This window comes from Mesorhizobium sp. M1D.F.Ca.ET.231.01.1.1, from assembly GCF_003999155.2.
Taxonomy (GTDB): domain Bacteria; phylum Pseudomonadota; class Alphaproteobacteria; order Rhizobiales; family Rhizobiaceae; genus Mesorhizobium.
The window spans coordinates 114,008-155,118 of record NZ_RZOZ02000001.1 but is presented as its reverse complement, the minus strand read 5'-3'; the positions used below and the strand labels follow the sequence as shown (position 1 = coordinate 155,118).

The following is a 41,111-nucleotide window of genomic DNA, read 5'->3' as shown; positions in this document are numbered from 1 at the left end:
CTGCGAAAGTTCGGGGGCATCGATACCGAGCAACTGAACTCGTTTCTTGTCATGCCACAGCGTGTCGCCGTCATGAGCAAACCAATGCTCTACTGCCGACACGGGGCCACAGGTGAGCATGAAGGCGAGCGCGATCAAAAAGTGCTTCACCATCGTCTGTCTAAATTAACATGGCGGCCGGGTAGCGGGCCATCATAATATTAGCGACCGCTTGACGAAGCCGGCGCGTCCGCCAGAGGTCCTTTCATGGCGAAGGGCAGCATCAAAGTCGGCGATACGGTTGCGATCACGGCAACGATCCGCAAGCGCGTGATGGAGGACAGGGTAGCAGTTCTGATCCCTTCCTACCACCAGCCGCATTCGATCGTAGACACATCCTGATACATCGCCTCTGGCCCGGCACAGGGCAACATCGAACCTGTCATAAGCCCATTTCTCGGACGCCATTCGAGACTCGACGCGAAATCCTCTCGCTAAACTGAGAACGTCCCAACACGCTGGTTCCTGGTTCGCATGGGCAGGCTTGGCACGGTTTTTGATGCCAGAACTGTAAGCATGCCGGCGCGCAAAGACACTGTTCCATATCGACACCGGCGTGTGTGAGGTTGGGACAATGATGTCGCGTAAGCTTCTGTTCGGCCTGCCTGCGGTGCTGTTGGCTTCGGCCCTTTTGGCGGCTCTTTTGTCGTCCGAGACCGCACGGGGACTTCTGACTGCCTCTCGATTCCGCTCGGTCCTTTGTTCAAGCGGTCCAGTGCTCGAGTCGGCGTCGCGGACTTTGCCCCCATGTCCTCAATCCTTCGCAAGGTCATAGGGGGCGCTCGATGTGGGCTCTGATCACTCGATTGGCATCGGCTTTTCGCGGATTTGTTGCACCGCGTTACCGGCCGGAGCTCTACTATATGCGCGGTCCTGGGCCAGCCTCCGCGCGCCGCATGAGCGCGCTGAGCGTATCCGTGGGTGCCGGCGACGCCGTTCGCCCGCTGGCCTGAGGACGGCTCGCGGTTCTTGAAGACACCGCCGTCGCACTTGCGCGCGAATGCATGCCGGGCGATGCTCGCGCAATTTTCCGGGAGGGACTCATGCGCAATGTCCTGGCATCGGCGCTGCTGCTGGCGGCAGCGCTTTCTTCGACCGCCGCCCGCGCTCTTGATAGTTCCGGCACACCGGTCGTCGTGACGCCGCTGGCATCGAGGACGACGACGGCTTCCGGCCAGCCGATCACGCTGCCGCCGAAGAATGTCGAGGTCCAGGTTTCGGCCTACGAGATCGCGCCGGGCGCGACGCTGCCGGTGCACAAGCACCCCTTCCCGCGCTACGCCTATGTCGAGGCCGGCACGCTCAAGGTCACCAATGTCGAGACCGGCAACAGCAACACCTACAAGACCGGCGATTTCATCGTCGAGACGATCGGGCAATGGCACCAGGCCACCAACATCGGCACGGATGCGGTGAAGCTCCTGGTGATCGACCAGGTCGAGCAAGGCACCAAGAACACGATCCTGAAGCAGTAATCTGCCGGGCAAGCCTGCTTCGCAAGCAAGGCGCCCGCCCCAAAGGCAGGCGCCTGATCATCTGCTCTCAGCCCCAGGCGCCCACCGGCTGCCGGGTCGGCGCGTTGAGGCGATTGAAAGCGTTGATCAGCGCGATCTGGATCACCAGCGCGGCGAGCTGCTTGTCGTCATAGTGGCGAGCGGCCTCGTCCCAGACGTCGTCGGGCACTGCGTCGGAGCGGTCGGCCAATCGCGTCGCGGCTTCCGCCAGCGCAAGCGCGGCCCGTTCGGCACCGGTGAAGTAAGGCGTTTCCCGCCAGGCGGATACGGCGAAGATGCGCTCGTCCTTCTCGCCCGCCTTCTTCAGCTCGCGCGCATGCATGTCGACGCAGGCGCTGCAGGCATTGATCTGGCTGGCGCGCAGGTGGATGAGCTTGCGCGTCACATAGGGCACCTCGGCGGCTTCAGTCGACTTGTCCAGCGCCAGCAGCGCCTGCAGGGCGCCTGGAATGAGCATCACCGGGTTCTTCAATCTGGCTTCCATGGTCTGTCTCCTTTGGTTTCTCGCCGCCGCCGCCGTGCAACAGGCACTCGATCGATAACTATCTGGTTATGAATTATCCATAACTTTCCAGTTATGCGTTGTCAAGCGACGCCGAGAAAAGTCGGAAGGCTTGTCGCCTCGCCTTGCTGGACCGATCGATGCGGCTTTTACGGCAATCACCCCGATGCTAGGGCTGCGCTTGCTCTGCAATATGGATGGATGCCGGTGACCGACGCCCCAAAACCCCTGATCGAGATCTGCGTCGAAGGCATCGATGGGCTGCTTGCCGCGCAAGCCGCAGGCGCCGACCGGGTCGAGCTTTGCGCCAGCCTAGTCGAAGGCGGCATCACGCCCAGCCTCGGCACGGTGCGCGCGGCACTTGAACGCGCGACCATTCCCTTCCATGTCATCGTGCGTCCGCGCGGCGGCGATTTTCTTTACAGCGATGCGGAATATCAATCGATACTCGCCGATGTCGGCGCGCTGCGCGATCTCGGCGTGACGGGCGTCGTCGTGGGCTGCCTGACCGCCGACGGGGCCATCGACGAGGTGCGCATGGGCGAACTGGTTCGCGCCGCCGGCCCCCTCAACGTCACCTGCCACCGCGCCTTCGACATGACGCGCGATCCGGCCGAGGCGCTCGAAGCGCTGATCCGCTGCAAGGTCGGCCGCGTGCTGACCAGCGGCCAGCGCGACACGGCGCTGGAAGGCGCCGACATGCTTGCGCAGATCGTTCGTCAGGCGGGCGAACGCATCGTCATTCTCGGTTGCGGCGGGCTGGCGCCCGGCAACATAGGCGAAGTCCGCAGACGAACCGGACTGCGCGAGATGCATTTTGCAGCGCTTGCCGACGTGCCGAGCGCCATGCGCTACCGCAACCCGCATGTCGGCATGGGCGGCGCCGATCTCGATCGCGAATATCGCAATACCGTTACCGACGAGGCACTGGTGGCGACAACGATCGCGGCCGCGAGGGCGTGATGCCGGAAGAGAGGATGTCGAAGGATCGGCTGCCGATCGAACGCGTCTCGCCCGCCGACGAGGCCGCGATCCTCGTCCTCAACAACCAGCATGCCGCCGAACTGTCCTGGCTGGAGGGGGAGCGGTTGTCGTTTCTGATCGGCCAGGCTTTCTACGCGCGCCGCATCGGCGCGCTCGAAGCCTTCATCATGTGCTTCGACCAGGACGCCCGCTACGACAGCCCGAATTTCCTGTGGTTCCGCGAGCGCTATCCGCGGTTCGTCTATGTCGACCGGGTGGTGGTCGCGGCCGAGGCGCGCGGCCGTGGCCATGCTCGACGCCTCTACGAGGATCTGTTCGAACATGTCCGGCGCGCCGGCCACACGGTCGTCACCTGCGAGGTCAACGCCGATCCGCCGAACCCTGCCTCGGATGCCTTCCACGCCGCGCTCGGCTTCGCCGAAGTCGGCGACGCCGTGATCCACGGCGGCAAGAAGTCGGTGCGTTATTACGCCAAGCCGGTCACCAGCTAGAGCCGTTCCAGCGAAGTACGCAGCGGCGATTCGGTGAAGAGCTGAACCCTCTAGAGACTTTCACGCGCGAACTCGATGCGCCACCGTCCAAAGCCGGGATCGTCCGCGAAGGGGAAATGCTCTTGTCTCACAACGGTGATCCCGGGCCTTGCGAAGATGCCGATCTCGGCTTCGGTCAGCGGCCAGGGAGGACCTGCATTCAGGTCGCCGGTGGGAGACATCGAGGTCGCGACAACGATAAGCCGGCCGCCGGGGGCGAGGAGGCTCACAACCGCGGCGATTGCCTGGGCACGCAACGGGCGCGGCAGAGACTGCACGGTGAGGCACTCGACGACGAGTTCGAAGCGGCCGATCCACCGGGCCGGAAGGGCGAGGAGATCGGCCTCGGCATAGTCGACCCTCGAATTGGGAAAGTGCCGCCGCACGGCAGAGACAGCGGTGGCGGCAACCTCGAAGGCAGTGGTGTCATAGCCGATCGAGGCGATGAATTCCGAGTCGTGACCGGTGCCAAAACCGATGACGACGGCGCGCTTGCCATGGCCATCGCTGCCGGCCGCCCATTCGGCAAGCAATGCATTGGGGGCTGTCCGCTCCCATGGCACCTGCGCCTCGCCGGCTTCCGCCGCGCGATAGAGCGCTTCAAACCAGCCGGTCGGATCGTCATTGGCGAGCGAACGGGCGGCCAATTGACGGGAGACTTCGTCGGGATCAGGCTTGCTCATGCGGCTTCTTGAGGTGCATTGGGGCAAATGGATCAACTAGGGCATTTTGCGGCCAAATCGAATCGAAACAAACCATTCAGAGCGAGTTGCCGATTTCGAAGAAACCCTCCAGGGCCGCGAGAGGCACTGGCACGACAAAACAGTCGCCGCTAATGTAAGCGCCACAGGGGGCGGCCGTCATGCCAAGCAACGTCTTCCGCTTCGACGAGAGCTGGGACATCCCGGAAGGGACGCCGCAGGAAGTGTGGGACGTTCTGTCCGACGCCGAGTTGCTGCCGCTCTGGTGGGGCGACGCCTATAAGGAAGTCGAGCCGCTCGACAGGAAAGGCAAGGGCGTCGTCGGCTCGCGGGCGCGAGCCAGGGCGCGAGGCGCCCTGCCCTACGAGCTGAACTTCATCATCGAGGCCGCCGAGCTGGAGCCGGGCCGTCTGGTGGTGGTGAAGACGTTCGGCGATTTCGATGGCCTGTGGCGGGCCGAACTGTCGCCGTCCGGAACCGGAACGCATGTGAAGCTCACCTGGCAGGTCATCGTGGAGAGGCCGATCCTCAAGCTCCTGGCGCCCCTGCTCAGGCCGGCCTTTGCCTGGAACCATCGCTGGACCACGCCGCGCGGCGAAGCCGGGCTTCGTCGCTATCTCGCCGCGCGGAAGAGCGACAAGGCGGCCTGACCAATGTATGTCGACCAAAAGTGCGCAGCGGTTTTGGGAGAACGACATGCATCAACAAAACCAGGAACCTCACCAGTTCCGGTTGAGCCAGCCACGGGCCGGTTTTTCGACGATGTAATAGCTCGCCAGCGCGCAGGCGAAGACCGCGGCCAGCATCGGGATCGGTGTGACGCCCCGGTCGTAGACGAATTTGTAGAAGGGCTGCTGCCAGAGATAGAGCGAATAGGACCACAGCCCCAACATCACCATCGGCCGCGATGACAGCAATCCGGTCAAATAGCCCCCTGCGAAGTCGAGCGCGTTGACGGCGAGCGCCAGCAAGGGCACACCCAGCAGATAGTGAACAGGCGTCGGCACCGGGTCGAGGAACAGCAAGACCGCGCCCGCGGCCGCACCCAGCGCCACATGCCGGTTTCGGAAGAATGCCGGCAGCCGCCCGTCGGCCTTCAGCAGGCAGATCGCAGCCGAAAGCAGGATCGAGGCGATATGCACGTCGGTGCGCCAATAGCTGGTCTCGTAGTCCATGCCGAGAACCCAGTAAGAGATGGCGCCGTTGGCCATGGCCAGCACCGAGAGTGCCACCAGCAGCCGCACGACATTGCCGCGCCCTGACACCACAACGCTGATCAGCGCCAGAATGACATAAGAGTGCTCCTCGATGGCGAGCGACCAGATATGGTCGAGCGCGCCCGCGCGATTGATGAGAATGCCTGCGTAGTTGTAGGTGAATGTCAGCGCGGTCAGCGCCGCCTTCCATTTGAAGGCGATAAAGGTGCCGGAAAGCCCGATCATGGCGGCAATCACGAACACCAGCAGTGCCGGATAGATGCGCGAGAAGCGGCGCTTGAAGAATTTCTTCAGCGGAAAGCGCTCGATGAACAGGATCTCGCCCATCAGCCGGCCGCTGAGCACGAAGAAGAACTCGACGCCAAGCACGCCGAGATTGATGCCGGGAACCGGAAAGAAGTGGCCGATCAGCACGAGCGCGATAGACAGGCCGCGCCAGCCGTCGAGATAAGCCAGCCTTGTCCGTGCCGCTTTGTCGGCTGTGGTCCGCGGCAGGACACCGGCCGTCGCGGAGATGTCGGTCATGCCCGTCCTTCGCAACTCGAGGCCCGAAGACGCCGATAGCCGCGCCTGGACCCTTTTGTATTCCCGCCGCGTTTATTTTGCAGTGCGGGATAATCTTGTGCAAGTGCGAAGCCGCAAATTCTCAGGCATTTCCTGCCAAGTCGCTGCGAATACAAAAGAAAAGGGGCCGCGACGGCCCCTTCCTTTCAGCCAGGCTGAGAGCGTCAGGCGTTGGCCGCGGCCACCGCGCGCTTCGCCATCACGGTGATCAGATTGGCGCGATAGTCCGCGGAGGCATGCATATCGCTCATCAGGCCCTTTGCCGACACTTTCAGGCCGTCGAGCGCCAAGGCGTTGAAATTCTTCGCCAGCGCGGCCTCGATTTCCTTGGAGCGGAAGACGCCGTCGTCGCCGGCGCCGGTCACCGCTGCCCTCACCCCATCCTTGCCCTTGGTCACGAACACACCGACGATCGCGTAGCGCGAGGCCGGGTTGCGGAACTTTTGGTAGGCCGCCTTGGCGGGCGCGGTGAAGGTCACCGCCGTGATGATCTCGCCGTCCTTCAGCGCCGTTTCGAACAGCCCTTTGAAGAACTTGTCGGCGGCGATCTGGCGCTTGTTGGTGACGATGGTCGCCCCCAGCGCCAGCAGCGCTGCCGGATAGTCGGCCCCCGGATCGTTGTTGGCGATCGAGCCGCCGATCGTGCCCTTGTAGCGTACCGCCGGATCGCCGATCAGCGATGCCATATGCGCAAGCGCCGGGCAGGCCTTCTTCAGCTTCTCGTCGGCGGAGACGTCGTAATGCGTCGTCGCAGCACCGATGGTGACCGCCTTGCCGGACACCTTGACGCCCTGCAGCTCCTTCAGCCGCGACACGTCGACCAGATCCGAAGGTGCGGCGAGCCGCGTCTTCATGGCGGGGATTAGCGTCATGCCGCCGGAGAGGAGCTTGGCATCGCCGCTCTTCAACAGCTTGGCGGCGTCGGCGACCGAGGCGGCGCGATGGTAGTTGACCGAATACATCTTTGCTCCTCCTCAGTGTTTCTTCGCCTGGATCGCCGACCACACGATCGATGGTGATGCCGGCATGGCGATATCGACGACGCCGAGCGCATCGGTGATGGCGTTGATCACCGCCGGCGGCGAGCCGATGGCGCCGGCCTCGCCGCAGCCTTTGACGCCGAGCGGATTGCCGGGACACGGCGTGTTCGAGGTCGAGACCTTGAACGACGGCAGATCGCCGGCACGCGGCATGGTGTAGTCCATGTAGCTTGCCGTCAAAAGCTGACCGTTCGCGTCATAGTGGGCGCCTTCGAGCAGCGCTTGGCCGACACCCTGAGCGATGCCGCCATGCACCTGCCCCTCGACGATCATCGGATTGATGATGTTTCCGAAGTCGTCGGCCGCCACGAACTGGATGATTTCCGTCAGGCCGGTGTCCGGATCGATCTCGACCTCGCAGATGTAGCAGCCGGCCGGGAAGGTGAAGTTGGACGGATCGTAGAAGGCCGTTTCCTTCAGGCCCGGTTCCATGCCGGCCGGCAGGTTGTGGGCGGTGTAGGAGGCAAGCGCCACCTGGAACCAGGGCAGGCTCTTGTCGGTGCCGGCGACCTTGACCTCGCCATTCTCGATGATGATGTCGCCTTCATCCGCCTCGAGCAGATGCGCCGCGATCTTCTTGGCCTTGGCCTCGACCTTGTCGAGTGCCTTGGCGACGGCCGACATGCCGACGGCGCCCGAACGCGAGCCGTAAGTGCCCATGCCCATCTGCACCTTGTCGGTGTCGCCATGGACGATGGAAACAGAGTCGATCGGCACGCCGAAGCGCTGATTGACCAGCTGCGCGAAGGTCGTCTCGTGGCCCTGGCCATGGCTGTGCGAACCCGTCAGCACCTCGATCGTGCCGACGGCATTGACGCGCACCTCCGCCGATTCCCAAAGACCGACGCCGGCGCCGAGCGAACCGACCGCCGCCGACGGCGCGAGGCCGCAAGCCTCGATATAGCAGCTCATGCCGATGCCGCGCAGCTTGCCCTGCTTGGCGGCATCCGCCCGCCGCTTGGTGAAGCCGGCATAGTCGGCGGCCTTCATCGCCGCGTCGAGCGAGGCACTATAGTCGCCCGCATCATAGTTCATGATCACCGGCGTCTGGTGCGGGAAGGACGTGATGAAGTTCTTGCGTCTCAATTCCGCCGGCGATACGCCAAGCTCGCGCGCGGCCGTCTCCATCGTGCGCTCGAGGACATAGGTGGCCTCCGGCCGCCCGGCCCCACGATAGGCGTCGACGGGAGCGGTGTTGGTGTAGACGGTGCGCACATTGGCGTGGATCGCCGGGATGTCGTACTGGCCCGACAGAAGCGTCGCGTAAAGATAGGTCGGCACGCAGGACGAGAACAGCGACATGTAGGCGCCGAGATTGGCAATGGTGTCGACCTTGAGGCCGGTGATCCGGTTGTCCTTGTCGAAGGCCATCTCCACCGTCGAGACATGGTCGCGGCCATGCGCGTCGGCAAGGAAGCTCTCGGTGCGGTCGGCGACCCATTTGACCGGAACACCGGTTTTCTTCGAGGCCCACAGGCAGACGATCTCTTCCGGATAGATGTAGATCTTGGAGCCGAAGCCGCCGCCGACATCAGGCGCGATCACACGCAGCTTGTTTTCCGGCGCGACATTGTAGAAGGCGCTCATCACCAGCCGCGCAAGATGCGGATTCTGCGATGTAGTCCAGCAGGTGTAATGGTCCTCGGCCTTGTCGTAATGGCCAAGCGCTGCCCGCGGCTCCATGGCGTTCGGCACCAGCCGGTTGTTGACGATCGTCATGCGCGTGACATGGGCCGCCGACTTGATCGCGGCGTCGGTTGCCTTGCCGTCGCCGAGCTCCCAGTCGAAGATCAGGTTGTTCTCGGCTTCGGCGTGAACCTGCGGCGCGCCCTTTTCGAGCGCCTTGGTCGCCTCGACCACCGCCTTCAGTTCCTTGTAGGTGATCTCCACCGCTTCCGCCGCGTCACGCGCCTGGCCCTTGGTGTCGGCCACGACGATCACGACGGCATCGCCGACGTAGCGCACCTTGTCGACGGCGAGCGGCGACCACGCGCCCATCTTCATCGGCGTGCCGTCCTTGGAGTGGATCATCCAGCCACAGATGAGGTTGCCGATGCCGTCGGCCTTGAGCTCCTTGCCGGTCAGCACGCCGACGACGCCAGGCATCGCCTGAGCCTTCTTCACATCGATCTTCTTGATCTGCGCATGTGCGTGCGGGCTGCGCACGAACACGGCATGCTTCATGCCGGGAACCACCATGTCGTCGACATAGCGGCCGCCGCCGGTGATGAACCTCTTGTCTTCCTTGCGCGCCACGCGAGCGCCGACACCTTCGATACCCATCAGAAATTCCTCCGGAATGTAGGGGAGTAGGTCAGTAGAGTTAGTAAGGGAGTAGGGATTCAGGCGCCAGGCGGCCTACTCCCTTACTCCCCTATTCCCTTACTCCCCTAAGCCGCCTGCTTCGCCTTGCCCTTGGATCCCTTCGCCATCGCTTGCGACGCGGCGAGGATCGCCTTGACGATGTTGTGGTAGCCGGTGCAGCGGCAGATGTTGCCGTCGAGCTCGGCGCGCACGGTGGCCTCGTCGAGACCTTGGGGGTGGCGGGCGATCAGGTCCGTCGCCGCCATGATCATGCCCGGCGTGCAGAAGCCGCATTGCAGCCCGTGATGCTCCTTGAAGGCCGCCTGCACCGGATGCAGGTCGGCCCCGTTCGCCAGTCCCTCGATGGTGACGATTGTCGACCCCGAGGCCTGGACGGCCAGCATCGTGCAGGATTTCACGGCCCTGCCGTCGACATGCACGACGCAGGCGCCGCATTGCGAGGTATCGCAGCCGACGTGCGTGCCGGTGAGGCCGAGATGTTCCCTCAGGAAATGCACCAGCAGCGTTCGGTCCTCGGCGCTCCCGCTGACCCGTCTGCCATTCACAGTCAACGACACGTCCGACATGCAACCTCCCCTGGGCGTAACCTTGGCCATCACGTTGCCGATGCCGCGCTGATGCATCGGCTGTGCGTTATCCTCATACCGCACAATGGGTAAGAAACAGCGCGGCCGGCGTTCCGCCAATTGTACTTTCGGCCATGGCCAAAGCGCTGTGCGGTACCCATGCCCGGCCCATTGCCAAAACATGTATTGAAGGCAAAGATGCCCTCGACGCACGCGTGCCGAACACGCATAGGGACACGCACGAAAACAGCGTTGGAGGAACGCGGGAGAAGGCAAGCTGACCAGTTCGAGCACGCGCTACGCATGCGGCCTCTCGGCGCTCACCACGGATGAGCCCGATCCAAACGCCTTTGCCCGAGCAATCGCGGCCGAAGCCGCCGCAGTCGACGCCGGCTTCGCGCTGCTCTTCTTCTCCCAAAGCCTTGTCGACGCATCGGCACTGACGCATTCCCTGAAGCTGCAGGCGCCTTCGCTGGCCTATGCCGGCTGCTCGACCGCCGGCGAGATCACCCCGCAAGGGCTTGAGGAAGGCCATGTGCTTGCCCTGCTTTTGCCGTCGGCATCATTTTCGACCGTCAGCACGATGGTCGAAAACCTCTCTTCCTCCGGCATGGACAGGATCACCGGCGAGGTCGCGGCGTTGCGGCGGCTGCTGCGCGGCCGCGCCGACCATAAGCGGGCGAAAAGCGTGTTCGCGCTCTGCTTCATCGACGGGCTTTCCTATGCCGAGGAAGCGGTGACTTCGGCCATCCATTGGGGACTGGACGATATCCCGCTGATCGGCGGCTCCGCCGGCGACGACCTGAAATTCGAAACGACCCGGCTGATCTGCAACGGCAAGGTTGCGTCCGACAGCGCCATCGTCGTGCTGATCGCGACCGAAATCCCGTTCCACGTCTTCAAGACCGACAACTTCATTCCTACCGACGAGAAGCTGGTGGTGACGGAGTCCGATCCCGACCATCGCATCGTGCGCGAATTCAACGCCACCAACGCCGCCGAGGAATACGCCGCTTCCGTCGGCATCATTCCGCAAACGCTGACACCCTTGAGCTTCGCCTCGCACCCCGTGGTGGTGAAGGTGGGCGGCGAATATTACTGCCGCTCGATCCAGCGCATGCATGCCGACGGCTCGCTGTCCTTTTTCTGCGCCATCGACGACGGTGTGGTTCTGTCCATCGCCCAGCCCAAGAACATGGTGGAAGCAACGCGCGCGGCGTTGCAGGATGTCGAGAACAAGCTCGGCGGCATCGACATGATCCTCGGCTTCGACTGCGTGCTGCGCCGGCTCGACGCGCGCAACCGCCAGGTCTTCCGCGACATTTCCGAGCTTTATCGCACCAACAACGTCATCGGCTTCGGCACCTATGGCGAGCAGTATCGCTCGATGCATCTCAACCAGACTTTTACCGGCATCGCCTTCGGCGAGTGCCAGGCGGCTGAGTGACGGCTGCCATGCCGCTCCGCGACATAGACGACCTCGAAAAGCTGAAGAAGATCAACGCCGCGCTCGTCAGCCGCGTCGAGCGCTCGATGGACCAGCAGGGCAATGCCTTCTCGCTGTTCCAGACCGCGATCTCGCTGGAAAACCGGGTGCGCACCCGCACCGAGGAACTGCACGCGACGCTGCGCCGGCTCGAGCGGTCGAACATCGATCTCGTCGCCGCCAAGGAAACGGCGGAACTGGCCAATCTTTCCAAGACAAGGTTCCTCGCCGCCGCCAGCCACGACGTGCTGCAGCCGCTCAACGCCGCGCATCTGTCGGTCTCCGCTCTTGCGGAAGTCCAGACCAGCGAGGAGGGCAAAAAGCTCGTCCGTCAGGTCGAGCGCTCGCTGGAGACGATGGAAGACCTGCTGCGCACCCTGCTCGACATCTCCAAGCTCGACGCCGGCGTGGTGCAGCCGGAGATCGGCGACGTCAGCCTGGAGACGCTTTTTTCCTCGCTCCGCTCGGACTTCCTGCCCGAGGCGGAAAAGAAGGGCCTCTCGCTGAAATTCCGGCCGGTCAATGTCATCGTGCGCTCCGACCGCACCCTGCTGCGCCGCATCCTGCAGAACATCCTCTCCAACGCGCTGCGCTACACCCGCTCCGGCGGCGTGCTGGTCGGCACCAGGCATCGCGGCGACACCATCCGCATCGACGTCGCCGACACCGGCTGCGGTATCCCCGACGACCAGCGCGAGGCGGTGTTCGAGGAATTCCATCGCGGCATCTCCACGCTCGCCGATGGCGGATTGGCGGGAGGGCTGGGCCTGGGCCTCGCCATCGTCCGCCGCATGGCGGCTGCCCTCGGACACCCAGTCACTTTTTCCTCAAAAGTAGGACGCGGCACCATCTTCCACATCGACGTGCCGGTCGGCATGAGCGCCGCGGCTGAGCCGGCGGCGGGCAACGCCGATATGGAAAGGCCGCGCGGCTATGGCCTGTTCGGCACCAAGGTGCTGCTGGTCGAGAACGACGCCGACGTGCTCTCCGCGATGACCTCGCTGCTCGAGCGCTGGCAATGCCTGGTGCGCGCCGCCACCTCGACCGACGACGCGCTTGACCTGGTCGGCGACACTGCCTGGGTGCCCGACATCATCATCGCCGACCAGCACCTGGACGGCGGCGACCTCGGCACAGCAACCATCGCCGAAGTGCGCGACTATCTCGGTCGCCCGGTGCCGGCGCTGATCGTTACGGCAGACGGCTCTGAGCTCGTCGCCAAGGCCGCCCGCGCCGCCGGCATCGAACTGATGCGCAAGCCGCTGAAGCCCGCGCAGCTGCGCGCCCTGCTGGCACATTTGCTGGCTTAGAGACAAGCGATGCGCCTTCTTGATTTTCTTGGAAAGCCAGCATCGCACCTTTTGACATCAGACCCATTTAAGCGTTGGGATTTTGAACGATCAGTCGATGACGACCTTCCAGAGCAAACAGTAAACTTTGAAGCCGGCCGCCAGGGATTTTCATTCACCTGCGACAGCGATGAAACGATAAATACTATATTTATAGAATCTGACGATTTTGACAAATCGCTCATTGAAATTTCCTTTTCAACAAGACGTTGGGAGGTGCAAAACATCCTTGGCCTGCCTTCAAAGAGTGGCAAGCCCCATACCGACCCCATTCTAGGTGAATACGGTCCCTGGGATCGATATGACGAAGAGCGCTATTCGATTCATATCGAATATCAGCCCTACGCGGATAGGATACGAAGGATAACACTTATGCGCACCGACGTGGTGCCAGGCACGTTCAAGCGATCAAACTAAACGGATCCACGCTGCATCAAAACCCCTGATCGCGAAACAGCTCCGTATTGTCCAGCTTCGACACCTCGATCACGGCCTGGGTGCGGCTGTAGACATTGAGCTTGCGCAAAATCTCCGAGACATGCGCCTTGACCGTAGTCTCGCCCACCTGCAGCTCATAGGCGATCTGCTTGTTGAGCATACCCTGGCGCAGCATTTGCAAAACCCTCAGTTGCTGCGGCGTCAGCGTCGCCAGCCGCTGCACCATGTCGGCGCGGTCGGTGCTGTCGGGGTCCGCCGGCTGTCCGCCATAGTTTTCCGGCACATAGACCGCGCCGTCCATCACCGAGCGAATGGCGGCGGCGAGATCGCTTTTCCTTGCCGATTTCGGGATGAAACCCGCGGCGCCGTAGGAAAGCGCCTCGGAGATGATCTTGGGTTCCTCATAGCCCGAAACGATCACCACCGGCAGGCGCGGATAACGGGTCCTGAGCTGCAGCAGCCCTTCGAAGCCGTGCACGTCGGGCATGCTCAAGTCGAGCAGCGCCAGGTCGAATGGCTTTGCGTCGGCGAGAAGCTCGATCGCTTCGGCGATCGAGCGCGCCTCGACCGTGTCGACATCCGGATAGGCCATCTGCACGGCACTGTGCAGCGCCTCGCGAAACAGCGGATGGTCGTCAATGATCAGGAAGCGGGCGCGCTCGTTGACGGCGGTCATTGCATAAGTTCGGGCATTGGTTCGGTTTTTGTCGGGCACAGGATAGTCCCGTGACCATGGTCAGCTTATTGGCAAATAGTATATCGCCCAATGGTACAGGGCCCTATTGGTACAGGGTATTGTCGTTGAAACGACAGGGCCAACCCGTTTGCGGCTATGGAGCCTTGCCCGACCGTCGAAATCGGCCGAATGTGCGGACGATTCATGCCAGACAAGAGACAGCCCATGCCAGACTTCGTCCTTCCGCCGCCCGCGATCGCTTCGGTCGCCGTCGCCGGTTCGACGGAGCGCTTTGCCGTGCGCCGCATTTTCTGCGTCGGCCGTAACTACGCGGCGCATGCGCGCGAACTCGGCAATGACGAGCGCGACCCGCCCTTCTTCTTCACCAAGCCGGCCGACGCCGTCGTCGACAGCGGCGTGGAGATCCCCTACCCGCCTTTGACCGCCAACCTCCACCACGAGATCGAGCTGGTCGTCGCGATCGGCACGGCCGGTTTCCGCATTCCCCGCACCGAGGCGCTCACCCATGTCTGGGGCTATGGCGTCGGCGTCGACTTGACCCGCCGCGACCTGCAGGACCAGGCCAAGAAAGCGGCCCGCCCCTGGGACTGGTCCAAGGCATTCGACCAGTCCGCGCCTTGCAGCCCTCTGCTCCCGGTCGCGAAGTCAGGTCATCCCGAAAAAGGCCGCATCTGGCTCGCGGTCAATGGCGAAACCAGGCAGGATGGCGATCTCGCCGAGCTGATCTGGCCGGTTGCCGATGTCGTCTCGATCTGCAGCGAGGCGGTCGAGCTTCAGCCTGGCGACCTGATCTTCACCGGCACGCCGGCCGGCGTCGGTGCGGTCCAGCCGGGCGACAGGATCACCGGCGGCGTCGACGGCATCGGCGCGATCGAGGTGACGATCGGCCAGCCGAGGCCCTGATCCGATGAGCAACCTCGTCCTTCACAACTACTACCGCTCCTCCACCTCCTACCGGGTGCGGATCGCGCTGGAGATGAAGGGGCTGAGCTACACCTATGTGCCGCATCATTTGCGCCACGGCGAGCATCTCGAGCCCGCCTATCTCGCGGTCAACCCGCAAGGCTTGGTGCCGGCGCTGGTGCTCGACGACGGCACGCTGCTGACGCAGTCGCTGGCGATCATCGAATATCTCGACGAGATCGCGCCCGAGCCGCCGCTGCTGCCCAAAGATGCGCTGGGCCGCGCCCGCGTCAGGATGCTGGCGCAGATGATCGCCTGTGACATCCACCCGGTGAACAATCTGCGCGTGCTCACCTCGCTGCGCAACGTGTTCGGCGCCGGCGACGAGGATGTCGTCAACTGGTTCCGGCACTGGGTGAACGAAGGTTTTCAGCCGCTTGAAAAGATTCTGGCCTCGTCGCCTGAGACCGGCACCTTCTGCCATGGCGATGCGCCCGGGCTGGCTGACATCTGTCTCGCCGCCCAGGTCACCAACAACGCGCGCTTCGGCGTCGACATGGCGCCCTATCCGGTGATCTCGCGCATCCACGCCGCCTGCATGGCGCTGCCGGCCTTCCAGAAGGCCGCGCCCCAGAACCAGATCGATGCCGAATAACAAGGACCTTCCATGAAAGCTGTCGTCTTCGAAAAATTCGGTGAAACGCCGACGATCCAGACCGTGCCCGACCCGAAGCCGGCTGCGGACGGCGTTGTCATCAAGGTCGAGGCGACGGGACTGTGCCGCAGCGACTGGCATGGCTGGATGGGCCATGACGACGGCATCACCCTGCCGCATGTCCCGGGACACGAGCTGGCGGGCGTCGTCGTCGCCGCCGGCAAGCAGGTCAGCCGCTGGAAGGCCGGCGACCGCGTCACCGTTCCGTTTGCTGTCGGCTGCGGCCGCTGCTTTGAGTGCAACTCCGGCAACCATCAGGTCTGCGAGCACCAGACCCAGCCGGGCTTCACCGGCTGGGGCTCGTTCGCCGAATATGTCGGCATCGAGCATGCCGACACCAATCTCGTGCGCTTGCCGGATGAGATGGAGTTCGCCACAGCCGCCAGCCTCGGCTGTCGCTTCGTCACCTCCTTTCGCGCCATCGTCGACCAGGGCCGGGTGACGCCCGGCGAATGGGTGGCGGTGCATGGTTGCGGCGGCGTCGGCCTGTCGGCGATCATGATCGCCAGCGCCATGGGCGCCAATGTCATTGCCATCGACCTGACGGACGAGAAGTTGGAGTTCGCCAGGAAGATCGGCGCCGTAGCGACGATCAACGCCTCGACCACGCCGAATGTGGTCAAGGCTGTCAAGCAGATCACCAACGGCGGCGCACATATGTCGATGGACGCGCTCGGCCACCCGACGACATGCTTTAACTCGATCGCCAATCTGCGACGGCGCGGCCGCCACGTTCAGGTCGGACTGATGCTCGCCGAGCACGCCCGTCCGCAGGTGCCGATGGACAAGGTGATCGCCTTCGAGCTTGAAATCCTCGGCAGCCACGGCATGCAGGCCTACCGCTATTCCGCGATGATGGAGATGATCCGCACCGGCAAGCTGAAGCCCGAGTTATTGGTCGGCAAGAAGATCAGCCTCGAGGAAGCGCCCGCGGCCTTGATGGCGATGGGCGGATTCGAGGGGATCGGCATCGGGGTCGTCACCAAATTCCAGTAGGAGCCTTACTGCGCAAACTTCTTCGCGCCGAACACGCATGCCACGACGCCCAGAGTAACGACCACCATCAGCGAGCTGACTTGCTCGTGCAGCAGCGTCGCCGCCAGCGCCAGGCCGAAGAAGGGCTGCAGAAGCTGCAGCTGTCCGACGGCGGCGATGCCGCCTTGGGCCAGGCCGCGGTACCAGAATACGAAGCCGATCAGCATGCTGAACAGCGAGACATAGGCGAGGCCGATCCACGCGCCCGAACCGATGGCCGCGAAGGATGGCGGCAGCGTCGCGAAGCTCAACGCCAGCATCACCGGCAGCGACAGCGCCAAGGCCCAGCAGATCACTTGCCAGCCGCCGAGCTTGCGCGACAGCTTAGCCCCTTCTGCGTAACCAAGCCCGCAGACGATGATGGCGCCGAGCATCAGGCCGTCGCCGACTGGCGATGCGGTCACGCCTTGCGCCAGGGCAAAGCCGGCGACCAAGGCGCTTCCCAGGCACGAGAACAGCCAGAAGGCCGGGCGCGGACGGTCGCCGCCGCGCAGCACACCGAAGATCGCGGTTGCTAGCGGCAGCAGGCCCACGAAAATGATCGAATGCGCCGAGGTGACATGCTTCAGCGCCAGCGCCGTCAGCAGCGGAAAGCCGACCACAACACCCAGCGCGACGACGACGAGCGAGACCAGATCTCCTCGCTCCGGACGCTTCTCGCGGAACAAAAGCAGCATCGCGATCCCGAGCAGGCCGGCGATTGCCGCCCGGGCCGACGTCAGGAAGGTCGGGTCGAAATCCATCACCGCCACGCGCGTCGCCGGCAGCGACCCGCTGAAGATCAGCACGCCGATGAAGCCACTGAGCCAGCCGTCAAAACTCTTGTCCATCATCCGCTCCGTTTGCATTTCCGTACCGGCGCGGGGCATGGTCTTGCCAGAGACAATGGGGTACAATTATACAAAACTGTAATGGTCTGCAGAGAAGTACAGATGGACACGCCGGACCCGACTCTTGGCGGAACGCTTGTCGAAACGGTGATGGCGGCTATACGGCAGCGGATCGCCGCGCGAATCCTGACGCCGGGCGCGCGCCTGCCGTCGATCCGCGCCTTCGCCGGCGCGATGCAAGTATCGAAATCGACCGTCGTGGAAGCCTATGAGCGGCTTGCGGCGGAAGGCGCGATCCGCTCGCGGCCGGGTTCGGGCTTCTACGCAGCCGGCCCGCTGGCGCCGCTGTCCCTGGCCGAGATCGGCCCGCGGCTCGATCGCGCCGTCGATCCGCTCTGGGTCTCGCGGCAATCACTGGAGGCAACCGACGATATCCTGAAGCCGGGCTGCGGCTGGCTGCCGGCCTCCTGGATGCCGCAGGCCGCCTTGCGCCGGGCATTGCGCGGAGCCGCTAGAGCCGATGACGCGACGCTTGCCGACTACGGCACGCCGCTTGGCCTGCCGGCGCTGCGGCAGTTGCTTGCCCGCCGCCTTGCGGCGCATGGCGTCGAGGCTTCGGCCGACCAGATCATGCTCACCGAATCCGGCACGCAGGCGATCGACCTGTTATGCCGTTTCCTTCTCGAGCCTGGCGATACGGTGCTGGTCGACGATCCCTGCTACTTCAATTTCCACGCGCTGCTTCGCGCCCATCGGGCGAAGGTCGTCGGCGTCCCCATGACGCCGGCCGGACCCGATATCGACCTGTTCGCGCAGGCGCTCGCCGAGCATCGACCGCGCCTCTACATCACCAATTCGGCGCTCCACAACCCGACTGGCGCGGTGCTGTCGCCGGTCGTTGCGCACCGGCTGCTGAAGCTCGCCGACCAATCGGACCTCGCCGTCATCGAGGACGATATCTTCGCCGATTTCGAGCACGCGCCGGCGCCGCGGCTTGCGGCCTTCGACGGCCTCGGCCGAGTCGTCCAGATCGGCTCCTTCTCCAAGACGCTGTCGGCTTCGGTGCGCTGCGGCTTCATCGCCGCGCCCCGCGACCGGATGGAAGGGCTGACCGACCTCAAGATCGCCACCTCTTTCGGCGGCGGGCGGCTCTCCTCGGAACTGGTGCTGACCCTTCTGAAGGACGGCAGCTACCGCAAGCATGTCGAGCAGTTGCGCGCTCGCCTGTCGCGCGCCATGGCCGAGACCGCCGGCAGGTTGAAAGGGATGGGCATCATGCCCTGGATCGACCAGCCGGCCGGCATGTTCCTGTGGTGCCGCCTGCCCGACGGCATCGACGCCGCCGATGTCGCCCGCAATGCGTTGGCGGAAAATGTCGTGCTGGCGCCCGGCAATGCCTTCAGCCTGTCGCACAGCGCCGGCCGCTTCATGCGCTTCAACGTCGCCCAATGCGGGGATAAGCGAATCTTCAGGGTGCTCGAAAAAGCGATGGCAAAGTGAGGGAGCGCGGCCTGCGGCTCAGGTTGCTGCCCGCTTGCGGCGCTCGTACATCATCACCAGCGTCTCGGCGGTCAGCGCCGGCTTCTGCTCGCCTTCGATCTCGACGGTGTTCGCAGCCTTCATCAGGTACTGCCCCGGGCCGCGATCCTCCATGGAGAGCAGCGTCGTGCGCAGCCTGATGCGCGCGCCGGACTTCACCGGCGCCAGGAAACGCACCTTGTCGAAGCCGTAGTTGAAGGCGGCCTGCGTGTTCTCCGGCACGATGCCCATCTCCAGCGCCAGCGCGCCGATGATCGACAGCGTCAGATAGCCATGCGCGATCGTGGTGCGGAACGGGCTCTGCCGTTTCGCACGCTCGGGATCGACATGGATCCATTGATGGTCGCCAGTGCACTCGGCGAACTGGTCGATGCGCTGCTGGTCGACCGTGGTCCAATCCGACACGCCGATCTCCTGGCCTGCCATTGTCCGCAACTGTTCGAAGGTCGGCGGAGTCCTCGGCCGATTTTCCGTCATTCCTGCTTTCCCAGTGGCTTCTGCCAGTCTCCCGACCATGAACCGGCGGCTCCTGTCAATTCGCGGAGGCGCGATTTCGCTCTTGGAGTTGACGGTTTCGCCGCAAGCTGGGAACTCGAGACCACGCGCCGCTGGTTCACTTCTCGTCGTAGCCCGCCCGGATTTCCGCCATCGCATCCTTGATCCTGTCGCGCAGGATCTCGATCGATTCGGTGCCGGATTTGCGGACCAGGTCGGCGACCTCGCCGGCATTCTTCAGCGTCGCCTCGAAGGATTTCCTGGCGAAATCCATCTGCCTTGTCATCAACTCCTGCGGATTGCCTGGGACCTGGTAGTTCCGCGCCATCCGGGTGATTTCGCCGAGCGCCTCCTGCACCATTTCGTGCTGCCTCGACAGAATGGACGACGCGCCGGCGGCGCTTGCCCTCGCCGACTTCTCCAGGGCCTCGAGATTCTTGCGATGATGATCGAGGATCGCCTGCACATCGACCGTCGGCAGCTTCAGGTCGCGGCCGAACCTGCTGAAGATGTCCAGGAAAGAATCGGATTCCGGTTGTCTTGCCATCTCATCGCCTCCCGATCTGCCGCTTTTGCGGCGCCCGTTAGGGAGAATAGTGCGCGCCCGGTCCGCGTCAATTGAGGAGAAACAGCCGCTCGGCCGTATAGAGCACCAAACCGGCCAGGCCGCCGATCACCATGCCGTTGAAGCGGATATATTGCAGGTCCTTGCCGATGTTCGCCTCAATCAGCCGCGTCAGTTGGCCCAGGTCCCAGCGCTTGACCTGGTCGGCGATGAATTTCGACACGCCGCTCTTCTGGTTCTCGACGAACGAGGCGAGCGCGACGACAAAACCCTGGTTCATGTCGGCTCTGATCTGCGCATCGTCGGCCAGATGCCGGCCGACCTCGACGAACATGTTGGCGAGATGCTTGCGGATCATCGAGTTGGGCGCATTGGCGTCCTGCTCGATGAACAGGCGCATGCTTGCCCAGGTATCGCCGGCCAGCGCCCTGACTTCCGGGCGGCTCAGGAAATCGCGCTTCAGCTTCTCGGCACGCCTTGCATATTGCCTGGATGTCCTGAGCCGCTCGATGAAACCGAGCGCGAAATGGTCGAATTCGGCGCGCATGGGATGGTTGGGATCGGTCCGCACCTCCTCGAGCAGCGATCCGGCGGAAGCGACGATCTTCTTCAGGAGATAGGCGTCGGCGCGAAACAGGTTGAAGAGCGACGGCAGTTCCTCGCGGATCTTCTCGCGCATCGTCGCCAGCGCCTTCTCGTCGTTGAGAAAACGCCCGACCACCCTGGCGAACTCGTCGAACAGTTTTTGATGACGGCGATCGTCGGTGAGCGCCGACAGAAGCTCGGCCGCTAAAGGCGCCAGTGGCACTTTCTCGATCTGCTCCAGCATGCGACTGGTGACGAAGTCGCGCAGCCCGGACTGCTCCACGGCGGTGAGGGTCTGAGGCACCAGCCGGGCGACGAATCGCGACAGCCCGGCGGCGCGTTCTGCATCGACCAGCCAGTCGGCGACCAAAGCCGCAAAGTCGACCTCGGCGAGCTTTTCGCGCACCGGCTCCGGCGCGAGGAAATTGGCCTCGATGAAGCGGCCGAGATTGTCGGCGATGCGGTGCTGGTTCTCCGGGATGATGGCGGTGTGCGGGATCGGCAGGCCGAGCGGCCGCCTGAATAGGGCAACGACCGCATACCAGTCGGCGAGCCCGCCGATGGTCGCTGCCTCGGCGAACGCGGCGACGAAGCCGAGCCATGGATGGCTGCCCTCGAAGGATTTGGCGAGCGCGAAGACAAGGATGCACAGGCCAAGCGCCGCGGCGGCGGTGAACTTGGTCCGCCGCAATGCCGAAAGCTTTGCCTGCGCATCGGCGTCGAATCGAACCGGCGTGAGGGCCGGAGCTGACTGTGACATGGAAAGGCCGTTTCCTGTTTGCACCCGCATCTATCTAGGACTTGCGCATGCGAAACGCTCGCCCAAAGCGTGTGGGACATATCGGGTCGCCGATACGCGCCAGCATGCACAAAAAGTTGACACGATTATTCAGCTATGTGGCGGTGCAGTCTGGAATTGTTCCAAACTATGGGCCATATTCGGCCTAAGCTAATGTTTTCGCGAGGACTACCATGCGGCTCACGCGCCAGACCAACTATGCGATGCGCATCCTGATGTATTGTGCCGCGAACACCGACAGGCTGAGCCGAATCCCGGAGATCGCCGCCGCCTATTCCGTGTCGGAGCTGTTCCTGTTCAAGATCCTGCAGCCGCTGGTCGAGGCCGGCCTGGTCGAGACGGTGCGCGGCAGGAATGGTGGCGTCAGGCTCGGGCGCCCGGCCGAGCAGATCAGCCTGTTCGATGTCGTGCGTGTCACTGAAGAGAGCTTCGCCATGGCCGAATGCTTCGAGAACGACGCCGCCGAATGCCCGCTGGTCGACAGCTGCGCCTTGAATTCGGCGCTGCGCGAAGCGCTCAACGCCTTCTTTGCCGTGCTGTCCCGCTACACGATCGCCGACCTCGTCGCCGCGCGCCCGAGCGTGCGCCACCTGCTCGGCATCGACCTCCTGGAGCAGCGCGCTCCCGCCGCATGACCTAGGCCGCCGATTGCGGCAGCACGAACGGCATATTCGCGGCCGGCAGCGCACCGACCTTGAGGCGGCAGTCGAACACTTTTTCAATCAGCTCGTCGTTGAGCACGTCCGTTGGCGAGCCGGTGGCCGCCAGTTGGCCGCCATGCAGCGCGAAAATGCGGTCGGCATACATGGCTGTCAGGTTGAGGTCGTGCAGGATCGCCACCACCCCGCCGCCGCGCCGGGCGAAGTCGCGGGCGATGTTCATGATGATGAGCTGGTGCTTGACGTCGAGGCTGGAGACCGGCTCGTCGAGGAACAGATAACGCGGCCTGCCCTCAAGCACCGGTGCCCAGACCTGACAGAGCACGCGGGCAAGCTGCACGCGCTGCTGCTCGCCGCCGGAAAGCTCCTGGTAGAAACGTCCGGCAGAACCCTCGAGATCGACGCGCGCCAGCGCCCGCTCGGGCAGGCGCGCATCTTCGCCGGGCAGCACCCCGGAACGGCCGCCGATCAGGCCGAGGCGCACGATCTCGCGCACGGTAAAGGGAAAGGAAAGCGAGGTGGATTGGGGCAGCACCGCGCGCAGCGTCGCGGCCTCCACGGGCTTCATGGCGGACAGATCGCGGCCGTTGAGATCGACCGTGCCGGTATAGGAAAGCTCGCCCGTCAGCGCCTTGAGCAGCGTCGTCTTGCCCGAACCGTTCGGCCCGACGATTGCCGTCACTTCGCCCGGCCGCGCCGCGAAGTCGACATGCGAGACGATGCGCTTGCCGCCGATCGTCACCGAGATGTCGCTTGCTTCGATCATCGGCGGCTCACAAATCGACGATGCCGCGCTTGCGCAGCAGGATCCACAGGAAGAACGGCGCGCCGGCCACTGCCGTGACGATGCCGATCGGCAGTTCGGCCGGAGCGACGACGGTGCGGGCGACCGCGTCGGTGAGCAGAAGCAGCGAGGCGCCGAGCAGGGCCGAAGCCGGCAGCAGGTAACGATTGTCCGGACCGATCGCGAGGCGCAGGAGATGCGGCACGACGATGCCGATAAAGCCGATGCCGCCGCTGACCGCGACCGACGCGCCGACCGCCGCCGACACTCCGACGATGGCAGTGTATTTCAGCCGCTGCACCGGAATGCCGAGATGGCCGGCGGTCGCCTCGCCGAGCGCCAGCGCGTTGAGGCCACGCGACAGGAATGGCATCGCGGCCAGCGCCAGCACGATCACCGGGCCGACGGTGCCGATCTTCGGCCATGTCGCGCCGGCGAGCGAGCCGAGTTGCCAGAAGGTCAGGTCGCGCAATTGCCTATCGTCGGCCATGAAGATCAGGATGCCGGTGAGTGCCATCGCAAGGGCGCCGATCGCGAGACCGGCGAGCAGCATCGTGGCGACCGATGTCCGCCCCTGCCGCGTTGCGATGGCGTAAAGCAGCAAGGTCACCGCCAGGCCGCCGAAGAATGCCGCCAGCGGCAAGGCAAGCGTGCCGAGAGCCAAGGTGACAGGGGCAAGCCAGGTCGTGCCAAGAACGATGATCGCCACCGCGCCGAGGCTCGATCCGGCGGAGACGCCGATCAGGCCCGGATCGGCAAGCGGATTGCGGAACAGGCCTTGCATCACCGCGCCGGAGACGGCGAGAGCCGCGCCGATCAGCACGCCGAGCAGGACGCGCGGCATGCGGATGTCATAGACGATCAGCTGGTCGCGGGCCGCGAGCGCCGCATCGGCCGGCACGGCTCCGGTGAGCCAGTCGCGGATGACGCGAACGGCGGACGCGTCGGAGGCGCCAGACGTCAGCGACAGGAACATGGACAGCGCAAGCGCAAGCGATAACAGCAGGATGGCGATCCTTGCCCGAGCCGAGCGGTCGCCTTCGGCTGCCGTCACCCTGCTCGCCGCGCCGGCGATCGACTGTTCGGCCATGACTGTTCAGTCCGTGACCTGATTGCCGTAAAGCGAGACGGCAAGGTCGTGGATGGCCTCGGCCGTGCGCGGCCCGAAGCCGAGCAGATAGCCGCCGTCCATGCTGATCACCTTGCGGGCGGCACCCGCGGGTGTCGAGGCGATCGAGGGATTTGCGAACAGCTCGTCTTCCGAAATCGGCGGACCTGCGTTCTTCATCGTCAGGATCACGTCGGGCCTGGCGGTAACGATCGCCTCGTCGGACATCTGCTTGTAGCCGGAGAAACCTTCGACCGCGTTGACCGCGCCGGCCAGCTTGATGATACCGTCGCCGGCGGTGTCGCTGCCGGCGGCCAGGATCTTGCCGCCCTGCGTCGACAGCACGAACAGGATGCGCTTGCGCTCCTTGATCGAAGCCGTCCGCTTCTCGGCCGACTTCAGCTTCGCGTCCATCTCGGCGGCCAGCGTCTCGGCCTTGGCATCGACGCCGAGCGCCTTGCCGACGGCGCGGATCTTTTCGAGGATGCCTTCACGACTGTAGTGTTCCGGCACTTCGATGAAGGGCACGCTCGACTTCTTCAGCACATCGACCGCTTCCTTCGGGCCACTGCCATGCAGGGCGAGGATTCCAGTCGGGTTGACCGACAGCACCCCCTCCGGCGACAGCGCACGCATGTAGCCCACATCGGGCAGCTTGAGCGCGGCTTGCGGGAATTTGCTGGTCGAATCGCGGGCGACGAGATGCCCCTCTTCGCCAAGCGCGTAGACGATCTCGGTGATGGAGCCGCCGATGGAGGCGATACGCGAGATGTCTGAAAAAACGAGCTTACCGTCATTGGCTTTCGCAGGCAGAACGGCGAAGGCAAGCAGAGCGCCGAGCAACGGCGCCAGCGCCGGGCGGAAACTGAAAACAGCACGCATCGGGTCTTGCCTTATGCAGCGGTCGGGCTGGGGATGCGGGGCAGGTTCTCGGCGAGGAAGCGCCAGTCCTCGCGCTCGCCCTCGCCCTCGTGGCGCTTGCCGAAGAACTGGATGACCATGCTGCCGTTTGCGTCATAGGCCTCGAGCGAGGTGACATGGCCGTCCTTGGTCGGCTTGCGCACCGCCCAGACCTCATGCATGTGGTCGGTCCTCAGATGCAGGTGGAAGGTCTCGTCGAGCACGTTGATCCACGGCCCCATCGGCTTGACCGACTTGATCGGACCGGAATGGATCTGGATGCAGCCGCGATTTCCCACGAAGCACATAATCGGCATCTCGCCTTCCGCGGCGTGGTGGAACATGGCGTTGACGGCATCGTTGTCGAGCAGCCAGGCATAGTCCTGGCCGACCATGCGCACCGCCTCGCGGCGGCTGAGCTTCAGCGTCTTCAGTATGCCGAAGAACTGATGCACGTCGGTCATCCGGCTCCAGCGGTCGCGCAGATCGTCGACGCTGGCAACCGCGCCCTGGTTTTCGTCCTTTCCTTCCGACATGCTTGAGGCGATCGCGACCGCTGGTTCCTGCTTCGACGATTCAAGGCTCGCCACCAGCTTCTGGTAGGCATAGAGGTTCGAGGCCGGTCTTAGATGCACCTTGTGCACGGCCTCGCCGGCCGCGTCGAAGAACTGCAGGCTGCGGCGGATCTCACCCCCGTCACGCTTCTCGACCGCAAAGCCATGCGCCCACGCTTTCGGGAAGATGCGCAGGTCGATGTTGTCGCCGAGCACCATGGCATTGTGGTTGCCGGTGACGACCTTGTCGTAGACGCCGATCTTCTCGTGAACGGCGCTTTCGTTGCGGGTAAGCGCCATCACCTCGCCGACCGCTTCGAGGCCGGTCAGCAGGTCGTTGACGCGCGGCTCGATGCGAACGGCGCCATGGCCGCAATGCGCCGCGACCAGTTCCGCTTCCGAAATGCCGAGTTGAGCCGCGAGATCGCGCTCGCGCATCTTCGGATTGTCTTCCCGCGCCCGCCGGATCTGGTCCGGCGACGGCTTCACGCGCTGGTCCATGTCGTCCACCTGCCCCATCTTTGTCAGCACTGTTCGGCCCGCCGATTGCGCTTACTTATTGAGGATCAGCTTGCCCTGGCGGGTGATCTTCAGGCGGTAGAGCGCGCCGTGATGCTCGATGCCGATCTCGTGCTCGCCCTGGAAAAGCGTGTTGCTGGAGAGCGTGCGCACCGCCATCGGCACCCGGTCGTAGCGCATCTGCGTGTCGTCTGAACGGCGGACGCGATAGCGAAAGTCGTTGGGATTGTGCGTGTTCATCGGTCGGTCCTTCTGCTGTGCCGGCCACCTGGCCAAGCGCTCCGTAAATTGCCGATTCAATTCTTGACTATAATAGTCATGTTTACTAGTCAGTGCATTACCGGACTAAATGAGTCAACATTTAAGACGCCGGACGTGATCAAAAATGCGAGCGAGCCCCGCGCCAGCCAGCATCGAGCCTGAAAAACTGGAGTTGGGGCATGGGGTTGGCGAATTGGGGACGACCGAGTCAGAGGGACCGGTCGATGGCGAAGGGAATGGCCGCGTTACTGGCCGGCGCGGCGGCAATCGCGCTCTGCATGCCGACGGCCAAGGCGCAACAGGGCACTCAGCCGGCGGCAGAACAGCAAACGGATCAACCGAAGAAGACTGACGAGAAGCCAGCAGGCGACTCGACGCTGCTCGACAAGATCCTGGTCATCAGCCGCACCGGCGAGACGGCGATCCAGTCGCTGGCCTCGGCCAGCCATGTCGATAGGGAGCAGCTTGAGCGCCGCATGGCGACCACGCCGAACGAGATGCTGCTTGGCGTTCCCGGCGTCACCGTGCAGGCCGACGCGCGGCGCGTCAGCTCCAGCATCAACATCCGCGGCCTGCAGGATTTCGGCCGCGTCGCGGTGATCGTCGACGGCGCCAGGCAGGATTTCCAGCGTTCCGACCACGGCACGCAATCGACCTTCTATGTCGACCCGGAGCTCATCAAATCGGTCGACGTGATCCGCGGCCCGGTCGCCAACACCTATGGCTCAGGCGCCATCGGCGGCGTCGTCTTCTTCGACACCAAGGACGCCGGGGATTTCCTCAAGCCAGAGGAAAGCTGGGCAGCCTCCGTCACCGGGCGCTATGAAAGCAACGGCAAGGGCTGGACCACCAGCGCCAGCGGCGCCTACCGCTTCAACGAGAACTGGGACGCGCTGGGCAACATCGTCTACCGCGACTACGGCGACTACAAAAATGGCGGCGGCGACACCGTTGCCGGTACCAGCTTCGACGTGCTGAGCGGCCTGCTCAAGACCACCATCCGTCCAAGCGAAAACAGCGAATTGAAGCTGGGCTGGGTCGGCTCGAGCGACGGCTGGACGGAGACGAGCGGCGGCGTCCCAGCGAACGACGTCAACCTCAAGTCGAACACCTTCACCGCCCGCTACAACATCGCCGACGACGCCAAGAGCTGGCTCGATCTCCACATCAACGCCTCCTACAACAAGACAGCTCTCGATCTGTCGACGCTCGTTCCGCAGAACCGGTTCGATCCGGTCACCGGCCTTCCCGTGGTGCTGCCGGCCGGTTCGCTGTCGACCTTCGACGTCGGCACGACCGGCATCGATATCTGGAATACCTCGCGCTTCGAGACCGCAGGCGTCGCGCATGAGCTGACCTATGGCGGCGATTGGGTCGGCGACGACGTCGAGACGGGCGGCACGGCCGGCGGCGACAGCTTCTACACGCCGTCAGGCAAGCGCAACGTTTCGGGCGCCTATGTCCAGGACAAGCTGACCTGGGAATGGCTCGAGGTCATCACCGGCCTGCGCTACGACAGCTACAACCTGAAGGACTCGGATCATAAGACATCCGGCGACCGGCTGTCGCCGCGCATCACCGTCGGCGTCTCGCCCTTCGAAAGCGCCAGTCTCGCCGGCCTGCAGTTCTATGGCACCTATGCGGAAGGCTACCGCTCGCCCTCGCTGACGGAGACGCTGATCAGCGGCAACCATCCGGCGGGCGTCACCTTCCCGTTCCTGCCCAACCCCAATCTCAAGCCTGAAACCGGCAAGACCGTCGAGTTCGGGGTCAACTACAAGCAGGACGACATTTTCGAAGGCGGCGACGCTCTGCGGCTCAAAGCCGCCTACTTCAACAACAATGTCGAAGACTATATCGACGGCGTCACGCTCTCTGCCTTCGACCCCACCAGCGGCTGCCCGTTCGGCCCAGGCATCCCGATCTGCTTCCAGTACCAGAATTTCGCCAAAGCCAAGATCAACGGCTTCGAGATGGAAAGCGTCTACGACGCCGGCTGGGGCTACGCTGGGCTTTCGGCCTCCATCATCAATGGCCACACCATCTCTTATGAAGGCGAGCGGGCCGACCTCGCCACCATCCCCTCTTCCCAGGTGACGGCGCAGCTTGGCTTGCGCTTCCTCGAAGACAAGCTGACGGTTGGCGGCGAAGTGCAATACAACGGCAAGCCCAAGGGCAATCCGGTGGCCAAGGACTATACGCTGGTCAACGCCTTCGCCAGCTACCAGGCGACGGACAACCTCAAGGTCGACCTCCGCGCCGACAACCTGTTCAACGTCAAATACACCAACCCGCTCAACGGCAGCACGACGGCTGTCCTCTACGAACCCGGCATCACGCTGAAGCTGGCGGCGACCATGCGCTTTGGAGGCTGACGACCATGACGAGCTTGACGGCATCGCTTCGTCTCCTGACCTCGACGCTGGCGATGTCGCTCGGCCCGGCGCCGGCGTGGGCCCAATCCGCGCCAGCTCCCATCCTCAGCCTCGAGCTCAACGCCGCTCAACCCTCCGACAAGGGTTGCCGGCTAACCTTCGTCGTCAACAACGCGCTCGGCGCCGACCTCTCAAAGGCGGCTTTCGAGACTGCACTGTTCAACCAAGCGGGCGTCGTTGATCGCCTCACCGTGCTCGACTTCAAGGACCTGCAGGCCGGCAAGACGAAGGTCACGCGCTTCGACCTCTACGGCGCCGATTGCGGAAAGATCGGCCGCGTGCTGATCAACAGCGCGACGGAATGCGCCGGAACCGGCGTCGAGCCTGCTACCTGCATGCGCGGGCTGAAGACCTCAACCAAGACCGGAATCGCATTCGGGGTCTAGAGATGGGATTGCATAGGGCTCTCCGGCGAGATGCCATGGCGTGGCCTGCCACCGGTCCGCCGCGATGACCGGCAACCGATCTTGATTTGACAAGTCCCTATCGCGCGCGGCAGGTCTCGGCGCCAGATATGCAGGACATCGATCACCCCTCCGACGCAGGCAGCGAATTGGCGGTCACGCCGGCCGAGCAGGTTGTGCAGCTACGGCAAACGGCCGGGCGGCGCAAATGGCCGGTGGCCATCATCGCCTCCGGCCTGCTCCATGGCGCCGCGGCGGCGGCGTTTCTGATCGCGCCCGCCGGAACGTTCGACTCCCTAGACGCGATCCAGGCCGAGGGCACTGACCAGTCAGGCGCCGACGCCCAGGGCAGCGCCTTGAATGACGCCGCGTCCGGCGCCCTGGATGTAACCTTGGTGCCGGATCCGCAGCCGGTGAAACCGCGGACCGTCGAGCCGACTCCGCCAGCCGAAGCGCTGCAATCGGCAAGCGAACCGGTGACGCCCCAGCCCAAGCCAGAAACCGCTAAAGAGCCAACCCCCACGCCGGATATCCTGGCGGCCGCCGCACTGCGCCAAGACGATCAGAGTGTTCCCGCGGACAGCGAGCCGACGGCCGCGATTGAACCTCAAAGCGCCGAAGCGGGCCCTGCCGAGCCCGAGCAGCCGCCGGTCCCGGCCGCCGTGCCGAAACCACCAGCCGGATCGGCAGGGTCAGGCCAACCCGTTGAAACGCGCGGCACGGAAACAGCGGATGGCGATGCGCGCGATGCGCCGGTCATCGCCAGCAAGGGCAAGATAAAGGCCGCTGCCGGCAGTGCCCTAGAATCCCGCTACAGCGGCGAAATTCAAAAGAAGCTTGCCCGTGCCAACCGTCGCGTTTCGAAATCGGTCCAGGCCAAGGCTCGCAACAATGCCAGGGTGGTTTTCATCGTCGCAGCGGACGGGAGCATCAGCGACTTGCAGCTCGCCGAAAGCTCAGGATCTCCCGAGCTCGATGAATTCGCCCTGACGCTGGTGCGCAAGCAAGCCCCCTTTCCTCCCATTCCACCCGAGACCGGAAGGTCAAGTTGGCTGTTCAAAGCGCGGATCGGCCCCTTTTAAGGCCCACCGCTGAAGCCGTCTTAAACGTCAGGATTCATCCATTTCGAAAGGAAAACCAATGTACATCGCCATGAACCGCTTCAAGGTCCAGAACGGCTCGGAAGAAACCTTCGAGGACGTCTGGAAAAACCGCGACTCCAGCCTCTCCGACATGAAGGGCTTCAGGGAATTCCATCTGCTGCGCGGCCCGGTCAACGAGACCGAGGGCTACACGCTGTTTGCCTCGCACACCGTCTGGGCCAGCCAGGACGATTTTGTCGCCTGGACGAAGTCGGAGAATTTCCGCGCCGCCCACCGCAACGCCGGCACCTCGAAGGTGCACTATCTCGGCCACCCTCAGTTCGAAGGGTTTTCGGTCGTCGAGGGGCCTGACTTCTAACGCGCAAACCCAATCTCCGCCGACGGTGAGGGTGTGTTGAGATTCAGGTCAGACTGAGCCGAGAATGGTGGTTTCCGAAAGCGCAGGAAGCCGCCGTTCGCAGGCCGGCATAACCTGAATATCAATACACCCTAGGCGGCTGCCAGCAGGCTGGCATTGCCGCCAGCCGCCGTCGTGTCGACGCAGACAGCGCGCTCATGCGCGTAGGCCGCCGGGTTGAGCACCTCGCTGACCAGCGGCACGATCGGCCCGGCGCGCTCGGCGATCACCTTGCGCACGATGCGCGCCGCTTCCGGCGTGCCGGAGAAGGCGACGACGTCGACCTTCAGCGCCCGCGCCTCGACCGGATCCGGACGGCCGTCGATTGCAGCAAGCGGCAGGCCCTTGCCGGTCAGCGCCGACAGCACCGCAGGCGCGCCCGGCGCCACCGCAAGCACCGCATTGCCGGCGGCCAAAGCCTGGATCGTCTGGGAAAGCAGCGTCTCGGCGTCCGGCCCGAGGCAGAGCACCCGGCCGCGCGGCGCCAGCGACAGCGTGTTGGCTTCGCCCGTCGGGCCCGGCAGGTCGACCTGGCCGAAATCGAGGCTGGCCGCTGCCGCGATCGCAGCGGCGCCCTTGCCGCGCAGATGCTTTCTCAGGATCGCCACCCGATCCGGCCGGGTCGACCAGCCGCCCAGCGTCGGATCCGGCAGGTTGTCGGCGAGCTCGGTCGCCGTCACCTTGTGGCCTTCGCCAACTTCCGTGCCGGCCTCCGGTCCCTTGCGGAAGCGGCGCAGATAATGCGGGCCGCCGGCCTTCGGCCCGGTGCCCGACAGCCCTTCGCCACCGAAAGGCTGCGAGCCGACGACGGCGCCGATCTGGTTGCGGTTGACATAGATGTTGCCGGCATGGATGCCGTCGACGAAATGCTGGACGCGGCCCTCGATGCGGGTATGCAGGCCGAAGGTCAGGCCGTAGCCCTTGCGGTTGATGGCGGCGATCACCGCATCGATATCGTCGGCGTCGAAAGTCGCGACATGCAGCACAGGGCCGAACACCTCGCGCTCCATCTCCTCGATGCCTTTGACCCGGAAGACGTGCGGCGCGACGAAGCGGCCGTTCTTCGGCGCTTCCAGCTTGGCGATCAGCCGGCCCTCCAGCCCCTTCTTCGAGCAATAGTCGCTGATCGAGGCCTGCGCCTCTTCATCGATGACCGGGCCGACATCGGTCGAGATAAGCCAGGGATTGCCGACATTGAGCGCCTCCATCGCGCCCTTCAGCATTTCCAGCATCTTCTTCTCGACGTCCTTCTGGACATAGAGCACGCGCAGCGCCGAGCAGCGCTGGCCGGCGCTCTGGAAGGCGGACGCGAGGATGTCGCGCACCGCCTGCTCGGGCAGCGCGGTGGAATCGACGATCATGGCGTTGAGTCCGCCGGTCTCGGCGATCAGCATGGCGTCGGGCGCGGCGGTCTCGGCCAGTTGCTTCTCGATCAGCTTGGCGACTTCCGTCGAGCCGGTGAAGCAGACACCGGCGATGCGCGGATCAGCGGTGAGCGGCGCACCGACTGACGGCCCGTCGCCCGGCAGAAACTGGATGACATCCTCCGGCACACCGGCCTCGCGCAGCATCTCGACGGCACGGAAAGCAATCAGCGGCGTCTGTTCGGCGGGCTTCGCGATCACCGAATTGCCGGTGACCAGCGCCGCGGCGATCTGGCCGGTGAAGATCGCCAGCGGGAAATTCCAGGGCGATATGCAGACGATCGCGCCGCGCGCTTGCGTTCCGGTTTCGGCATTCGCCGCCTCGGCAGCGTAATAGCGCAGGAAGTCGACCGCCTCGCGCACCTCGGCGACGCCGTCGGCCAGCGACTTGCCGGCCTCGCGGGTGGCCAAAGCGAAGAATTCGGCCGCATTGGCCTCGTAAAGATCGGCGGCGCGGTTGAGGATCGCGGCGCGCTCGGCAACCGGGCGCTTCGCCCAGGCCGGTTGCGCATCGGCGGCGATGCGCACGGCGGTCGCCACCTGCTTGGCCGCCGCCTCATGCACCGTGCCGACGACCTCGTCGGGCTTTGCCGGATTGACGATCTGGCGCTGCTTGCCGTAGCCGGCGGCGCGCGTGATCGGCTTGGCATGCCAGCGGTCGGCTCCGGCAAATTCCGCTCTCGCCCTTTCGATGGCTGCGAGCGTCACCGGATCGGTGATGTCGAACCCCTTGGAGTTGCACCGGTTGGCGCCGAAGATCGCTGCCGGGCGCGCGATCGCTGGATTGGCTGCCGGACCTTGGCTTTCCACCGTCGCCAGCGGATCGCGAGCGATCTCCTCCGGCTCGACCTCCTCGTCGGTCAGCTGGTGGACGAAGGAGGAGTTGGCGCCGTTTTCCAGGAGCCGCCGCACCAGATAGGCGAGCAGATCGGAATGGGCACCGACCGGAGCGTAGATGCGGCAGCGCGTCCGTTCAGACTTGCGCACCGTTTCGTGCAGGGATTCGCCCATGCCGTGCAGGCGCTGGAACTCGAAGGAATCGCGGTCCTTTGCCATCGACAGGATGGCCGCCACCGTGTGCGCGTTATGGGTGGCAAATTGCGGGTAGATGCGGTCGGTCATCGACAGCAGTTTTCGCGCACAGGCGAGATAGGACACGTCGGTGTTGGTCTTGCGGGTGAAGACGGGATAGCCGGGCAACCCAAGCGTCTGCGCCCGCTTGATCTCGGTGTCCCAATAAGCGCCCTTCACCAGCCGCACCATGATGTTGCGGTCGTATTTTTTCGCCAGCGCGTAGAGCCAGTCGATGACGAAGGCCGCGCGCGGACCATAGGCCTGGACGACGACGCCAAAACCGTCCCAGCCGGCAAGTTCCGGCTCGGCTAGCACGCGTTCGATGACGTCGAGCGACAGATCGAGCCGGTCGGCCTCCTCGGCATCGATGTTGAGCCCCATGCGCGAATGGCGGGCGGCAAGCGCCAGCGACAAAAGCCGCTCGGCCATCACCGGCAGCATCTTTTCCTTCTGCGCCACCTCGTAGCGCGGATGCAGCGCGGAGAGCTTGACCGAGATGCCGTGGTTGTAGCGGATGTCAGGCCCGTTCGAGCCGGCGTCGAGCGAAGAGATCGCGTCGGCATAGGCCTTGTGATAGCGCAGCGCATCGGCCTCGGTGCGGGCCGCCTCGCCCAGCATGTCGAAGGAATAGAGATAGCCCTTCTGCGTCATCGGACGGCCGCGCTTGACCGCCTCGGCGATCGTGCGGCCGAGCACGAACTGTTCGCCCATTTCGCGCATGGCCGCCGCCACCGCCTTGCGGATGACCGGCTCGCCGAGCCTGCGCACCATGGCGCGCAGCGTGCCTTCGATGCCGCCCTCGCCTTCGTCGAGCACGCGGCCGGTCAACATCAGCGCCCAGGTCGAGGCGTTGACGAAGATTGAGCTCGAGCTGCCCGAATGCGCCGACCAGTCATGCGGCGCGATCTTGTCGGCGATGAGATCGTCCATCGTCTCGGCATCGGGCACGCGCAACAGCGCCTCGGCGAGACACATGAGCGCCACGCCCTCCTTGGTCGAAAGGCCATAGGCCGAGAGAAAGACCTCCATCAGCCGAGGGTCGGTCGAGCCGCGGACCGCGCGCACCAGATCGGCGGCGCGGGCCGAGATCGCCTTGCGCTCCTCCGCCGAAAGCCCGGCCGCCGCGGAGAGGCGCTTCACGGCCTCGTCTTCGTCGGGCAGGTAATTGGCGCGGATCTGCTGGCGGATGGCATCGAGCGGCATGTCGGGTCCATGAAAGCAAGCGTTGGGGAGCGGTCTGGCGGTCACCGGACCGATTGGCGCAAGCTAGCACAGCTGCGAATTTCAGTCGGTCCAAAGAAATCGACAAGATAGTCCGAACGATCTATCATATAGGCCAAACCCTCGTCATTTCGACCGCCATTTCAATGACTGAAGACCAATTGGACCGCATCGACCGCAACATCCTGTCCGCGCTCGGGCGTGACGGCAGGCTTTCCATGTCCGAGCTGGCTTTGAAGGTCGGCCTGTCGAAGACGCCGGTGCAGGCGCGCGTGAAGCGGCTGGAGAAGGACGGCTATATAAGGGGCTATCGCGCCATCATCGACCGCGAACGCATGGGCGAAGGCCATGTCGCCTTCGTGCAGGTGAAGCTTTCCGACACTCGCTCTGCCGCGCTCGACGCCTTCAACCGCGCTGTGCAGGGCGTGCCGGAGATCGAGCAATGCCACATGATGGCGTCGAGCTTCGACTATCTCCTGAAAGTCCGCACCACCGACATTGCCGCCTATCGCCGCGTGCTCGGCGAGCGCATCTCCGCCCTCCCCCACGTGGCGCAGACGTCTACCTTCGTGGCGATGGAAACGGTTAAGGATCGCTAGTTACTCGGCCAGTGTCTTGAGAAACGCCACCAGCGCCGCCCGCTCGCGGTCCGACAGATTGAGCGGGTGGACTTCCGAAACGCCTTCGACGCTGGGCGCTGCCTTCGAATAATGCGCCAACACTTCATCGAGCGAGGAAAACTGCCCCGCATGCATGTAGGGTGCACGCGTGGCAGCTCCCCGCAGCGAGGGCGTCTTGTAGGCGCGCACAAGCTGCTCACCGTCCTTCACCATGAAGCGCAACTCACGGCAGGCGCCGGCGTCCCCGTCGCGGAACTTGCCGAAGCAGTTGAACGGATCGGCCTCGACTTGAGCCACCGCATCGACCCGGCCACGGTCCGGCGGCAGGTCCTTGACTGGCGGCACGCCGGTGTTGTGGAAAGAATTGTCGGTAAAGCGTGGCCCGTTGTGGCAGGTCACGCAATTGGCTTTACCGATGAACAGCTTCAGCCCAAGGATCTCTTCCGGCGAGAACGCCGCGTCACTCTCAGGCTTGGCGCCGGTCGCAAGATCGATGGCAAAGCGGTCGAAGCGTGTCTGCGGCGGCTCGATCGACTGCTCGAAGGCGGCGATCGCCTTGCCGATATTGGCGAAGACGCGGTTGACGTCCTCTTGCTCGCTGGCCGGCATGGCGTTCCACGCCGCCTTCTCGGCCTCGGTGCCAAGCGGGCTGGCATTGGCCGGAACGGCGGAGAGATCGGGTAGTGGTCCGAAGATGCGCTCGTAGCGCTCGCCGAACCGGTTCTTGATGTAGTGCGCGAAGGCGGCGCGATTGCCGGCCTGCTCCAGCGGATTTTCGAGCGGCGTCAGCGCCTGCGCCCAAAGGCTGTCGCGCCGTCCGTCCCAGAAGAACCACGGATCGCGCGCCACGCCGGCCAGCGGCATGGTGCGCCGGTTGGTGCGGCCGACGCCGACGGCCTGCGGCAGGTCGTCCTGGAACTGACGGTCGATCTTGTGGCAGGTCGAGCAGGAAACCGTGCCATCGCGGCTCATGCCGGCATCGAAGAACAGCGTCGATCCGAGCGCCGCCGCGGCCGGCACGTCGGCATACCGGTTCGTGGTATCGGCTTTGAGCGCCGGCAGCGTGTTCAGCGCCAGCGATGCGACGGTCTTCTTCTCGGCGTCGCTGAACTCGGGCTTGCCGCAGCCGCCAAGCAAGCTGAGCGCGACCAGAACGGCGATGCTTGCGACGCGGGCGAGACGCCTCATCGGCCGCTCACAAGACGATGTTGAAGACGACGGAATCGGACCCCGCCGCCGCCGAGATGGCGAAGCGCAGCTGCCACCAGCCGCTCATGGTGAATTTCACGCCGTCGATCCTGTAGCGCCCCTCGCCCAAATAGTCGGTCGCCTGCGGGCTGGTCGGCAGGCCGTGATTGTGCTGCGGCATGCCGCCGGAAACTGTGATCGCGGCACCCTCTACCGGCGCGCCCGCGGCGGTTTTCAGCGTCAGCAGCCAGGACTGCAGCTCGCCGTGCCGGACGACGCCGCGCTCCGGCTCGAAGCTCGCCACAAACAGGCCGCTCGCCGTCTTCTTGGAACGCGACGTGTCGGGTCCCGGCGCCGACTGCGGCGCCGTCAGATAGACGACCGCCAGGATGCCGACCAAAAGGGCGGTCAGACCGAGACCCGCAAGAATGTAACGCCATATCGATGCCAAACCGGTTCCTCTTCGGCTGATAACGTCACGGGCGGCTTGCCGCATCCCGCCCCGCCTGTGGGAAATCGCTTCTGGCGCAAAAATCGGCCTTAGCCAAGCATGGCGCTGCCGGCCGCAAAAAGCTACAGCAACAAACTCTTAGGAGGAAAGCACCGCATGGCTGCCAACGGTATCGCTTCGATCGGCGAATGCATGCTCGAACTGTCGGGCCAGACGGGGCCGAACTGGCGCATGGGCTTTGCCGGCGACACCTTCAACACGTTGTGGGCATTGCGTGCGCTGAGCCCGAACCGGCCGGCGACCTATGTCTCGGCCTTCGGCGACGATCCCTTCTCACGCGATCAGATCGACTTCTTCGCCCAGAACGGCGTCGGCATCGGCAACAGTCCGGTCATCGCCGGCGCCAGGCCCGGGCTTTACGCCATCACGCTCACCGGAGCCGAGCGCGCCTTCACCTACTGGCGAAGCGACGCGGCGGCCCGCCAGCTCGCCTCCGATCCGGCCGCGCTGGCGAAAAGCCTTGAAGACCAGGCGCTTGTCTACTTTTCCGGTATCACCCTGGCAATTCTGGATGAGGCCGCGCGCAAGACCCTGCTTGCGGCCGTTGCGGCGGCCCGCTCGGCCGGCTCGCTTGTCGCTTTCGATCCAAACTACCGCCCCAGGCTTTGGCGGAGCCGCGAGCCCGCGCAGGCAGCGATCCTGGAAGCGCTCGCGGTCGCCGACATCGCGCTGCCAACGTTTCCCGACGAGCAGATGCTGTTCGGCGACGAGGCGCCGCAGGCGACCGCAACGCGGCTCGGCCAGCTGGTCGGTGAGGTCGTCGTCAAGAACGGCGAGCAGCCGGCATCGATTGTTGCGAACGGCGCCTCGGAAACAGTCGACGCCGTGCATGTCGCCGCGCCCGTCGATACAACCGGCGCCGGCGATTCTTTCAACGGCGGCTATCTCGCCGCCCGGCTCGCAGGCCATGCGCCTGCCGATGCCGCTCGGCGCGCGCATCGCGTGGCCGCCGCCGTCGTGCAGGTGCGCGGCGCCTTGGCTCCGTTCGAGACGCTTAGAGCTGCTTTCGACGGCTAAGTCAGGGGAGCCGGAACCGGTATTCCGTAACCTGATGATAGATTTGCCCAGGCCACAGCGTGGCTTGCGGGAAATAAGGCCGGTTCGGCGCGTCCGGCCAGGCCTGCGCTTCGAGGCAAAAGCCGGAGAACGGCTTGTAATGCCGGCCATCCAACCCGGGCGACGACGGCGCGACATACTGGCCGATATAGAGCTGCAGGCCGGGTTCGGTGGTCCAGATTTCCATCTCGACGCCCGAATTGGCCCCTTGCACCCAAGCGGCCTGGTGAAGCGGTCCGCGGCTGGAGGCGAGGCAGAAATTCACGTCGTAGGGGAGTTGCTCGCCTTCCGTCTCCATGCGCAGCGGCCGCGCCTGACGGAAATCATAGGGCGTGCCGTCGACCGGCTTCACCGCGCCGGTCGGGATCATCTCGCCATCGACCGGTGTGTAGGCGCCTGCGTTGAGCATAAGCCGGTGGTCGAGGATGTCGCCCGCGCCGCCGTCCTCAAGGTTGAAGTAGGAGTGCTGCGCCAGGTTGCAGAGTGTCGGCTCCTCGCAGGTCGCGGTCAATTCCATGCTGAGCGTGCCGGGGATCTTCAGCCGGTAGGTGCAGGTGACGTCCAGCGCCCCTGGAAAGCCCATCGTGCCGTCCGGATCGTGCAGCGTCAGCGTCACGAAATCGCGTCCGTGCAGCGAAACGGTCCATGGCCGGTGGAAATAGCCTTCCGAGCCGCCGTGCAGCGTGTGCTTGTCGAGGAAGTTGCGCTCCGTCTGGTAGCGCTTGCCGGCGATGGTGAAACGGCCATCGCGAATGCGGTTGGCGAAGCGGCCGACGACGGCGCCGAAATAGGCACGATCGGTCTCATAGGGCTCGAACCGGTCGTAGCCCAGCACCAGCGGCGCGTCGTGGCCGGTGAGCCTGAGATCCTGGACGATCGCGCCGAGCCCGATGATGTTGGCGGTCAGCCCACCGCCGCGGATGGTGAAACGGCGAACCGGCTCGCCCGCCTGTGTGGTGCCGAAGACCTCGCCGTCCTTCATCGTTGTGCCCGAAACTCAGTTGATCAATGGACTTCGGCCGGCTGTCCCAACTCCGGCAAGGGCAGGCTAAAAGCCTGCCTGCTCCCATGGATGGTGGTCAGAGGCCGAGGCCGCCGATGCAGACATATTTGGTGTCGAGATAGTCCTCGATGCCCTGATGTCCGCCTTCCTTGCCGAGGCCGGATTCCTTGACGCCGCCGAACGGCGCCTCGGGCGTGGTGATGAGGCCTTCATTGACGCCGACCATGCCGTATTTCAGCCCTTCCATGACGCGGAAGGCGCGGCCGAGATCGCCGGTGTAGAAATAGCAGGCAAGGCCGAATTCGGTGTCGTTGGCCAAAGCGATCGCTTCCTCCTCGGTCTCGAACTTGAACACCGGCGCGACCGGCCCAAAAATCTCTTCCTTCATGAAGCGCATCTTCGGCGTCGCATCGGAAATCACGGTCGGCTGGAAGAACGAACCGCCAAGCGCATGGCGCTTGCCGCCGGCGACGACCTTGCCGCCCTTCGACGTCGCATCGGCGATGAGTTCCTCGACCTTCTCGACCGCCTTCTCGTCGATCAGCGGCCCTTGCTGCACGCCTTCTTCCAGGCCGGAGCCGACCTTGAGGTTGTTGCTGGCCCCAGCCAGTTTCTCGACGAACTTGTCATAGACGCCTGCCTGCACGAGGAAGCGGTTGGTGCAGACGCAGGTCTGGCCGGAATTGCGGTACTTCGCGGTGATGGCGCCGGTGACGGCGCGATCGATGTCGGCATCGTTGAAGACCAGGAACGGCGCGTTGCCGCCGAGTTCCATCGACACTTTCTTGACCGTCGTCGACGACTTCTGGATCAGGATCTTGCCGACCTCGGTCGAGCCGGTGAAGGTGATCTTCTTGACCAGTGGATTGGCGCAGATCTCGTCGCCGATCTCGCCGGCCGCGCCGGTCAGGATGTTGATGACGCCCTTGGGGAACCCGACCTCCTCGGCGAGCGCGCCCCAGGCGAGGCCGGAATAAGGCGTCTGCGAGGCCGGCTTGACGACGGCGGTGCACCCGGCGGCCAGCGCCGGTCCGAGCTTGCGGGCGAGCATCGAGGACGGGAAATTCCACGGCGTGATTGCCGCGATGACGCCGACCGGTTCCTTGGTCACCAGGATGCGGCGGTCGCCCCAGGGCGACGGCACGATGTCGCCATAGGTGCGGCGGCCTTCCTCGGCGAACCACAGGATATAGCTCGCGGCCGACCCGATCTCGCCCTTTGACTCGAACAGCGACTTGCCCTGCTCGATGGTGAGCAGCTCGGCCAGCACGTCCTGATTGTCCATCATCGCATCGTGCAGCTTGCGCAAGAGCTTCGAGCGCTCGAGCGCGGTGGTCTTGCGCCAGCTCTTGAAGGCTTCCTCCGCGGCCTCGATGGCGCGGCGAGTTTCAGCTTTGCCGGCCTTCGGCACGGTGCCGATCTTGAGGCCCGTGGCCGGATTGTTGACGTCGATGGTCTGGCCGCTGTCGGCCTGCACCCACTCGCCGTTGATGAGATTGGCCTGGCGCATGAAATGACTGGTTTTCTGAAGCATGGTCTGGCCTCCGTTCGGCGCGCTGATCGGCCGTTTTTCTGGATATTCGATGGGCGTGCAAGGCCGCACGCTGGCGCATTGCTCTTACCTAGGGAAAGCCCGGCAGGCAATCACAAGATGGCATATAGGGGTTGGGCCAGCAAAGGCGAGAGCCGGCCGGGCCAATGGCCCTAGAGCAATTCCAGGAAAAGTGTGAGCGGTTTTCGTCCGGAATCGCGTAAAAACAAAGAGATAGGGCGTTTCGCCGTTTCCGTGAAACGGTGAACGCACTAGCCGAACACGTGCAAAGCCACCGTCAGCCAGAACGACGTGGTCAGCACCGCGCTTGCCGTGGCGATCGTCATCTGGTTCGACGCCAGCGCCTGGCCGGTGTTGAACTGGACGGCGATGAGATAGGAATTGATGCCGGAAGGCAGCGCAGCCGCCACCACGGCCACCTTTGCCGTCAGCGGCGGCAGGCCGAGCAACCAGACGAGAAGAAGGACAAGCGCCGGCATCAGGAAAAGCTTGAGCGCCGACAGCGCGAGGGCCGGCCGGATGTTGCCCGAGATGCCGAAGCGGCGCAGGCTGAGCCCCATGGCAAACAGCGCCACCGGCCCGGCCGTGTTCGCCAGGGCGTCGACCAGCCGCCCGATCAGCGCCGGCAGCGGCGCGCCGGTGAAGCGCCAGGCAAGCCCCGCCAGGATGCCGACGATCAGCGGATTGAAGAACAGCCGCCTCAGAAAATTCCGGATGACGCGCAGAGGGTGCACCGGTTCGCCGCCGCCACGGCCGAACATCTCGAACAGCACGATCGAGGCCATCATCATCACCGGCAGGTGGATGGAGACGAGCAGCGACAGGACCTCGAAGCCGTTCGGGCCGAAAACGCCGAGGATGAAAGGCGCCCCGAGCAGCACGACATTGGAATAGGCCGAGGAAACGCCGCCGACGATTCC

General features: G+C 64.4%; 41 protein-coding genes (1 of these 41 cut by a window edge). 19 read left to right on the top strand and 22 right to left on the bottom strand.

Annotated features, from left to right (window positions below; translation table 11 throughout):
- Positions 1 to 246 precede the first annotated feature (246 nt).
- Positions 247 to 381 (top strand): hypothetical protein, encoded by a 135-nt coding sequence (locus EN874_RS34775; protein ID WP_281061398.1) that lies wholly within the window; start codon positions 247 to 249, stop codon positions 379 to 381.
- 701 nt (positions 382 to 1,082) lie between these two features.
- Entirely contained in the window at positions 1,083 to 1,514 is a 432-nt protein-coding gene (locus tag EN874_RS00745) for a cupin domain-containing protein (RefSeq protein WP_127428360.1), read from the top strand.
- A 67-nt stretch (positions 1,515 to 1,581) separates the two neighbouring features.
- On the opposite strand, the gene EN874_RS00740 is transcribed toward EN874_RS00745, so the two are convergent.
- Positions 1,582 to 2,037: a carboxymuconolactone decarboxylase family protein gene (locus EN874_RS00740; protein ID WP_127428359.1), complete on the bottom strand. Its 456-nt coding sequence runs from the start codon at positions 2,035 to 2,037 to the stop codon at positions 1,582 to 1,584.
- 219 nt (positions 2,038 to 2,256) lie between these two features.
- Here EN874_RS00740 and EN874_RS00735 point away from each other — a divergent pair, with 219 nt between their 5' ends.
- Both EN874_RS00735 and EN874_RS00730 read left to right on the top strand, forming a co-directional pair.
- The gene (locus tag EN874_RS00735; protein WP_127428358.1) at positions 2,257 to 3,018 is read left to right on the top strand and encodes a copper homeostasis protein CutC; all 762 of its coding nucleotides are present in this window, start codon (positions 2,257 to 2,259) and stop codon (positions 3,016 to 3,018) included.
- Between the two features lie 14 nt (positions 3,019 to 3,032).
- Positions 3,033 to 3,530, top strand: coding sequence for a GNAT family N-acetyltransferase (locus EN874_RS00730; RefSeq protein WP_127428357.1), 498 nt, complete (start codon positions 3,033 to 3,035; stop codon positions 3,528 to 3,530).
- Positions 3,531 to 3,580: 50 nt separating this feature from the next.
- On the opposite strand, the gene EN874_RS00725 is transcribed toward EN874_RS00730, so the two are convergent.
- Entirely contained in the window at positions 3,581 to 4,252 is a 672-nt protein-coding gene (locus EN874_RS00725) for a class I SAM-dependent methyltransferase (RefSeq protein WP_127428356.1), read from the bottom strand.
- Positions 4,253 to 4,431: 179 nt separating this feature from the next.
- Here EN874_RS00725 and EN874_RS00720 point away from each other — a divergent pair, with 179 nt between their 5' ends.
- Positions 4,432 to 4,920, top strand: coding sequence for an SRPBCC family protein (locus EN874_RS00720; RefSeq protein ID WP_127428355.1), 489 nt, complete (start codon positions 4,432 to 4,434; stop codon positions 4,918 to 4,920).
- 69 nt (positions 4,921 to 4,989) lie between these two features.
- Here the strand turns inward: EN874_RS00720 and EN874_RS00715 are convergent, their stop codons facing one another.
- The 4 genes from EN874_RS00715 to EN874_RS00700 all read right to left on the bottom strand — a co-directional run bounded on the left by EN874_RS00715 (position 4,990) and on the right by EN874_RS00700 (position 9,982).
- Complete coding sequence (locus EN874_RS00715; protein ID WP_127428354.1) at positions 4,990 to 6,012, bottom strand: acyltransferase; 1,023 nt, start codon at positions 6,010 to 6,012, stop codon at positions 4,990 to 4,992.
- Between the two features lie 203 nt (positions 6,013 to 6,215).
- The gene (locus tag EN874_RS00710; RefSeq protein WP_127428353.1) at positions 6,216 to 7,013 is read right to left on the bottom strand and encodes a xanthine dehydrogenase family protein subunit M; all 798 of its coding nucleotides are present in this window, start codon (positions 7,011 to 7,013) and stop codon (positions 6,216 to 6,218) included.
- A gap of 12 nt (positions 7,014 to 7,025) precedes the next feature.
- Positions 7,026 to 9,374, bottom strand: a complete 2,349-nt coding sequence (locus EN874_RS00705) for a xanthine dehydrogenase family protein molybdopterin-binding subunit (RefSeq protein ID WP_127428352.1) — start codon at positions 9,372 to 9,374, stop codon at positions 7,026 to 7,028.
- 107 nt (positions 9,375 to 9,481) lie between these two features.
- Complete coding sequence (locus EN874_RS00700; protein WP_127428370.1) at positions 9,482 to 9,982, bottom strand: (2Fe-2S)-binding protein; 501 nt, start codon at positions 9,980 to 9,982, stop codon at positions 9,482 to 9,484.
- 277 nt (positions 9,983 to 10,259) lie between these two features.
- On the opposite strand from EN874_RS00700, the gene EN874_RS00695 reads away from it, so the two are divergent.
- The 3 genes from EN874_RS00695 to EN874_RS00685 are packed head-to-tail and all read left to right on the top strand — an operon-like array spanning position 10,260 to position 13,234.
- On the top strand, positions 10,260 to 11,429 hold the full coding sequence (locus EN874_RS00695) for an FIST signal transduction protein (RefSeq protein ID WP_127428351.1): 1,170 nt from the start codon (positions 10,260 to 10,262) through the stop codon (positions 11,427 to 11,429).
- 8 nt (positions 11,430 to 11,437) lie between these two features.
- On the top strand, positions 11,438 to 12,778 hold the full coding sequence (locus EN874_RS00690; RefSeq protein WP_127428369.1) for a hybrid sensor histidine kinase/response regulator: 1,341 nt from the start codon (positions 11,438 to 11,440) through the stop codon (positions 12,776 to 12,778).
- Between the two features lie 9 nt (positions 12,779 to 12,787).
- Positions 12,788 to 13,234, top strand: coding sequence for a hypothetical protein (locus EN874_RS00685; protein ID WP_127428350.1), 447 nt, complete (start codon positions 12,788 to 12,790; stop codon positions 13,232 to 13,234).
- Positions 13,235 to 13,250: 16 nt separating this feature from the next.
- Here the strand turns inward: EN874_RS00685 and EN874_RS00680 are convergent, their stop codons facing one another.
- The gene (locus EN874_RS00680; protein WP_127428349.1) at positions 13,251 to 13,931 is read right to left on the bottom strand and encodes a response regulator transcription factor; all 681 of its coding nucleotides are present in this window, start codon (positions 13,929 to 13,931) and stop codon (positions 13,251 to 13,253) included.
- A 225-nt stretch (positions 13,932 to 14,156) separates the two neighbouring features.
- Here EN874_RS00680 and EN874_RS00675 point away from each other — a divergent pair, with 225 nt between their 5' ends.
- From EN874_RS00675 to EN874_RS00665, 3 genes are read left to right on the top strand one after another with little or no spacing between them, the layout of a single operon-like run.
- Positions 14,157 to 14,855 (top strand): fumarylacetoacetate hydrolase family protein, encoded by a 699-nt coding sequence (locus tag EN874_RS00675; RefSeq protein ID WP_127428348.1) that lies wholly within the window; start codon positions 14,157 to 14,159, stop codon positions 14,853 to 14,855.
- Positions 14,856 to 14,859: 4 nt separating this feature from the next.
- Positions 14,860 to 15,510 carry a maleylacetoacetate isomerase gene (gene maiA, locus EN874_RS00670; protein WP_127428347.1) on the top strand — a complete coding sequence of 217 codons (651 nt, stop codon included), beginning with the start codon at positions 14,860 to 14,862 and terminating at the stop codon, positions 15,508 to 15,510.
- Between the two features lie 12 nt (positions 15,511 to 15,522).
- Positions 15,523 to 16,566, top strand: a complete 1,044-nt coding sequence (locus EN874_RS00665; protein ID WP_127428346.1) for a zinc-dependent alcohol dehydrogenase family protein — start codon at positions 15,523 to 15,525, stop codon at positions 16,564 to 16,566.
- A gap of 5 nt (positions 16,567 to 16,571) precedes the next feature.
- On the opposite strand, the gene EN874_RS00660 is transcribed toward EN874_RS00665, so the two are convergent.
- Positions 16,572 to 17,435 (bottom strand): DMT family transporter, encoded by an 864-nt coding sequence (locus EN874_RS00660; protein WP_127428345.1) that lies wholly within the window; start codon positions 17,433 to 17,435, stop codon positions 16,572 to 16,574.
- A 102-nt stretch (positions 17,436 to 17,537) separates the two neighbouring features.
- Between EN874_RS00660 and EN874_RS00655 the strand changes: the two genes are divergently transcribed.
- Positions 17,538 to 18,935: a PLP-dependent aminotransferase family protein gene (locus EN874_RS00655; RefSeq protein WP_127428344.1), complete on the top strand. Its 1,398-nt coding sequence runs from the start codon at positions 17,538 to 17,540 to the stop codon at positions 18,933 to 18,935.
- Positions 18,936 to 18,953: 18 nt separating this feature from the next.
- Here EN874_RS00655 and EN874_RS00650 read toward each other — a convergent pair whose 3' ends face one another.
- The 3 genes from EN874_RS00650 to EN874_RS00640 form a co-directional block, all read right to left on the bottom strand.
- A complete protein-coding gene (locus EN874_RS00650; RefSeq protein WP_126088743.1) occupies positions 18,954 to 19,451 on the bottom strand; it encodes a MaoC family dehydratase in 498 nt (165 codons plus the stop codon).
- Between the two features lie 136 nt (positions 19,452 to 19,587).
- Positions 19,588 to 20,016: a TIGR01841 family phasin gene (gene phaP / locus EN874_RS00645; RefSeq protein WP_127428343.1), complete on the bottom strand. Its 429-nt coding sequence runs from the start codon at positions 20,014 to 20,016 to the stop codon at positions 19,588 to 19,590.
- Positions 20,017 to 20,083: 67 nt separating this feature from the next.
- The gene (locus EN874_RS00640) at positions 20,084 to 21,379 is read right to left on the bottom strand and encodes a DUF445 domain-containing protein (RefSeq protein WP_127428342.1); all 1,296 of its coding nucleotides are present in this window, start codon (positions 21,377 to 21,379) and stop codon (positions 20,084 to 20,086) included.
- Positions 21,380 to 21,591: 212 nt separating this feature from the next.
- Here EN874_RS00640 and rirA point away from each other — a divergent pair, with 212 nt between their 5' ends.
- On the top strand, positions 21,592 to 22,053 hold the full coding sequence (rirA, locus tag EN874_RS00635) for an iron-responsive transcriptional regulator RirA (RefSeq protein ID WP_126088740.1): 462 nt from the start codon (positions 21,592 to 21,594) through the stop codon (positions 22,051 to 22,053).
- Between the two features lies 1 nt (position 22,054).
- Here rirA and EN874_RS00630 read toward each other — a convergent pair whose 3' ends face one another.
- The 5 genes from EN874_RS00630 to hemP are packed head-to-tail and all read right to left on the bottom strand — an operon-like array spanning position 22,055 to position 26,182.
- The gene (locus EN874_RS00630; protein ID WP_127428341.1) at positions 22,055 to 22,843 is read right to left on the bottom strand and encodes a heme ABC transporter ATP-binding protein; all 789 of its coding nucleotides are present in this window, start codon (positions 22,841 to 22,843) and stop codon (positions 22,055 to 22,057) included.
- A gap of 7 nt (positions 22,844 to 22,850) precedes the next feature.
- Positions 22,851 to 23,951, bottom strand: a complete 1,101-nt coding sequence (locus EN874_RS00625) for an iron ABC transporter permease (protein ID WP_127428340.1) — start codon at positions 23,949 to 23,951, stop codon at positions 22,851 to 22,853.
- A 6-nt stretch (positions 23,952 to 23,957) separates the two neighbouring features.
- Entirely contained in the window at positions 23,958 to 24,851 is an 894-nt protein-coding gene (locus EN874_RS00620) for a hemin ABC transporter substrate-binding protein (protein WP_127428339.1), read from the bottom strand.
- 11 nt (positions 24,852 to 24,862) lie between these two features.
- A complete protein-coding gene (locus EN874_RS00615) occupies positions 24,863 to 25,924 on the bottom strand; it encodes a hemin-degrading factor (RefSeq protein WP_127428368.1) in 1,062 nt (353 codons plus the stop codon).
- A gap of 51 nt (positions 25,925 to 25,975) precedes the next feature.
- On the bottom strand, positions 25,976 to 26,182 hold the full coding sequence (hemP, locus tag EN874_RS00610; RefSeq protein ID WP_126088735.1) for a hemin uptake protein HemP: 207 nt from the start codon (positions 26,180 to 26,182) through the stop codon (positions 25,976 to 25,978).
- Positions 26,183 to 26,439: 257 nt separating this feature from the next.
- Here hemP and EN874_RS00605 point away from each other — a divergent pair, with 257 nt between their 5' ends.
- From EN874_RS00605 to EN874_RS00590, 4 genes are all read left to right on the top strand, one after another.
- On the top strand, positions 26,440 to 28,578 hold the full coding sequence (locus tag EN874_RS00605) for a TonB-dependent hemoglobin/transferrin/lactoferrin family receptor (RefSeq protein WP_245513384.1): 2,139 nt from the start codon (positions 26,440 to 26,442) through the stop codon (positions 28,576 to 28,578).
- 5 nt (positions 28,579 to 28,583) lie between these two features.
- The gene (locus tag EN874_RS00600) at positions 28,584 to 29,024 is read left to right on the top strand and encodes a hypothetical protein (RefSeq protein ID WP_127428337.1); all 441 of its coding nucleotides are present in this window, start codon (positions 28,584 to 28,586) and stop codon (positions 29,022 to 29,024) included.
- 128 nt (positions 29,025 to 29,152) lie between these two features.
- Positions 29,153 to 30,124, top strand: coding sequence for a TonB family protein (locus tag EN874_RS00595; RefSeq protein ID WP_127428336.1), 972 nt, complete (start codon positions 29,153 to 29,155; stop codon positions 30,122 to 30,124).
- A 58-nt stretch (positions 30,125 to 30,182) separates the two neighbouring features.
- Positions 30,183 to 30,503, top strand: coding sequence for an antibiotic biosynthesis monooxygenase (locus EN874_RS00590; RefSeq protein WP_127428335.1), 321 nt, complete (start codon positions 30,183 to 30,185; stop codon positions 30,501 to 30,503).
- 131 nt (positions 30,504 to 30,634) lie between these two features.
- Here EN874_RS00590 and putA read toward each other — a convergent pair whose 3' ends face one another.
- Complete coding sequence (putA, locus tag EN874_RS00585) at positions 30,635 to 34,243, bottom strand: bifunctional proline dehydrogenase/L-glutamate gamma-semialdehyde dehydrogenase PutA (protein ID WP_127428334.1); 3,609 nt, start codon at positions 34,241 to 34,243, stop codon at positions 30,635 to 30,637.
- A 164-nt stretch (positions 34,244 to 34,407) separates the two neighbouring features.
- On the opposite strand from putA, the gene EN874_RS00580 reads away from it, so the two are divergent.
- On the top strand, positions 34,408 to 34,860 hold the full coding sequence (locus EN874_RS00580; protein WP_126088729.1) for an Lrp/AsnC ligand binding domain-containing protein: 453 nt from the start codon (positions 34,408 to 34,410) through the stop codon (positions 34,858 to 34,860).
- Here EN874_RS00580 and EN874_RS00575 read toward each other — a convergent pair whose 3' ends face one another.
- Both EN874_RS00575 and EN874_RS00570 read right to left on the bottom strand, forming a co-directional pair.
- Entirely contained in the window at positions 34,861 to 36,069 is a 1,209-nt protein-coding gene (locus EN874_RS00575) for a cytochrome c peroxidase (protein WP_127428333.1), read from the bottom strand.
- A 7-nt stretch (positions 36,070 to 36,076) separates the two neighbouring features.
- On the bottom strand, positions 36,077 to 36,520 hold the full coding sequence (locus EN874_RS00570; RefSeq protein ID WP_127428332.1) for a FixH family protein: 444 nt from the start codon (positions 36,518 to 36,520) through the stop codon (positions 36,077 to 36,079).
- A 156-nt stretch (positions 36,521 to 36,676) separates the two neighbouring features.
- Here EN874_RS00570 and EN874_RS00565 point away from each other — a divergent pair, with 156 nt between their 5' ends.
- A complete protein-coding gene (locus EN874_RS00565; RefSeq protein WP_127428331.1) occupies positions 36,677 to 37,597 on the top strand; it encodes a sugar kinase in 921 nt (306 codons plus the stop codon).
- 1 nt (position 37,598) lies between these two features.
- Here the strand turns inward: EN874_RS00565 and EN874_RS00560 are convergent, their stop codons facing one another.
- The 3 genes from EN874_RS00560 to EN874_RS00550 all read right to left on the bottom strand — a co-directional run.
- Positions 37,599 to 38,618, bottom strand: coding sequence for an aldose epimerase family protein (locus EN874_RS00560; RefSeq protein WP_127428330.1), 1,020 nt, complete (start codon positions 38,616 to 38,618; stop codon positions 37,599 to 37,601).
- Between the two features lie 97 nt (positions 38,619 to 38,715).
- Positions 38,716 to 40,173: an NAD-dependent succinate-semialdehyde dehydrogenase gene (locus EN874_RS00555; RefSeq protein WP_127428329.1), complete on the bottom strand. Its 1,458-nt coding sequence runs from the start codon at positions 40,171 to 40,173 to the stop codon at positions 38,716 to 38,718.
- 269 nt (positions 40,174 to 40,442) lie between these two features.
- Positions 40,443 to 41,111, bottom strand: partial view of an AEC family transporter gene (locus EN874_RS00550; protein ID WP_127428328.1) — the 3' portion only. It continues 282 nt past the right edge of the window; 669 of the gene's 951 nt are visible here — the last part of the coding sequence; its start codon lies off the right edge, out of view; its stop codon occupies positions 40,443 to 40,445.

Coding starts and splice junctions, on each gene's coding strand:
- EN874_RS34775 (WP_281061398.1), top strand. CDS start 247: ATGGCGAAGGGCAGCATCAAAGTCGGCGATACGGTTGCGATCACGGCA.
- EN874_RS00745 (WP_127428360.1), top strand. CDS start 1,083: ATGCGCAATGTCCTGGCATCGGCGCTGCTGCTGGCGGCAGCGCTTTCT.
- EN874_RS00740 (WP_127428359.1), bottom strand. CDS start 2,037: ATGGAAGCCAGATTGAAGAACCCGGTGATGCTCATTCCAGGCGCCCTG.
- EN874_RS00735 (WP_127428358.1), top strand. CDS start 2,257: ATGCCGGTGACCGACGCCCCAAAACCCCTGATCGAGATCTGCGTCGAA.
- EN874_RS00730 (WP_127428357.1), top strand. CDS start 3,033: ATGTCGAAGGATCGGCTGCCGATCGAACGCGTCTCGCCCGCCGACGAG.
- EN874_RS00725 (WP_127428356.1), bottom strand. CDS start 4,252: ATGAGCAAGCCTGATCCCGACGAAGTCTCCCGTCAATTGGCCGCCCGT.
- EN874_RS00720 (WP_127428355.1), top strand. CDS start 4,432: ATGCCAAGCAACGTCTTCCGCTTCGACGAGAGCTGGGACATCCCGGAA.
- EN874_RS00715 (WP_127428354.1), bottom strand. CDS start 6,012: ATGACCGACATCTCCGCGACGGCCGGTGTCCTGCCGCGGACCACAGCC.
- EN874_RS00710 (WP_127428353.1), bottom strand. CDS start 7,013: ATGTATTCGGTCAACTACCATCGCGCCGCCTCGGTCGCCGACGCCGCC.
- EN874_RS00705 (WP_127428352.1), bottom strand. CDS start 9,374: ATGGGTATCGAAGGTGTCGGCGCTCGCGTGGCGCGCAAGGAAGACAAG.
- EN874_RS00700 (WP_127428370.1), bottom strand. CDS start 9,982: ATGTCGGACGTGTCGTTGACTGTGAATGGCAGACGGGTCAGCGGGAGC.
- EN874_RS00690 (WP_127428369.1), top strand. CDS start 11,438: ATGCCGCTCCGCGACATAGACGACCTCGAAAAGCTGAAGAAGATCAAC.
- EN874_RS00685 (WP_127428350.1), top strand. CDS start 12,788: ATGCGCCTTCTTGATTTTCTTGGAAAGCCAGCATCGCACCTTTTGACA.
- EN874_RS00680 (WP_127428349.1), bottom strand. CDS start 13,931: ATGACCGCCGTCAACGAGCGCGCCCGCTTCCTGATCATTGACGACCAT.
- EN874_RS00675 (WP_127428348.1), top strand. CDS start 14,157: ATGCCAGACTTCGTCCTTCCGCCGCCCGCGATCGCTTCGGTCGCCGTC.
- maiA (WP_127428347.1), top strand. CDS start 14,860: ATGAGCAACCTCGTCCTTCACAACTACTACCGCTCCTCCACCTCCTAC.
- EN874_RS00665 (WP_127428346.1), top strand. CDS start 15,523: ATGAAAGCTGTCGTCTTCGAAAAATTCGGTGAAACGCCGACGATCCAG.
- EN874_RS00660 (WP_127428345.1), bottom strand. CDS start 17,435: ATGGACAAGAGTTTTGACGGCTGGCTCAGTGGCTTCATCGGCGTGCTG.
- EN874_RS00655 (WP_127428344.1), top strand. CDS start 17,538: ATGGACACGCCGGACCCGACTCTTGGCGGAACGCTTGTCGAAACGGTG.
- EN874_RS00650 (WP_126088743.1), bottom strand. CDS start 19,451: ATGACGGAAAATCGGCCGAGGACTCCGCCGACCTTCGAACAGTTGCGG.
- phaP (WP_127428343.1), bottom strand. CDS start 20,016: ATGGCAAGACAACCGGAATCCGATTCTTTCCTGGACATCTTCAGCAGG.
- EN874_RS00640 (WP_127428342.1), bottom strand. CDS start 21,379: ATGTCACAGTCAGCTCCGGCCCTCACGCCGGTTCGATTCGACGCCGAT.
- rirA (WP_126088740.1), top strand. CDS start 21,592: ATGCGGCTCACGCGCCAGACCAACTATGCGATGCGCATCCTGATGTAT.
- EN874_RS00630 (WP_127428341.1), bottom strand. CDS start 22,843: ATGATCGAAGCAAGCGACATCTCGGTGACGATCGGCGGCAAGCGCATC.
- EN874_RS00625 (WP_127428340.1), bottom strand. CDS start 23,951: ATGGCCGAACAGTCGATCGCCGGCGCGGCGAGCAGGGTGACGGCAGCC.
- EN874_RS00620 (WP_127428339.1), bottom strand. CDS start 24,851: ATGCGTGCTGTTTTCAGTTTCCGCCCGGCGCTGGCGCCGTTGCTCGGC.
- EN874_RS00615 (WP_127428368.1), bottom strand. CDS start 25,924: ATGGACCAGCGCGTGAAGCCGTCGCCGGACCAGATCCGGCGGGCGCGG.
- hemP (WP_126088735.1), bottom strand. CDS start 26,182: ATGAACACGCACAATCCCAACGACTTTCGCTATCGCGTCCGCCGTTCA.
- EN874_RS00605 (WP_245513384.1), top strand. CDS start 26,440: ATGGCCGCGTTACTGGCCGGCGCGGCGGCAATCGCGCTCTGCATGCCG.
- EN874_RS00600 (WP_127428337.1), top strand. CDS start 28,584: ATGACGAGCTTGACGGCATCGCTTCGTCTCCTGACCTCGACGCTGGCG.
- EN874_RS00595 (WP_127428336.1), top strand. CDS start 29,153: ATGCAGGACATCGATCACCCCTCCGACGCAGGCAGCGAATTGGCGGTC.
- EN874_RS00590 (WP_127428335.1), top strand. CDS start 30,183: ATGTACATCGCCATGAACCGCTTCAAGGTCCAGAACGGCTCGGAAGAA.
- putA (WP_127428334.1), bottom strand. CDS start 34,243: ATGCCGCTCGATGCCATCCGCCAGCAGATCCGCGCCAATTACCTGCCC.
- EN874_RS00580 (WP_126088729.1), top strand. CDS start 34,408: ATGACTGAAGACCAATTGGACCGCATCGACCGCAACATCCTGTCCGCG.
- EN874_RS00575 (WP_127428333.1), bottom strand. CDS start 36,069: ATGAGGCGTCTCGCCCGCGTCGCAAGCATCGCCGTTCTGGTCGCGCTC.
- EN874_RS00565 (WP_127428331.1), top strand. CDS start 36,677: ATGGCTGCCAACGGTATCGCTTCGATCGGCGAATGCATGCTCGAACTG.
- EN874_RS00560 (WP_127428330.1), bottom strand. CDS start 38,618: ATGAAGGACGGCGAGGTCTTCGGCACCACACAGGCGGGCGAGCCGGTT.
- EN874_RS00555 (WP_127428329.1), bottom strand. CDS start 40,173: ATGCTTCAGAAAACCAGTCATTTCATGCGCCAGGCCAATCTCATCAAC.